47 protein-coding genes, 1 other RNA gene and 1 riboswitch (2 of these 49 cut by a window edge) are annotated in these 57671 nt (G+C 70.6%); of the genes, 40 read left to right on the forward strand and 8 right to left on the reverse strand.

Going from position 1 to position 57671, the window contains the following annotated elements; all coding sequences use genetic code 11:
- The 8 genes from pncB to PIQ37_RS07915 form a co-directional block, all read left to right on the forward strand.
- Positions 1–592, forward strand: partial view of a nicotinate phosphoribosyltransferase gene (gene pncB / locus PIQ37_RS07880; RefSeq protein ID WP_267114574.1) — the end only. It extends 593 nt beyond the left edge of the window; only the last 592 of its 1185 coding nucleotides appear in the window; its start codon lies beyond the left edge, outside the window; it ends in the stop codon at positions 590–592.
- A 220-nt stretch (positions 593–812) separates the two neighbouring features.
- On the forward strand, positions 813–1271 hold the full coding sequence (bcsD, locus tag PIQ37_RS07885; RefSeq protein WP_342073035.1) for a cellulose biosynthesis protein BcsD: 459 nt from the start codon (positions 813–815) through the stop codon (positions 1269–1271).
- A gap of 47 nt (positions 1272–1318) precedes the next feature.
- On the forward strand, positions 1319–1714 hold the full coding sequence (locus PIQ37_RS07890; protein ID WP_342073036.1) for a hypothetical protein: 396 nt from the start codon (positions 1319–1321) through the stop codon (positions 1712–1714).
- A gap of 97 nt (positions 1715–1811) precedes the next feature.
- Positions 1812–3962, forward strand: a complete 2151-nt coding sequence (gene bcsA / locus PIQ37_RS07895) for a UDP-forming cellulose synthase catalytic subunit (RefSeq protein ID WP_342073037.1) — start codon at positions 1812–1814, stop codon at positions 3960–3962.
- Between the two features lie 59 nt (positions 3963–4021).
- Positions 4022–6310 (forward strand): cellulose biosynthesis cyclic di-GMP-binding regulatory protein BcsB, encoded by a 2289-nt coding sequence (bcsB, locus tag PIQ37_RS07900; protein ID WP_342073038.1) that lies wholly within the window; start codon positions 4022–4024, stop codon positions 6308–6310.
- Positions 6307–7473 carry a cellulose synthase complex periplasmic endoglucanase BcsZ gene (gene bcsZ, locus PIQ37_RS07905; protein ID WP_342073039.1) on the forward strand — a complete coding sequence of 389 codons (1167 nt, stop codon included), beginning with the start codon at positions 6307–6309 and terminating at the stop codon, positions 7471–7473. Before bcsB ends, bcsZ begins: the two co-directional genes overlap by 4 nt.
- Entirely contained in the window at positions 7461–11939 is a 4479-nt protein-coding gene (locus PIQ37_RS07910; RefSeq protein ID WP_342073040.1) for a cellulose synthase subunit BcsC-related outer membrane protein, read from the forward strand. Before bcsZ ends, PIQ37_RS07910 begins: the two co-directional genes overlap by 13 nt.
- A 232-nt stretch (positions 11940–12171) precedes the next feature.
- Positions 12172–12687 (forward strand): peptide deformylase, encoded by a 516-nt coding sequence (locus tag PIQ37_RS07915; RefSeq protein WP_342073041.1) that lies wholly within the window; start codon positions 12172–12174, stop codon positions 12685–12687.
- Positions 12688–12862: 175 nt separating this feature from the next.
- Here the strand turns inward: PIQ37_RS07915 and ettA are convergent, their stop codons facing one another.
- Complete coding sequence (ettA, locus tag PIQ37_RS07920) at positions 12863–14524, reverse strand: energy-dependent translational throttle protein EttA (protein WP_342073042.1); 1662 nt, start codon at positions 14522–14524, stop codon at positions 12863–12865.
- Positions 14525–14662: 138 nt separating this feature from the next.
- Positions 14663–16135, reverse strand: coding sequence for an MFS transporter (locus PIQ37_RS07925; RefSeq protein ID WP_342073043.1), 1473 nt, complete (start codon positions 16133–16135; stop codon positions 14663–14665).
- A 183-nt stretch (positions 16136–16318) separates the two neighbouring features.
- Here PIQ37_RS07925 and PIQ37_RS07930 point away from each other — a divergent pair, with 183 nt between their 5' ends.
- The 6 genes from PIQ37_RS07930 (at position 16319) to ribD (ending at position 21502) form a co-directional block, all read left to right on the forward strand.
- On the forward strand, positions 16319–17242 hold the full coding sequence (locus tag PIQ37_RS07930; RefSeq protein WP_342073044.1) for a helix-turn-helix transcriptional regulator: 924 nt from the start codon (positions 16319–16321) through the stop codon (positions 17240–17242).
- Between the two features lie 110 nt (positions 17243–17352).
- A complete protein-coding gene (locus tag PIQ37_RS07935; RefSeq protein ID WP_342073045.1) occupies positions 17353–17877 on the forward strand; it encodes an RcnB family protein in 525 nt (174 codons plus the stop codon).
- Between the two features lie 121 nt (positions 17878–17998).
- Positions 17999–19267 (forward strand): serine hydroxymethyltransferase, encoded by a 1269-nt coding sequence (gene glyA, locus PIQ37_RS07940; RefSeq protein ID WP_342073046.1) that lies wholly within the window; start codon positions 17999–18001, stop codon positions 19265–19267.
- Positions 19268–19372: 105 nt separating this feature from the next.
- Complete coding sequence (nrdR, locus tag PIQ37_RS07945; RefSeq protein WP_010340907.1) at positions 19373–19903, forward strand: transcriptional regulator NrdR; 531 nt, start codon at positions 19373–19375, stop codon at positions 19901–19903.
- Positions 19904–19907: 4 nt separating this feature from the next.
- A complete protein-coding gene (locus PIQ37_RS07950) occupies positions 19908–20390 on the forward strand; it encodes a GNAT family N-acetyltransferase (RefSeq protein ID WP_342073047.1) in 483 nt (160 codons plus the stop codon).
- Positions 20387–21502, forward strand: a complete 1116-nt coding sequence (gene ribD, locus PIQ37_RS07955) for a bifunctional diaminohydroxyphosphoribosylaminopyrimidine deaminase/5-amino-6-(5-phosphoribosylamino)uracil reductase RibD (RefSeq protein WP_342073048.1) — start codon at positions 20387–20389, stop codon at positions 21500–21502. The genes PIQ37_RS07950 and ribD overlap by 4 nt, the downstream gene beginning before the upstream one ends.
- Positions 21503–21624: 122 nt before the next feature.
- On the opposite strand, the gene PIQ37_RS07960 is transcribed toward ribD, so the two are convergent.
- On the reverse strand, positions 21625–22251 hold the full coding sequence (locus PIQ37_RS07960; protein ID WP_342073049.1) for a hypothetical protein: 627 nt from the start codon (positions 22249–22251) through the stop codon (positions 21625–21627).
- Between the two features lie 221 nt (positions 22252–22472).
- Positions 22473–22636, forward strand: a riboswitch (FMN riboswitch).
- Positions 22637–22715: 79 nt separating this feature from the next.
- Here PIQ37_RS07960 and PIQ37_RS07965 point away from each other — a divergent pair.
- The 14 genes from PIQ37_RS07965 (at position 22716) to PIQ37_RS08030 (ending at position 39999) form a co-directional block, all read left to right on the forward strand.
- Positions 22716–23315, forward strand: a complete 600-nt coding sequence (locus tag PIQ37_RS07965; protein ID WP_342073050.1) for a riboflavin synthase — start codon at positions 22716–22718, stop codon at positions 23313–23315.
- A gap of 115 nt (positions 23316–23430) precedes the next feature.
- Entirely contained in the window at positions 23431–24564 is a 1134-nt protein-coding gene (ribB, locus tag PIQ37_RS07970; RefSeq protein WP_342073136.1) for a 3,4-dihydroxy-2-butanone-4-phosphate synthase, read from the forward strand.
- 102 nt (positions 24565–24666) lie between these two features.
- Positions 24667–25134, forward strand: a complete 468-nt coding sequence (ribH, locus tag PIQ37_RS07975; RefSeq protein ID WP_017910047.1) for a 6,7-dimethyl-8-ribityllumazine synthase — start codon at positions 24667–24669, stop codon at positions 25132–25134.
- The gene (gene nusB, locus PIQ37_RS07980; RefSeq protein WP_342073051.1) at positions 25131–25610 is read left to right on the forward strand and encodes a transcription antitermination factor NusB; all 480 of its coding nucleotides are present in this window, start codon (positions 25131–25133) and stop codon (positions 25608–25610) included. The genes ribH and nusB overlap by 4 nt, the downstream gene beginning before the upstream one ends.
- Positions 25611–25718: 108 nt before the next feature.
- The gene (gene thiL / locus PIQ37_RS07985) at positions 25719–26693 is read left to right on the forward strand and encodes a thiamine-phosphate kinase (RefSeq protein WP_342073052.1); all 975 of its coding nucleotides are present in this window, start codon (positions 25719–25721) and stop codon (positions 26691–26693) included.
- A 222-nt stretch (positions 26694–26915) separates the two neighbouring features.
- Positions 26916–28499, forward strand: coding sequence for a CocE/NonD family hydrolase (locus PIQ37_RS07990; RefSeq protein ID WP_407136601.1), 1584 nt, complete (start codon positions 26916–26918; stop codon positions 28497–28499).
- Positions 28500–29496: 997 nt separating this feature from the next.
- Complete coding sequence (locus PIQ37_RS07995) at positions 29497–31017, forward strand: outer membrane beta-barrel protein (protein WP_342073053.1); 1521 nt, start codon at positions 29497–29499, stop codon at positions 31015–31017.
- Positions 31018–31309: 292 nt separating this feature from the next.
- Entirely contained in the window at positions 31310–31402 is a 93-nt protein-coding gene (locus tag PIQ37_RS08000; protein ID WP_010341961.1) for a potassium-transporting ATPase subunit F, read from the forward strand.
- A gap of 16 nt (positions 31403–31418) precedes the next feature.
- The gene (gene kdpA, locus PIQ37_RS08005; RefSeq protein WP_342073054.1) at positions 31419–33137 is read left to right on the forward strand and encodes a potassium-transporting ATPase subunit KdpA; all 1719 of its coding nucleotides are present in this window, start codon (positions 31419–31421) and stop codon (positions 33135–33137) included.
- 10 nt (positions 33138–33147) lie between these two features.
- Complete coding sequence (kdpB, locus tag PIQ37_RS08010) at positions 33148–35217, forward strand: potassium-transporting ATPase subunit KdpB (protein WP_342073055.1); 2070 nt, start codon at positions 33148–33150, stop codon at positions 35215–35217.
- Positions 35218–35256: 39 nt separating this feature from the next.
- Positions 35257–35886, forward strand: coding sequence for a potassium-transporting ATPase subunit KdpC (gene kdpC, locus PIQ37_RS08015; RefSeq protein ID WP_407136602.1), 630 nt, complete (start codon positions 35257–35259; stop codon positions 35884–35886).
- Between the two features lie 66 nt (positions 35887–35952).
- Positions 35953–38631, forward strand: coding sequence for a sensor histidine kinase KdpD (locus PIQ37_RS08020; protein WP_342073056.1), 2679 nt, complete (start codon positions 35953–35955; stop codon positions 38629–38631).
- Positions 38621–39349, forward strand: coding sequence for a response regulator transcription factor (locus tag PIQ37_RS08025; protein ID WP_342073057.1), 729 nt, complete (start codon positions 38621–38623; stop codon positions 39347–39349). Before PIQ37_RS08020 ends, PIQ37_RS08025 begins: the two co-directional genes overlap by 11 nt.
- A 149-nt stretch (positions 39350–39498) precedes the next feature.
- Positions 39499–39999: an AAA family ATPase gene (locus PIQ37_RS08030; protein ID WP_342073058.1), complete on the forward strand. Its 501-nt coding sequence runs from the start codon at positions 39499–39501 to the stop codon at positions 39997–39999.
- A 364-nt stretch (positions 40000–40363) separates the two neighbouring features.
- On the opposite strand, the gene PIQ37_RS08035 is transcribed toward PIQ37_RS08030, so the two are convergent.
- Genes PIQ37_RS08035 through PIQ37_RS08050 form a run of 4 tightly spaced genes read right to left on the reverse strand, consistent with a single transcriptional unit; the run spans position 40364 to position 44381 of the window.
- Positions 40364–41749, reverse strand: coding sequence for an FAD-binding oxidoreductase (locus PIQ37_RS08035; protein ID WP_342073059.1), 1386 nt, complete (start codon positions 41747–41749; stop codon positions 40364–40366).
- Positions 41746–42297 (reverse strand): metal-dependent hydrolase, encoded by a 552-nt coding sequence (locus tag PIQ37_RS08040; RefSeq protein ID WP_342073060.1) that lies wholly within the window; start codon positions 42295–42297, stop codon positions 41746–41748. Before PIQ37_RS08040 ends, PIQ37_RS08035 begins: the two co-directional genes overlap by 4 nt.
- A 1-nt stretch (position 42298) precedes the next feature.
- Positions 42299–42667, reverse strand: a complete 369-nt coding sequence (locus PIQ37_RS08045) for a YraN family protein (protein WP_017914048.1) — start codon at positions 42665–42667, stop codon at positions 42299–42301.
- Complete coding sequence (locus PIQ37_RS08050) at positions 42657–44381, reverse strand: penicillin-binding protein activator (protein ID WP_342073061.1); 1725 nt, start codon at positions 44379–44381, stop codon at positions 42657–42659. Before PIQ37_RS08050 ends, PIQ37_RS08045 begins: the two co-directional genes overlap by 11 nt.
- Positions 44382–44461: 80 nt before the next feature.
- Here PIQ37_RS08050 and rsmI point away from each other — a divergent pair, with 80 nt between their 5' ends.
- The 3 genes from rsmI (at position 44462) to rnpB (ending at position 46417) form a co-directional block, all read left to right on the forward strand.
- Positions 44462–45289, forward strand: a complete 828-nt coding sequence (rsmI, locus tag PIQ37_RS08055; protein ID WP_150411220.1) for a 16S rRNA (cytidine(1402)-2'-O)-methyltransferase — start codon at positions 44462–44464, stop codon at positions 45287–45289.
- A gap of 28 nt (positions 45290–45317) precedes the next feature.
- Entirely contained in the window at positions 45318–46022 is a 705-nt protein-coding gene (locus PIQ37_RS08060; RefSeq protein ID WP_342073062.1) for a hypothetical protein, read from the forward strand.
- 28 nt (positions 46023–46050) lie between these two features.
- Positions 46051–46417: RNase P RNA component class A (gene rnpB, locus PIQ37_RS08065), an RNA gene on the forward strand.
- A gap of 304 nt (positions 46418–46721) precedes the next feature.
- Here rnpB and PIQ37_RS08070 read toward each other — a convergent pair.
- Positions 46722–47507 carry an NRDE family protein gene (locus tag PIQ37_RS08070; RefSeq protein ID WP_342073063.1) on the reverse strand — a complete coding sequence of 262 codons (786 nt, stop codon included), beginning with the start codon at positions 47505–47507 and terminating at the stop codon, positions 46722–46724.
- Between the two features lie 326 nt (positions 47508–47833).
- Between PIQ37_RS08070 and mraZ the strand changes: the two genes are divergently transcribed.
- The 9 genes in view from mraZ to murG are tightly spaced (at most 14 nt apart) and all read left to right on the forward strand, a layout consistent with a single transcriptional unit that may run on beyond the window.
- A complete protein-coding gene (gene mraZ / locus PIQ37_RS08075; RefSeq protein ID WP_026144304.1) occupies positions 47834–48280 on the forward strand; it encodes a division/cell wall cluster transcriptional repressor MraZ in 447 nt (148 codons plus the stop codon).
- Positions 48281–48294: 14 nt separating this feature from the next.
- Entirely contained in the window at positions 48295–49344 is a 1050-nt protein-coding gene (gene rsmH, locus PIQ37_RS08080; protein ID WP_342073139.1) for a 16S rRNA (cytosine(1402)-N(4))-methyltransferase RsmH, read from the forward strand.
- The gene (ftsL, locus tag PIQ37_RS08085; RefSeq protein WP_010344441.1) at positions 49341–49604 is read left to right on the forward strand and encodes a cell division protein FtsL; all 264 of its coding nucleotides are present in this window, start codon (positions 49341–49343) and stop codon (positions 49602–49604) included. Before rsmH ends, ftsL begins: the two co-directional genes overlap by 4 nt.
- Positions 49601–51469, forward strand: a complete 1869-nt coding sequence (locus PIQ37_RS08090) for a peptidoglycan D,D-transpeptidase FtsI family protein (RefSeq protein WP_043093186.1) — start codon at positions 49601–49603, stop codon at positions 51467–51469. Before ftsL ends, PIQ37_RS08090 begins: the two co-directional genes overlap by 4 nt.
- A gap of 8 nt (positions 51470–51477) precedes the next feature.
- Positions 51478–52950 carry a UDP-N-acetylmuramoyl-L-alanyl-D-glutamate--2,6-diaminopimelate ligase gene (locus tag PIQ37_RS08095; protein ID WP_407136606.1) on the forward strand — a complete coding sequence of 491 codons (1473 nt, stop codon included), beginning with the start codon at positions 51478–51480 and terminating at the stop codon, positions 52948–52950.
- Positions 52947–54440, forward strand: a complete 1494-nt coding sequence (locus PIQ37_RS08100; protein WP_342073065.1) for a UDP-N-acetylmuramoyl-tripeptide--D-alanyl-D-alanine ligase — start codon at positions 52947–52949, stop codon at positions 54438–54440. The genes PIQ37_RS08095 and PIQ37_RS08100 overlap by 4 nt, the downstream gene beginning before the upstream one ends.
- Positions 54430–55515, forward strand: a complete 1086-nt coding sequence (mraY, locus tag PIQ37_RS08105; RefSeq protein ID WP_010344435.1) for a phospho-N-acetylmuramoyl-pentapeptide-transferase — start codon at positions 54430–54432, stop codon at positions 55513–55515. Before PIQ37_RS08100 ends, mraY begins: the two co-directional genes overlap by 11 nt.
- Positions 55515–56837 carry a putative lipid II flippase FtsW gene (ftsW, locus tag PIQ37_RS08110; RefSeq protein WP_043093180.1) on the forward strand — a complete coding sequence of 441 codons (1323 nt, stop codon included), beginning with the start codon at positions 55515–55517 and terminating at the stop codon, positions 56835–56837. The genes mraY and ftsW overlap by 1 nt, the downstream gene beginning before the upstream one ends.
- Positions 56834–57671: the 5' portion of an undecaprenyldiphospho-muramoylpentapeptide beta-N-acetylglucosaminyltransferase gene (gene murG, locus PIQ37_RS08115; protein WP_342073066.1), read on the forward strand. 419 nt of this gene lie beyond the right edge of the window; the window shows 838 of its 1257 coding nt (coding positions 1–838); it begins with the start codon at positions 56834–56836; the stop codon falls past the right edge of the window. The genes ftsW and murG overlap by 4 nt, the downstream gene beginning before the upstream one ends.

Below are 57671 nucleotides of genomic sequence, written 5' to 3' on the forward strand. Positions count from 1 at the left end.
CAACGTGTACTTCGCCCGCCGCTACGGGCTGACCCCGCTGGGCACGATGGCGCACGAATACCTGCAGGCGTTCCAGGCGCTGGGGCCGCGGCTGCGCGATTCGCAGGCGGCGGCGCTGGAATCGTGGGCGCGCGAGTACCGCGGCGATCTCGGCATCGCACTGTCGGACGTGGTCGGCCTGGATGCGTTCCTGCGCGATTTCGATCTGTACTTCTGCAAGCTGTTCGACGGCATGCGCCACGATTCCGGCGATCCGTTCGAATGGGGCGAGCGGGTGCTGGCGCACCTGCAGCGGCATCGGGTGGATCCGCGCAGCAAGATCCTGGTGTTCAGCGATGGCCTGGACATCGACAAGGTGATGCGGCTGTACGCGCATTTCCGCGACCGCTGCATGCTGGCGTTCGGCGTCGGCACCCACCTGACCAACGATCTGGGCCTGGTGCCGCTGCAGATCGTGATCAAGATGGTCCGCTGCAACGGCCAGCCGGTGGCCAAGCTCAGCGACTCGCCCGGCAAGACCCTGTGCGACGACCCGGCCTATCTGGCCTACCTGCGGCAGGTGTTCCAGGTGCCGGCCGAGGAGCGGCACTGAGCCTGGGAGCGGCCCTGCCGGTGCCAACCCAGCGTCGGTCCGAAGCGGGCGGGCAGGGGTCGCAGTTCGGCGCATCAGGGCTTTGCGGTGAAGAAAGAGTGAGATACACTGCATCACAAAGTGAGAACTGTGTCGCAATAGTGACGGCCGGCAACGGTCGGCCCGGGGCGCCACACCCGCTACGCCGTTGTCGTTCCGTCCCTGCCCAGAGACTTCCTCGATGAGCGCTCACGCGTTGCAGACCCATTACCGCACCCATGCCTGTTCGCGGCAGTGGCGCGGCTTTCTGCGCGCGCTGGCCGAGGAGTTCGCCGCGGAGCTGGGCGCCGAGGACCTGGCCCTGCTGATGGCGCGCATCGGCCGCCGCTTCGCCGCCGAACACCCGGTCGGCGCCTGCACCACCCTGCAGGAGCTGGAGGACGCGGTGAACCGCGTCTGGGACCGGCTGGAGTGGGGCTATGCGCGCTTCGAGGAGCACGCCGACCGCGTCGAGTTGCTGCACGCCGGCTCGCCGCTGCACATCGGCCTGGCCGGGCAGGCTGGCGGCGCCGACGGCTTCCTGGAAGGGGTGTATCAGGCATGGTTCGTGCAGGTAGGGATGTCGGCCGGCCTGGGCGTGCGTGCGTTGTCGTCCGGACACGAAGACCTGCGCCGCTTCGTGCTGGCCAGGGCCGGCTGAGCGCGGCGGCAGCGACCGACTATTTTCAGATCGTCATGAGGGGCGTCATGTCCAAGAAGTCCAAGCAGACGGGTGCCGAAACCGGCGACGACGTCTCCAGCCTGTTCGCCAAGCTCGGCAGCAGTGGCGCCACCGCCTATCAGGATTTTTCCGCCGACCGGCTCAGCGCCGCGGAGCCGCCCGCCGCCTCTCCGCCGCCTGCGGCTCCCGCACCGGCGCCGGTGCTGTCGGTGGTGCGCGCCGCGGTCGAGACCAGGCCGGCCACGCCGTCGCCGGCTGCGCCGATGGCACCCGCCGCACCGGCGGCGCCTGTGTCGGCCGCCTTCACCGGCACCGCGACCGGCACGCCGTTGCAGCAGCTGTTCCAGCGCCTGCTCGAGGTCGGCCGCGAGGCCGCGGTGCCGGCGCCGGGCGGCCCGCTCAAGCGCTTTTTGAATCGTTGATGCCATGCGGCGCCTGCGGGCGCCGCACCTGTTTGCTGTCGCCGCGCGGTGGGGAAGACCGCGCGCCGACCTCCTCCCCCTTTGTTAGGAATCGCCGATGAGCGCTGCCTCCGCGTCGCATGCCGCGCGCCCGCTGCATGTTCTGGCCAACTGGTCGCTGTGGCTGCTGGGCGCCGTGTTGCTGGTCTTCGTCGTCGCCATCCCGATGGATGTGCCGCAGCAACTGCTGTTCTCGCTGGTGGTGTTCGCCGCGGCCATGCTGCTGCGGCGCAGCGGCAGCCGCCTGGCGATCCTGGTGATGATGGCGCTGTCGCTGGCGGTGTCCTCGCGCTACATCTGGTGGCGCCTGACCCAGACCGTGGGCATGAGCAGCCCGGTCGACCTCAGCCTGGGCCTGGGCCTGCTGCTGGCCGAACTGTACGCGTTCGTGATCCTGGCGCTGGGCTACTTCCAGGTGCTGTGGCCGCTGAACCGGCGGCCGCTGCCGCTGCCGGCCGACCAGCGCGAATGGCCCAGCGTCGACCTGTTCATTCCCACCTACAACGAACCGCTGTCGGTGGTGCGCTCGACCATCCTCGCCGCCAGCGTGATGGACTGGCCTGCCGACAAGCTCAACATCTACCTGCTCGACGACGGCCGCCGCGAGGAGTTCCGCGCGTTCTGCGCGCAGGTCGGCATCCACTACGTCACCCGCACCAACAACCTCCACGCCAAGGCCGGCAACATCAACGCGGCGCTGAAGAAGTCCAGCGGCGAGTACGTGGCGATCTTCGACTGCGACCACATCCCCACGCGCTCGTTCCTGCAGGTGGCGATGGGCTGGTTCCTGCGCGACGCCAAGCTGGCGGTGGTGCAGATGCCGCACTACTTCTTCTCCGCCGATCCGTTCGAACGCAATCTCGGCAACCACGGCAAGGTGCCCAACGAGGGCGAGCTGTTCTACGGACTTCTGCAGGACGGCAACGACCAGTGGGACGCCACCTTCTTCTGCGGCTCGTGCACGGTGATCAAGCGCAAGCCGCTGGAGGAAGTGGGCGGGGTGGCGGTGGAGACCGTCACCGAGGACGCGCACACCGCGCTCAAGCTGCACCGCCGCGGCTACCGCAGCGCCTACATCGCGGTGCCGCAGGCTGCCGGCCTGGCCACCGAAAGCCTGTCCGGCCACGTCGCCCAGCGCATCCGCTGGGCGCGCGGCATGGCGCAGATCGCCCGGTTGGACAACCCGCTGCTGGGCAAGGGCCTGCGTCTGTCGCAGCGCCTGTGCTACGCCAACGCGATGCTGCATTTCTTCTACGGTCTGCCGCGCATCGTCTACCTGACCGCGCCGCTGGCCTTCCTGTTTTTCGGCGCGCACGTGATCCATGCCTCGGCGCTGATGATCCTGGCCTATGCGCTGCCGCACATCCTGCAGGCCAACCTGACCAACCTGCGTACCCAGGGCAAGTTTCGCCACCTGCTGTGGAACGAGGTCTACGAGACCACCCTGGCCTGGTACATCCTGCGCCCGACGCTGGTGGCGCTGTTCAATCCCAAACTCGGCAAGTTCAACGTCACCCCCAAGGGTGGCCTGGTGCCGCGCAGCTACTTCGACGGGCAGATCGCCAAGCCCTACCTGTTCCTGCTGGTGCTGAACCTGGCCGGCCTGGCTGCGGGCGTGATGCGCCTGCTCAGCGTGCAGCCCGGCGGCGAGGCGCAGACGATCTGGTTCAACCTGGCCTGGACCGCGTACAACGTGCTGTTGCTCGGCGCCACCATCGCCACCGCCAGCGAGATGCGCCAGGTGCGCCGCTCGCACCGCGTGCCGCTGGATATCCCGGCCACCCTGCACCTGGCCGATGGCCGTGAACTGGCCTGCCGCACGGTCAACTTCTCCACCGGCGGCATGGCGCTGCGCCTGCTCGAGCCGGTGCCGGTGGAGCCGGACCTGCCGGTGGAGATCGCGCTGCCGCAGCGCGGCAGCTCCAAGCGCCTGCCGGCGATGGTGCGCCACGACCGCGACGGCGAAATCAGCATCCAGTTCCGGCCGATGTCGATCGAGCAGGAGCGCTGGCTGGTGGCCTGCACCTTCGCCCGTGCCGACATCTGGGTGTCGCAGTGGGGCCGCCATGACCGCGACCGCTTCTGGGTGTCGCTGGGGCGCGTGTTCGCGGCCAGCATGCGCGGCTTCAAGCGCCTCGGCCAGCACGTCGCCAGCAGCGCGCGCAGCGGCTGGCGCGGCCGCACCGCCGGCGAGGAGGCTGCGCCGTGATCCGCCGTCCCGCTGTGCTGCGTTCCTTCCTTTCTTTCCCTTCTTTCCGGTTGCCGTCGATGCGTCTACCCGCCCTGGCTGCATGCTGTCTCACGGTCCTGTCCGGCCTCGCCCTGGCCCAGGAGCCGACCCTCCCCGCCACCGCGCCAGCGCCGGCCGCCGCCGCGACCGCCACGCCACTGCCGTCTCCGGCCGAACGCGAGCGCTCGGCCACGCTCAAGCAAATGGGCGTGGACTACGAGATGACCCTGCGCGGCATCCAGGGCAGCGCCGGCATCGCCTTCAGCACCCGCACCGACGAAGTGGTGCAGGCGGCGAATCTGCACCTGGTCTACAGCTACTCGCCGGCGCTGCTGCCGGACCTGTCGCACCTGAAGGTCAGCGTCAACGGCGTCACCGTGGCGACCCTGCCGGTCAGCCGCGAGAACGCCGGCAAGCTGCAGCAGAGCGACGTGCCGATCGATCCGCGCCTGATCAGCGACTACAACCGGCTCAACCTGCAGCTGATCGGCCACTACACCCGCGATTGCGAGGATCCGGACCACACCAGCCTGTGGGCCAACATCGATCCGTCCACGCGGCTGTCGCTGACCGCCACCCCGCTGGTGCTGCGCAACGACCTGGCGCTGCTGCCGGTGCCGTTCTACGACAAGCGCGATACGCGCCGCCTGGAACTGCCGTTCGTGTTCCCGCAGCGCCCGGGCCTGGCCACGCTGCGCAGCGCCGGCATCGTCGCCTCCTGGTTCGGCGCGCAGGCCGGCTACCGCGGCGCGTCGTTCGGCGTGGCCATCGGCGACGTGCCGGCCACCGGCAATGCGGTGCTGTTCGCCACCGCCGCGACCCTGCCGGCGGAACTGGCCGCGACCCAGGCCGGCCTGACCGAGATCGCCGGCCCGACCCTGGCGATGATCACCAACCCGCGCGATGCCACCGGCAAGCTGCTGCTGGTGCTGGGCCGCGACGACAACGACCTGCAGCAGGCCGCCACCGCGCTGAGCCTGGGCACGCCGTTCAACGGCCCGGTGGCGCGCATCGGCGAACTCAAGCCGGCGCAGCCGCGCAAGCCCTACGACGCGCCCAACTGGATCTCCGGCGACGCGCCGGTGCGCTTCGGCGATCTGGTCGCGCAGACCGCGCAGCTGAACGTCAGCGGCTACCACCCCGACCTGATCCGGGTGGGCCTGCAACTGCCGCCGGATCTGTTCGTGTGGCAGCGCGACGGCATCCCGGTCAACCTGCGTTATCGCTACACGGTGCCGGAGACGCAGAACAAGTCGGCGCTCAACGTCAGCATCAACGATGCCTTCGTCACCACGCTGCCGCTCAACGGCCACGCCTATGCCGAGTCGTTGCCGCTGCGCTGGTGGCACGAACTCTCGCCCAAGGGGGCGATGCCGGTGGAGCAGAAACTGCTGCTGCCGACCGGGCCGTTCTCGGCCAACAGCCAACTGCGCTTCCACTTCTTCTTCGACCGCCCGCAGGCGGAAGCGTGCAAGAACACCTTCCCGGACGTGTCCGGCGCGATCGACGCCGATTCCAGCGTGGACCTGCGCTCGTTCCATCACTACATGGCGATGCCGAACCTGGCCGCGTTCGGCAATGCCGGCTTCCCGTTCACGCGCCTGGCCGACCTGTCCGAGTCCACCGTGGTGGTGCCGGACGAGATCGGCGACCAGGACATGGCCAACCTGCTGACCCTGCTCGGCCGGCTCGGTGCGTCCACCGGCTACCCGGCGCTGCGGGTGACCCTGATCCACGCCGCCGAGGTCGACAAGCACGCCGACAGCGACCTGCTGGTGTTCGGCAGCCTGCGCTCGCAACCGCTGTTCCAGCGCTGGAGCGCGGCGTTGCCGATCGGCGACGGCGCCAGCGGGCGGCGCTTTGCGATGAGCGACTGGGTGCTGGACAAGCTGCCCGGCTTCCTGTCGTTCGATGCGCGCCGCACCGACCTGCCGACCACCGCCGAGGTGGCGGTGAAGCCGGCGCCCGGCGACGTGGTGCTGATGGGCTTCCAGTCGCCGCTGAAGGCCGGGCGCAGCGTGGTCGCGCTGCTGGCCGAGGACCCGGCCAGCGTCGAGGACTTCTTCGACGCCTGGCTGGAGCCGGCCACGCTGAAGGACTTCCAGGGCAGCGTGGTGCTGCTGCAGAAGGGCAAGGTGCGCAGCCTGGCCGGCAACCAGACCTACTACGTCGGCCACCTGCCGCTGCCGACCTGGGCGCGCTGGTATTTCTCGCAGCATCCGCTGCTGCTGGGCCTGGCGGTGGTGCTGCTGAGCGTGTTGCTGGCGCTGGCCGCGCGCGTGGTGCTGCGCCGGCATTCGGCGGCGCGGCTGCAGGCAGGGCAGTGAACGGACACACCGGCCAACGCCGGCGCCTGCTCGGCGGCCTGCTCACCGCCGGCGCGGCGACGCTGCTGCCGCCGGCGCGCGCCGCGCTGGCGGCGGCGCCGGCCTGCGCGCCGTGGCGCGAGTGGACCGCGTTCGTCGGCAAGCACCTCGATGCCAGCGGACGGGTGATCGATTTCCAGCACGCCGACCAGCGCAGCACCTCCGAAGGCCAGTCCTACGCGCTGTTCTTCGCGCTGGTGGCCAACGACCAAGTGCTGTTCGAGCGCGTGCTCGGCTGGACCCGGCACAACCTGTGCGGCGGCCGCCCGCAGCAGGTGCTGCCGGCCTGGCTGTGGGGCCGCGCCAGCGACGGCAGCTGGCGCGTGCTCGACGGCAACAGCGCCAGCGACGCCGACCTGTGGATCGCCTACGTGCTGCTGGAGGCCGGTCGCCTGTGGCAACGGCCCGGCTACACCCAGGCCGGTCTGCAGATGCTGGCGCTGGTGCGGCGCACCGAGCTGGCCGAGCTGCCCGGGTTCGGCAGCATGCTGCTGCCGGCGGCCAAGGGCTTCGTCCAGCCGCAACGCTGGACGCTCAATCCCAGCTACCTGCCGCTGCAGTTGCTGCGGCGCTTCGCCGCGGTCGATCCGAAGGGGCCGTGGACCGGCCTGGCCACGCGCAGCGCACGGATGCTGCGCGACAGCGCACCGGTCGGCTTCGCGCCGGACTGGACCGCCTGGGACGGCCGCGCGTTCGGCGTCGATCCGGACAAGGGCGCGATCGGCAGCTACGACGCCATCCGCGTGTACCTGTGGGCCGGCATGCTCGATGCCGCCGATCCGCTGCGCAAGGCGCTGCTCGACGACCTGTCCGGTCCGCTGCAGCAACTGCGCGCGCAGGGCCGCCTCGACGAGAAGATCGACACCCGCCAGGGCGTCGGCAGCGGCCAGGCGCCGCCCGGCTTCGCCGCGGCCCTGCTGCCGTACCTGAGCGCGCTGCGCGAACCGGCGCTGCTCAAGGCGCAGGCGCAACGCATTCCCGCGCCCGGCGACGCCGCCGCGGCACGGCTTCCCTACTACGACCGGGTGCTGATCCTGTTCGGACGCGCCTGGCTCGACAACCGCTACCGCTTTTCCGCAGACGGCGCGCTGCAGCCCGCCTGGAGAACCCAATGCTCCGCATGAACCTCAAACCCCTGTACCTGGCCGGCATGATCGACCTGTGCCTGCTCGCCGGCAGTGCGCACGCGCAGAACGCCGACGCCACCCAGCAACTGGTCAGCCAGGGCAACTACTGGCACGACCAGGGCCGCGACGACCTCGCCGCCGATGCCTGGCGCAAGCTGCTGCGGGTCGACCCGAACCAGCCCGATGCTCTGCTCGGCCTGGCCCAGATCGATCTGGCGCAGGGCCGCCAGACCGACGCGCGCAAGCGCCTGGCGCAATTGCAGAAGGCGCATCCGCAGGCGCCGCAGACCCAGCGCCTGGCCATGTCGATCGGCGGCACCGGCGACAACGTCGACCTGCGCAACGCGCGCCGCGCCGCCGCCGCCGGCCGTTACGTGGACGCGGTGCGCGCCTACCAGGCGCTGTTCGACGGCAAGGGCCCGCCGGACTCGCTGGCGCTGGAGTACTACCAGGCGCTGGCCGGCACCCCGCAGGGCTGGGACGGCGCACGCGACGGCCTGCGCCGCCTGGCCGCCGCGCAGCCGGACAACACCGCCGCGGCGCTGGCGCTGGCGCAGGTGCAGACCTACCGCGAACCGTCGCGGCGCGAGGGCATCGCCCAGCTCGCCGCGCTGAGCAAGCGCGCCGATGTCGCCGGTCCCGCACGTGCCGGCTGGCGCCAGGCGCTGCTGTGGCTCAATGCCGGCCCCGCCGATGCGCCGCTGTACCAGGCGTTCCTGGCCGCCAATCCGAACGATGCCGAGGTCGCCAAGAAGGCCGCGCAACTGCAGGAGCGCCGCGCGCAAGGCGGCGATCCGGCCGGCGAACAGCTGGGCGACGGCTTCAAGGCGCTCAACGCCGGCAACCTGGCGCTGGCCGAACAGCGCTTCGCGCAGGTGCTGCGCGCGCGTCCGCGCGATGCCGAGGCGCTGGGTGGCCTGGGCTCGGTGCGGCTGCGCCAGCAGCGCTTCGGCGAAGCGCAGGAACTGCTGCGCCCGGCGGCGGCCGCCAACGGCAAGTGGCGCAGCGCGCTGGACAGCGCGCGCTACTGGCTGCAATTGCAGCAGGCGCAGGCCGCGCGCACCCGCGGCGACACCGACGCCGCGCTGCGTCTGGTCCAGCAGGCGGTCAAGCTCAAGCCCGAGGAGGCCGCCGGCTACGCGTTGCTCGGCGACCTGCAGTCGGCCAGCGATGCCGCCGCCGCCGAAAAGAGCTACCGCGAGGCGCTGCGCCTGCATGCCGACGATACCGGCGCGCTGCAGGGCCTGATCGCCCTGTACAGCCGCCAGGGCCGCGCCAACGAGGCCAATGCGCTGTTCGCCAGGCTCAGCCCGGCGCAGCGCCAGCAGGCCGGCGGCGAGTCCGCGCTGAAAGCCAACCTGCAGCGCGCCCGCGCGCAGCAGGCGCTGGAGGCCGGCGACACCGTCACCGCGCAGAGCGAGCTGGAGAAGGCGATGGTCGACAACCCGGGCGACCCGTGGGTGCGGCTGGACCTGGCGCGCCTGTACCAGCAGGCCGGGCGTCCGGACCAGGCGCGCAGCGTCATGGACGGCCTGCTCGCGGTGCACGGCGACATGCCCGAGGCGCTGTACGCCAATGCGCTGCTGGCGCAGGAACGCGGCGACTGGGCCAGCGCCTACGCCAGCCTGGAACGCATCCCGGCCACTGCCCGCACCGCCGAGATGAGCGCACTGCGCAACACCGCCTGGGTCGAACAGCAGGCGGCCACGGCGCGCCTGCTGCAGCAACAGGGCCGCGGCGGCGAAGCGCAGTTGCTGCTGGGCCGCACCGAGGCCGCGCTGGGCGACGCGCTGGAACAGCCGGCACTGCTGGCGGCGATGGCAGGCGCCTATGCCGACATCGGCAGCAACCAGCGCGCGCTGACCCTGGCGCAGCGCCTGGTCGCGCAGAACCCCTCCACCGAGGCGCGCCTGCAATACGCCGGCGTGCTGCTGCGCGCGCACCAGGACGCGGAACTGGCCGCGACCCTGCGCCAGCTGCGCGACAGCGAGATGAGCGCCGAGCAGCAGCGCCGCTACCAGGCGCTGCGCAGCGGCTACGTGTTGCGCCAGGTCGATGCCCTGCGCGAACTCGGCAACCTCGAAGCCGCCTACGACGCGCTGGCGCCACTGCTGGCGCAGCAGAACCAGGATCCGCAGGCGGTGGCCGCGCTGGCACGGCTGTACGCCGCCGCCGGCGACCAGCGCCAGGCGCTGGTGCTGTACCAGCAGCAGCTGCAGCAGTCGCCCAACGACCTGGACACCTTGATCGCCGCGGCCAACACCGCCGCCGCGCTGCGCGACCTGCACAGCGCCGAGGACTACCTGCAGCGCGCGCTGGCGCAGGCGCCGGATTCGCCGCAGGTGCTCGGCGCCGCCGGCCGCGTGTACCGCAGCGCCGGCAAGAACCGCAAGGCCGAGAGCTACTTCCGCGCCGCACTGGCGGCGCAGGCGCGCGAGGCGGGCCAGTACGACAACGGCCTGCCGGCCGCCAACGGCCCGGCGTCCTACGCCGCTGCCGGGCGCCCGCTCAATCCGTTCGCCGGCATGAACGGGCGCATGCCGCGCAGCGCCGCGGTGGTGTCCGACCGCCTCGGCGGCGGCGTGTCGGCCCCGGCCTACGCGGCGTCCGCGTTGCCGGCGTCCGCGCCGGCCGTGGCCGCCGGCGACGACCTGCCGCCGCCGGCCAGCGCCAGCGCCGTCGGCGTGGCCCTGGCCGCGTTGCCGGTGCTGGGCCAGCGCAGCACCGCCCGCAGCGTGCCGCGCGACCTGCCCGACGACGGGCTGCTGGCCGCCGCGCCGCGCGCGTCCCTGCGCCAGCCGGCCGCGCCGGCCAGCGCCGGCGGCGGTTCAACCGTGCTCGACGAGCTGCGGGAGGTGCAGGCCGAGAACAGCGACAGCCTCGCCACCGGCGCCAGCTACCGCGCCCGCGACGGCGAAGCCGGCCTGGGCCGGCTGCGCGATCTGGAAGTGCCGCTGCACGGCGAGTTCGCGGTGGGCGAGGGCAAGCTGCAGGTCGACGTCACTCCGACCCTGCTCGACGCCGGCACGCTCGGCACCGGCTACGCCACCGCCAGCCGTTTCGGCGCCGGCCCCGCCGCGGCGATGGGCGACGCCCTGGCCGCCGACCGCACGCCGATCGACAGCCTGGTCGGCAGCGACCTGTACCAACTGCTGCTCACCGAAGGCAACAGCAACGCCACCCGCAACGCGCTGCGCACCTACGCGGTCAACACCGGGCTGTACAACAAGCTGTTCAACGACACCGACCCGGCGCTGACCAACGCGCAGCGCGAGGCGGCAGCGCTGCAGGCGCTGTACGCCGAGCCGCTGTCGGCGTTCCTGCTCGGCAACACCGCCGCCGACACCGCGATCGGCACGCTGGCCAGCGCCATCCTCGGTGACGCCTCGCGCAGCGCCGATCTCAGCGCCGCCGACATCGCCCGCTTCCGCAACCTCGCCGCCAACCCCACCGCGGCGGCGCTGACCCCGGCCGGCTTCAGCCAGGCGCTGTACACCATGGCCGCCAACGGCAACGGGGCGCGGCGCATGGACCAGGACGCGCGCGGCGTCGGCATGGCGGTGACCTACAAGAACGGCGGCTTCAGCGCCGACCTGGGCAGCACCCCGGTCGGCTTCCCCGAGCGCCGCATCGTCGGTGGCGTCGGTTACCGCGGCCAGGCCGGCGACAACCTCACCTATTCCGGCCAGGTGTTCCGCCGCGCGGTCAGCGACAGCCTGCTGTCCTTCGGCGGTGTCGACGACGGTCGCGCCGGACTCGGCTGGGGCGGCGTGACCAGCAACGGCCTGCGCCTGTCGGCCACCCTGGACAACGGCCTGCTCGGCGGCTACGCCAGCGTCAGTGCCGACCGCCTGGTCGGCCGCAACGTCGCCAGCAACGACCACCGCCAGGTCGACCTGGGCGTGTACGTGCACGCGCTGGACACCGAGAACCAGTCGCTGACCGCCGGCCTCAACCTGACCGCGATGCAGTACGACAAGAACCTGGGCGGCTACACCTATGGCCAGGGCGGCTATTTCAGCCCGCAGGACTACGTGGACCTGGGCTTCCCGGTGCACTGGAGCGGCCGCACCGCCGGGCGCACGGTCAACTGGAGCGTGGACGCCAGCGTCGGCGTGCAGCATTTCCGCAGCGACGACAGCCCGTACTTCCCGACCAGCGCGCAGATGCAGCAGGCCGCCTACGACGCCGCCTCGCTGGCCGCGCTGCTTGGGCTGACCGACCGCTACGTCGCGCCGGTCTATGCCGGGCAGAGCAAGACCGGCATGTCCTACAACATCGCCGGCGCGGCCGAATGGCAGATCGCCCCGCAACTGTTCCTGGGCGGCCGCCTGCTGTTCAACAACGCCCGCGACTACACCCAGTTCAGCACCAACCTCTACGTGCGTTTCGTGCTCGACCGGCTCGGCGCCGGCCTCGGCCGCCGCCCGCAGGTGCTGGCCTCGCCGTACGTGCCGGAGTAGGGCGCGGCAGGCGCGCTGCTCCCGTCGTAGGAGCGGCTTCAGCCGCGACAGGCGTTCCCATGAAACCTGTCGCGGCTGAAGCCGCTCCTACGGCGTTGTGTCGGCGCTTTGCCGGAATGCGGATATCGCACCGCTGCAGACCGTCGCTGGGGCACGGGACATCGCAGCCTGCGCTGCACGCATCGCCGTCACGGCGGATAATCGCGGGCATCCCCCGTACAGGAGCCCGCACATGATCCGCGACATCATCCGCATGGGCGACCCGCGTCTGCTGCGCCAGGCGCCGCCGGTCACCGATTTCGACAGCGCGCAACTGCATGCGCTGGTGGCCGACATGTTCGAGACCATGGACGCCGCGCGCGGCGTGGGCCTGGCCGCGCCGCAGATCGCGGTGGACCTGCAACTGATGGTGTTCGGCTTCGAGCGCAGCGCGCGCTACCCGGACGCGCCACCGGTGCCGCGCACCGCGCTTGCCAACGTGGAGATCGAACCGCTGTCCGACGAACTGGAGGACGGCTGGGAAGGTTGCCTGTCCATTCCCGGGCTGCGTGCGGTGATTCCGCGCTACCGGCACATCCGCTACCGCGGCGTGCTGCCGGACGGCACCCCGCTGCAGCGGGACGCAGAAGGTTTCCACGCCCGCGTGGTGCAGCACGAGCACGACCACCTGATCGGTCGCCTGTATCCCTCGCGCATCCGCGACTTCGACAGGTTCGGCTTCGAGGACGTGCTGTCGTACGAGCTGTAGCGCCGGGATCGAAGTGCGTTTCGTAGGAGCGGCTTTAGCCGCGACCGGGCGTTACCGGTAATGCCCGGTCGCGGCTAAAGCCGCTCCTACGACCGCGCTGATAGCAGCCAACGCCCAAAACGCACACGGCCCGCGCGAGGCGGGCCGTGGCGGGTGCTGCAGAAAGCGCTGCGGCTTACTTCAGCGCCTTGAAACGCAGGCGCTTGGGGCCGGCGTCGTCGCCGAGGCGGCGCTTCTTGTCTTCCTCGTACTCGCGGTAGTTGCCCTGGAAGAACTCCACGTGCGAGTCGCCCTCGAAGGCGAGGATGTGGGTGGCGATGCGGTCCAGGAACCAGCGGTCGTGCGAGATCACGAAGGTGTTGCCCGGGAACTCCAGCAGCGCGTCTTCCAGCGCGCGCAGGGTTTCGATGTCCAGGTCGTTGGACGGTTCGTCGAGCAGCAGCACATTGCCGCCCTGCAGCAGGGTCTTGGCCATGTGCAGGCGGCCGCGCTCGCCACCGGACAGCGAACCGACCATCTTCTGCTGGTCCTGGCCCTTGAAGTTGAAGCGGCCGATATAGGCGCGCGACTGGATCTCCACACCGTTGATGTTGAGGATGTCCAGGCCGCCGGCGATTTCCTGGAAGACGTTGTGGTTGCCTTCCAGCTTGTCGCGGCTCTGGTCCACGTACGACAGCTGCACGGTCGGGCCGACCACGATCTCGCCCGAATCCGGCTTCTCCTGCCCGGTGATCATCTTGAACAGGGTCGACTTGCCGGCGCCGTTGGGGCCGATGATGCCGACGATGGCGCCTGGCGGGATGATCATCGACAGGTTGTCGATCAGCAGGCGGTCGCCGAACTTCTTGGAGACGTTCTTGAACTCCATCACCGAGTTGCCCAGGCGCTCGCCCGGCGGGATGAAGATTTCGTTGGTCTCGTTGCGCTTCTGGTAGTCCACCGACTGCAGCTCGTCCAGGCGCGCCAGACGCGCCTTGCCCTTGGAGCGGCCGCCCTTGGCGTTCTGCCGGGCCCACTCCAGTTCCTTCTGGATCGCCTTCTGCCGCGCCTTCTCCTGGTTCTCTTCCTGCTTCAGGCGCTCGTCCTTCTGCATCAGCCACTCGGTGTAGTTGCCCTTCCACGGGATGCCGCGGCCGCGGTCCAGTTCCAGGATCCACTCGGCGGCGTTGTCGAGGAAGTAGCGATCGTGGGTGACCGCGACCACGGTGCCGGTGTAGCGCGCCAGGAACTGCTCCAGCCACTCCACCGATTCGGCGTCGAGGTGGTTGGTCGGTTCGTCGAGCAGCAGCATGTCCGGCTTCTGCAGCAGCAGCCGGCACAGCGCCACGCGGCGCTTCTCGCCGCCGGACAGGTTGGCGATCTTGGCGTCCCACGGCGGCAGTCGCAGCGCGTCGGCGGCCACGTCGAGCTGGTTCTCCAGGGTGTGCGCATCGCCGGCGGCGAGGATCGCTTCCAGGCGCTCCTGTTCCTTGGCCAGTGCGTCGAAATCGGCGCCTTCCTCGGCATAGGCGGCGTACACCGCTTCCAGCGCGGCCTGCGCCTGCAGCACTTCGCCCACGCCTTCCTCGACCGACTCGCGCACGGTCTTGTTCGGGTCCAGTTCCGGCTCCTGCGCCAGATAGCCGACCTTGGTGCCGGGCTGCGGACGCGCCTCGCCCTCGAAATCGGTGTCCACGCCGGCCATGATCTTCAGCACGGTGGACTTGCCGGCGCCGTTGAGGCCGAGCAGGCCGATCTTGGCGCCGGGGAAGAACGACAGCGAGATGTCCTTGATGATCTGGCGCTTGGGCGGCACGGTCTTGCTGACCCGGTTCATGGTGTAGATGTATTGCGACATGGCGGCTCCAAAGGCGCAGGGCGCCCGCCGGCCGGCGGCCGGAGGGCGTCGAAAAGGATGGCGGATTATAGCCGGACGGCCGCCGGCATTCGTTGCCGCACGGTGGCGGCGGCAGACGCGCGGGCGGTGCCGCACGGCCTACTCGGCGATCGGCGGCAGCGCTGCGCTCGTTGCCGTCGCCGTTGCCCCCGCGCGACGCTGCCGGCGCAGATACAGCAGCGCGCAGATGACCAGCAGCAGCATCGCCAGCCACTCGCTGGTCAGCGCCGCCTGCATCGCGGCCAGGCTGCCGCTGCCGCGGGCGTGGGCGTAGATCGCACCCAGCGCCGCTGGCCCCAGGCCCATGGCCGCCTGCAGGATGGTGGAGAGCATGGCGCTACCGGCGCCGGCATGGGCAGTGGGGACCTGCGACAGGCCGATGCGGTAGAAGCTGGCCACGATCCAGGCCTGGCCGGCGCCGATCAGCGCCGTCGCCGGGGCCAGAGTGCGCGCGTCCGGATGCGGCCACACGGCGTGCAGCGTCCAGGCCAGCCCCAACAGGCCCAGCATCTGCACCAGGCAGCCCAGCAGCAGCGTCGGCACCGGGCCGCAGCGCGCCGCCACGCGGGCGCTGACCAGTGCGGAAGCGAAGTAGGCCAGGCCCATCACGAGGAAGGCATTGCCGGAGTGCAGCGGCGACAGGCCGGCGCCGGTCTGCAGGGTCAGCGCCAGCACGAACATGAAGCCGCTCCAGCAGGTGAAGAACACCCCGCCCACCAGCAGCGCGAAGCGCACGCTGGGCAGCCGCAGCAAGGCCGGCGGCAGCAACGGCGTCCGCCCGCGGCGTTCCTGCCACAGTTCGACCCGGGTCAGCGCCGCCAGCAGCGGCAGGCAGGCCGCCAGCACCGCCAGGCACGCCGGCGGCCAGTGCAGGGCAGGGCCAAGCGCCAACGGCAGCAGCAGGCAGGCCAGGAACAGCCCCAGCAGCCCGGCGCCGGCCAGATCGGGCGGCATCCGCCGCGCCGCGCGGGTCTCCGGTACGGCGCGCAGGCAGGCCAGCGCCAGCAGGCAGAACGGCAGGTTGATCAGGAACACGCTGCGCCAGCCGGAGCCGGCGATGTTCGCGCTGACCAGCGCGCCGCCCAGCACCTGCCCGATGACGAAGGCGATGCCGCCCAGCGAGCCGTACAGCGCCAGTGCCCGCGCGTGCGCCTTGCTGTGCAGGCTGACGTGGATGGTGGCCAGGATCTGCGGCACCGCCAGCGCCGCGCCCAGGCCCTGCAGGATGCGGCCGGCCAGCAGGGCCGGGACCGAGCCGGCCACCCCGCACAGCAACGAGGCCAGGCCGAACAGCAGCACGCCGGCACCGAATACGCGGCGCCGCCCGAGGTTGTCGCCGAGCCGCCCGCCCGCCGCCAGGCCCACCGCGAAGGCGACGCCGTAGACGGCCACGATCAGCTCCAGCTGGGTCGCCGACGCATGCAGCGTGTGGGCGATCGAGCCGAGCGCGACATTGAGGATGGAGAAATCGATCAGCGGCAGCATCTGCCCGATCAGCAGGATGCCGAGGCCGCGGTGGCTCAGGGTGGGGACGGTGTTGGGCATGGCGGAGGCGGGGGAGGGCGTGGTCATGGCGCGCAGTATGGTGAGTCGATAAACTGGTACAAGGACTCATTTATCCTGGTACTGTCGCTGCCTCCCTGGTGTCCCGGACGGTCGCGTGGGGCGCCGTCTCCGGCGGCGTCACAGACACGCCTGCACCGCCTGTCGACACGGTGTCGTTGGGTACTGGCGAACTGCGAAGCGGAGAAGACGATGCAACTGGACCTCGCGCATTCCACCTCCAAGCCGGAGCGGGCGGCCACGCCTGTTGCGTCGGGCCCGGCCCTGGCCAGCGAGCGCGCCCGGGCGCTGGGCGCCTTCCTGCGCGCGCGCCGCGAAAGCCTGGACCCCGCCCGCCTGGCACTGCCGCGCGGCGGCAGGCGCCGCACCCCCGGCCTGCGTCGCGAGGAAGTGGCCTTGCTCGCCGATGTCGGCGTGACCTGGTACACCTGGCTGGAACAGGGGCGCCCGGTCCGCGCCTCGGCGCGCGTGCTGACCGCCATCGCCCATGCCCTGCAGTGTTCGGAGGTCGAAACCGCGCACGTACTGGCGCTGGCCGGCGTGGGCGGCACGACCGCCCTGGCGCCGCCGCCGTGCCAACGCCTGACCGGCACCGGGCGCATGCTGCTGGACCAGCTCGGCCCGTGGCCGGCGATGCTGCAGACCCCGCGCTTCGACATCCTCGGCGCCAACCCGGCCTTCGAGCGGCTGATGGGCGTGACCCTGGCCGACCTGGCGGATGCCGATCGCAACTGCGTCTATCAGGCCTTCACCAACCCGCGCTGGCGCGACGCGCTGCTCGATCGGCAGGAGGTGCTGCAGCACATGGTGGCGTTGCTGCGCGCGGCGATGGCCGAACACCTGGGCGAGCCGGAATGGGAGGCGCTGCTGGCGCGCTACCGCGCGGCCTCGCCCGAGTTCGATGCGCTGTGGCGGCAGCGGCGCGAGGTGCGCGGCGTGGAGAACCAGCTCAAGCGCTTCCGCCATCCGCAGGAAGGCGAGCTGCGCCTGCAGCAGGTCAACTGGTGGTCGGCGCCGCGCAACGGCAACCGCCTGGTGGTCTATTTGCCAGCCGATGACACGGCGCAGGCGGCGCTGTTGCGCCTGCACGCGCAGGCCGGAAATGCCGCTGGATGAACGCTTTCCTAGCCCGATCCGTGAAGCTGAATACGTAACCGATTCCAGCAGGAGACGGTTCAGACGAAAACGGCCTAAATGCAACCGCCACACCACGTGACGGAGTTGCCATGAACATGAAACGCATTGCCACAATCGCCCTCTCGTCCGCGCTGGCGCTGGGTTTCATGGCGCCATCCGCATTCGCCTGGGGTCCGGGCGGTCCGGGTCCCGGCCCGGGCTGGGGCCCGCCGGGCCCGCCGGGTCCTCCGGGTCCTCCGGGGCCGCCGCCCCCGCCGCCGGGACCGGGTCCGCGCGACCATGGCTGGTACGACCGCGGCTACCGCGACGCCGATCGCGAGCGCTACTGGCGCGACCGTGAGCGCGACCGCCGCGACGCCCGTCGCGCCTACGACCGCGGCTACCGCGACGGCTATCGCAACGGCCCCGACGTCGTCTACTACCGCCCGGGCCCGCCGCGCTGGGCGCGCGGCCAGCGCTACTACGGCCCGAACTACGTGGTCTACGACTACGACCGTTACCAGGTCCGGCGCCCGCCTTACGGCTACCGCTGGGTGCGCGACGACACCGGCAACCTGCTGCTGGTCGCCATCGCCACCGGCATCATCGCCGACCTGGTGCTCAGCGGCCGCTGAGCCCTGCTGCGGCATCGCCAGACGGCCTCCTTCGGGAGGCCGTCTGCGTTTTGGTTCGCCCTCGGCCGCGCGCGGGGCTTAAACTAGTCGTCTGCCTTCTGTCCATGCCCCTGGAGACCCGATGTTCCCGCGCGACGCCCGCATCGAAACCTACGACCCCGACCTGGCCCGCGCCATCGCCGCCGAAGCCGGCCGCCAGGAAGACCACGTCGAGCTGATCGCCAGCGAGAACTACTGCAGCCCGCTGGTCATGGAAGCGCAAGGCAGCCAGCTGACCAACAAGTACGCCGAAGGCTATCCGGGCAAGCGCTACTACGGCGGTTGCGAATTCGTCGACGTCGCCGAGCAGCTGGCCATCGACCGGGTCAAGCAACTGTTCGGTGCCGACTACGCCAACGTGCAGCCGCACAGCGGCTCGCAGGCCAACCAGGCGGTTTACTTCGCGCTGCTGCAGCCGGGCGACACCATCCTCGGCATGTCGCTGGCGCACGGTGGCCACCTGACCCACGGCGCCAAGGTCAACGCCTCCGGCAAGTTGTTCAACGCCGTGCAGTACGGCGTCAACGACCAGGGCCTGATCGACTACGACGAAGTCGAGCGGCTGGCCCTGGAACACAAGCCGAAGATGGTGGTGGCGGGTTTCTCCGCCTACTCGCAGGTGATCGACTGGGCGCGCTTCCGCGCCATCGCCGACAAGGTCGGTGCCTACTTCTTCGTGGACATGGCGCACGTGGCCGGCCTGGTCGCCGCCGGCGTCTATCCGACCCCGCTGCCGCACGCGCACGTGGTCACCTCCACCACCCACAAGACCCTGCGCGGCCCGCGTGGCGGCATCATCGTCGCCAGTGCCGCCGGCGCCGGCGACAAGCTCGAGGACCTGTCCAAGAAGCTGCAGTCGATCGTCTTCCCCGGCATCCAGGGCGGCCCGCTGATGCACGTGATCGCGGCCAAGGCGGTGGCGTTCAAGGAAGCGCTGGAGCCGGAGTTCACCAGCTACCAGCAGCAGGTGGTGAAGAACGCGCAGGCCATGGCCAAGAGCCTGATCGCGCGCGGCTACAAGATCGTCTCCGGCGGCACCGAGAACCACCTGATGCTGGTCGACATGATCGGCCGCGACGTCTCGGGCAAGGACGCGGAAGCGGCGTTGGGCAAGGCGCACATCACCGTCAACAAGAACTCGGTGCCCAACGACCCGCGCTCGCCGTTCGTGACCTCGGGCCTGCGCCTGGGCACCCCGGCGATCACCACCCGCGGCTACCAGGAACAGGATTGCGTCGACCTGGCCAACTGGATCGCCGACGTGCTCGACGCCCCGGCCGACGACACGGTGCTGGCGCGCGTGCGCGACGCGGTGACCGCGCAGTGCCGCAAGTATCCGGTGTATGGCTGAGCGGCGGGGATTGGGGAGTCGGGATTCGGGATGGGGCGTAAGCTCCTGTCCTGAGGTGCGCGCCTTTTCCAATCCCCAATCCCCAATCCCCAATCCCAGCCCCTGATGCACTGCCCCTTCTGCCAGCACACCGATACCCGGGTGATCGATTCGCGCGTGTCCGAGGACGGCGCGACGATCCGCCGGCGTCGCGAGTGCGAGGCCTGCGGTGAGCGCTTCAGCACGCTGGAGACGATCGAACTCAAGCTGCCGACGGTGATCAAGAGCGACGGCGGGCGCGAGGCGTTCGATGCGCGCAAGCTGCGCACCAGCTTCGACCGCGCGCTGCAGAAGCGGCCGGTGGCCGAGGAGCAGATCGAGGCGGCGGTGCGCGCGGTGGTGCACCAGTTGCGCATGTCCGGCGAACGCGAACTGCCCTCGATCCGGGTCGGCGAGTACGTGATGGCCGAGCTGCGCAAGCTCGACCACGTCGGCTACGTGCGCTTCGCCTCGGTGTACCGCAGCTTCCAGGACGTGGCCGATTTCCGCGAGGAGATCGAGAAGCTCGAGCGCGAGTTGCCGGTCGGCAGCGAGCAGTTGCCGCTGCTGGACCTGGTGCGCGCGGCCAAGCCGGGCGACAAGACCGGCAAGCGCTGAGCGCATGCGCATCGTCTGTCTGGCCGAGGCGGCGCAGCACATCCCCGCGCTGGCGCAGGAGCATCTGCAGGCCTTCGGCCCGCTGCTGCCGGAGTGGAACGTGGTGGAGGCCGAGACCGACCTGCGCAGCCACCGCGACGACCGCCGCATCCCGACCAGCTGGATCGCCCTGGACGGCGAGGACTGGCTGGGGTCGGTGAGCCTGCTGCAGAACGACGACGCGCGCATCCGCCAGTTTTCGCCGTGGCTGGCGACGCTGTACGTGCGGCCGCAGGCGCGCGGTGCCGGCGTCGGCGCCGCCCTGGTCGCGCACTGCGTGCAGGCTGCCGCGCGCTTCGGCGTGCAGTGGCTGTACCTGTACTGCGAGCCGGTGCTGGTGCCGTTCTACGAGCGCCTGGGCTGGCAGCGCCATGCCGACCTGCCGCTGGGGTTGCTGCAGATCGTGGTGATGCGCCGCGACGTCAGCGCTGCCACCGCATCCGCATGAGCGCCGACGCCGTCCCCGGCTTCTCCGCCGACGACCATCGCTGGATGGCGCAGGCCCTGCGCCTGGCCGAGCGCGGCGCCTACACCACACGGCCCAACCCGATGGTCGGCTGCGTGATCGTGCGCGACGGTGTCGTGGTCGGCGAGGGCTTCCACCAGCGCGCCGGCGGGCCGCACGCCGAGGTGTTCGCGCTGCGCGCCGCCGGCGAACGCGCCCGCGGCGCTACCGCCTACGTGACCCTGGAGCCGTGCGCGCACTACGGCCGCACCCCGCCGTGCGCGCTGGCGCTGATCGAGGCCGGGGTGGCGCGGGTGGTGGCGGCGATGGCCGACCCGTTCCCGCAGGTCAACGGCGGCGGCTTCGCGCTGCTGCGAGAGGCTGGCATCGCGGTGCAGGCGGGCCTGATGGACACGCAGGCTCGCGCGCTCAACCGCGGTTTCCTGTCGCGGGTGGAGCGCGGCCGGCCGTGGCTGCGGATCAAGCTCGGCGCCAGCCTGGACGGGCGCACCGCGCTGGCCAGCGGCGAGTCGAAATGGATCACGGGACCGGCGGCGCGCCAGGACGTGCAGCACTGGCGCGCCCGCGCCGGCGCCATCCTCGCCGGCGCCGGGACCGTGCTGGCCGACGATCCGGCGCTGACCGTACGCCTGGACACGGCGATCGAGGTGGCCCCGCCGCTGCGCGTGGTGCTGGACGCACAGCTGCGCAGCCTGGCGCAGGCCAAGGTCCGCGACGGCAGCGCGCCGACCCTGTACCTGCATGCGCCGGACTGCGCACCACCGTCGCTGGATCATGCCGCGTTCGCCGCGGTGCCGCTGCACGACGGCCGCTGCGACCTGCACGCGGCGCTGCGCCTGCTCGGCGAGCGCGGCATCAACGAGGTGCAGGTCGAGGCCGGGGCGACGCTGAGCGGCGCACTGCTGTGCGCCGGCCTGGTCGACGAGGTGCTGGTGTACATGGCGCCGCTCCTATTGGGGGATACCGCCCGTCCGCTGCTGGCGGGGCTCGGCATCGAGACCATGGCGCAACGCGTACCGCTGCAGTTGCAGGACGTGCGCCAGCTCGGCGACGACCTGCGCCTGCTGCTGCGGCCGGCGGCTGTGGATGCCTGACAAGGACGCTGCCGGCCACGGTGGCCTGCCTTTCCATACGATCGACGGCGATGTATTACCGGTAATCGAGTGCAAAAAGAAAGGTCCCGCTCGGGACCTTTCTTGATGGAGCTGTTTCGCGATCAGAAGCTCGCGCGCACGCCCAGCCAGCCCTGGTTGCTGTGCTCGACGAACCGGAACTCGGTCACCAGACCCCAAGTCCGGGTGACGTTGACCTGGCCGCCAAGCACACCGACGAACTTGCCCTGCTTCATCGCGTTGCCGTCGAAGTAGCCGCCCTTGATCCAGGCTTCGGTGCGTGCCGACGGCTTGCCGCGAACGCCAGCAGTGACCTGTCCGATGTTGGCATGGTCCTTGGTCGTATAGCGGTCGCCGAGGAAATTCGACTTGAGTTCGAGCTGGCTGCGCTGGAACGCCGCATCGGCGACGAAGTCCAGTTTCTCGGTGAATTCCATGTGGTAGCCGATGCCGATCTCAGAATCGCTGGCGATGTACTTTTCGGTCAGGTCGTGGCTGCCGTCGTCGAAGATCGAGTAGTACCGGGTGTCGGTAACGCGGGTGTAGCCGCCGAACACGAAAACCTGGGGTGCAATGGCGACGGAGCCTCGCACATAGGCACCATCGAGAGCATCCGATTTCGGGTCAAGGCGCGAGTAGCCGGCTTCGACATAGGTGTAGCTCAGGCCCTCGGCCGACGCAGCAAAGGGTGCGGCCGCCAACAGGGCAGCCAGGATCAGGGTGTTGCGCATGGGTGGTGCTCTCCGAATGAATGGCAGTGTCGGTGCCCCGTTGCAGGGCGGACACGGGCGACGTCTCTGTCGCCTTAAATATATTAACAAATATTTCACATTGCTGTATTGGGGGGGGTAGGCATGCTGCGCGATGCAGTGTCCTGTCCTGATCGCCAGTGCGGATCGGGCCCGCCTGACCGCGCCTGCTAGAATGCCCAGGCCGGTTCGCCGGCGACCACAAACGTCTTCAGGGCGGGGTGCGATTCCCCACCGGCGGTAGGTGCGTTCGCGCACGAGCCCGCGAGCGCTTCCCGGCGCAGGCGCGACGCGCCGAATCGGGAAGGTCAGCAGATCCGGTGCGATGCCGGAGCCGACGGTATAGTCCGGATGAAAGAAGACGGCCTTCGCGCAGCCTTGCGGCTGTGCGCGTGCCTGTTTGCCTTGTGGCGTTTTTCGCTCACCCCATTGCGAGAAACGTAGCTATGTTCACCGGAATCATCGAAGGCGTCGGCCATCTCGCCGCACGCCAGCCGCAGGGCGGCGATCTCCGCTTAACCTTCGCCACCGGCAGCCTGCCGTTCGCCGACGTGCGCCTGGGCGAGAGCATCGCGGTCAACGGCGTGTGCCTGACCGTGGTCGCCTTCGACGCGGCCTCGTTCCAGGCCGACGCCTCCACCGAGACCCTGGCGCTGACCACGCTTGGCCGTCTGGCCGAGGGCGCGATACTGAACCTGGAGCGTGCGATGCGCCCCAGCGACCGCCTCGGCGGGCATCTGGTCAGCGGCCACGTCGACGGGCTCGGTGAGGTGCTGTCGATCCACGACGACGCGCGCGCGCAGCGCTGGCGCTTCGCCGCACCGGCGGCGCTGCTGCGCTACATCGCCAAGAAGGGTTCGATCTGCGTGGACGGGGTCAGCCTTACTGTCAACGAGGTCGACGCGGAGGGCTTCGAGGTCGCGCTGATTCCGCACACCGTGGCGCACACCGCGTTCGCGCAGACCGCCGTCGGCGCGGCGGTGAACCTGGAGATCGACCTGGTCGCGCGCTACGTCGAACGCCTGCTGCAGGGCCGCCAGGACTGATCCTGGCCGCGTCCGGCCTTCTGCCTATCCGCCACGCTGCGCCGCTGCCTGCGGCGCGCGCGGCACCTTCCGTCTTTCCGCGAGTCCCCGCATGTCGCCTTCCGTTATCCCGAGCCTGAATTTCGCCTCCGTCCCCGAGCTGCTGGAAGAACTCCGCGCCGGCCGCATGGTGGTCATCGTCGACGACGAGGACCGCGAGAACGAGGGCGACCTGATCATGGCCGCCGAGCTGGTCAAGCCTTCAGACATCAATTTCATGGTCACCCACGCGCGCGGCCTGGTGTGCCTGTCGCTGACCCGCGAGCGCTGCGCGCAGCTGGGCCTGGCGCCGATGGTCCAGCGCAACACCGCGCAGTTCCATACCAACTTCACCGTCAGCATCGAGGCCGCCGAGGGCGTCACCACCGGCATCTCCGCCTACGACCGCGCCCACACCGTGCGCACCGCGGTCAAACCGGACGCCAAGCCGCACGACCTCAGCCAGCCCGGCCACATCTTCCCGCTGATCGCCCAGCCGGGCGGGGTGCTGACCCGCGCCGGCCACACCGAAGCCGCCAGCGACCTGCCGATGCTGGCGGGGCTGGAGCCGGCCGGCGTGCTGGTGGAGGTGCTCAATCCCGACGGCAGCATGGCGCGGCGTCCGCAACTGGAGGCGTTCGCCCGCACCCACGGCCTGAAGATGGGCTCGATCGCCGACCTGATCGCCTACCGCCTGGCCACCGAGCACACCGTCGAACGCATCGACGAGCGGCCGATCGAGACCGAGTTCGGCGGCTTCACCCTGGTCACCTACCGCGACCGCATCGCCCACGACCTGCACTTCGCCCTGGTCCGCGGCACCCCGGATGCCGACACGCCGACCCTGGTACGGGTGCAGGTGGAGAACCCGCTGGCCGACCTGCTGCACTGGCGCCGCGACGATTTCGGCGTGGCCGCCAGCGATGCGCTGCGCGCGATCGCCGCCGCCGAGCGCGGGGTGATGGTGGTGCTGTCGGCGCCGCGCGACAGCGATGCGCTCCTGGCGCGGCTGCGCGCGCAGCCGGAGGCGGCGCACGGCAAGGACGTGGGGCAGTGGCGGCGCAACGGCGCCGGCAGCCAGATCCTGGCCGACCTGGGCCTGGGCAAGCTGCGCGTGCTCGGCACGCCGCGCCGGCAGATCGGCCTGGCCGGGTTCGGGCTGGAGGTGGTGGAGCATGTAGAGGTGGGGCAGGGAGTGGGGAATCGGGATTCGGGATTGGGCAAAGCGTGATCCCGGCGCCGGATCCGCTCTGGGCGAGCGGTTGTTCTCGCTCGCCCGGGTCCCGGCCTCCCTGCCTGCTAAACTCTCCCACCCCCTCAAGCTGCCACCGCCATGTCCCACTACGAAGGCGACCTCCGCACTCCCGAGTCGGCGCGTTTCGCGATCATCGCCAGCCGCTGGAACGCCCGTATCACCGACGTGCTGGTCGCCGGTGCGCGGCAGAGCCTGGCCGGCAACGGCATCGCCGATGACGCGGTGGACGTGATCCGGGTGCCGGGCGCGTGGGAGTTGCCGCTGGTCGCCGCCCGCCTGGCCGCGGCCGGCAAGCATGCCGCGATCATCGCGCTGGGTTGCGTGATCCGCGGCGACACCCGCCACTACGAACACGTGGCCGACGGCTGCGCCGAGGGCCTGCTGCGGGTGTCGCTGGATTTCCGCATCCCGGTGCTCAACGGCGTGCTCGCCGTGGAGCAGGTCGAGGACGCCGAGGCGCGTGCCGGCGGCAGCCATGGCAACAAGGGCGAGGAAGCGGCGCTGAGCGCGCTGGAGATGGTCAACCTGCTGGAGCTGCTGCCGTGAACAAACCCGCTGGCCACAAGCACCACCCACGCCGCGACGGCGTCGATCCGGTCCTGCGTTCGCGCGCGCGCCGGCGTGCGCTGCAGGCGATCTACGCCTGGCAGATTTCCGGCGGCAACGCCCAGCACGTGATCGCGCAGTTCGCGCACGAGCAGGCGCACGAGATCGCCGACCTGGTGTACTTCGAGAACCTGGTCGAAGGCGTGCTCAAGCACCGCGCCGAACTGGACGCGGCGCTGGTCGGCTACCTGGACCGCACGGTCGAGGAAGTGGACGCGATCGAGCGCGCGGTGCTGCGCCTGGCCGCCTACGAACTGCTGCACCGCATGGACGTGCCGTACCGCGTGGTGATCAACGAAGCCATCGAGACCGCCAAGCGCTTCGGCTCCGAACACGGCCACACCTACGTCAACGGCGTCCTGGACCGCGCCGCGCTGGAATGGCGCGCGGTGGAGTCGGGCGGCGGCGGCGCCTGACGGCGCGGGATTGGGCATTCGGGATTGGGGATTCGCAAGAGCGGCATTCCCGTCCGCGGACGCGCTTTTGCCAATCCCCACTCCCGAATCCCCACTCCCGGCCCTCCAATGCCCGAATTCGATCTGATCGAGCGCCTGCGCGCACGCAGTCGGGCGCGGGACGACCTGCCGCTGGGCATCGGTGACGACGCAGCGTTGCTGCTGCCGCCGCCGGGGGAGTTGCTGGCGATCACCACCGATACGCTCAACGCCGGGGTGCATTTCCCGGCCGAAACCGCGGCCGCCGACATCGGCTGGAAGACGCTGGCGGTGAATCTCTCCGACCTTGCAGCGATGGGCGCGCAGCCGCGCTGGTGCACCTTGTCGCTGTCGCTGCCGCAGGTCGACATGGCCTGGGTCGATGCGTTCGCCGAGGGCTTCTTCGCCCTCGCCGATGCGCACGGCATCGGCCTGGCCGGCGGCGACACCACGCGCGGGCCGCTCGCCTTGTCGGTCACCGCGATCGGCAGCGTGCCGGCGACGATGGCGCTGCGCCGCGATGCCGCGCAGCCGGGCGACGAGGTCTGGGTGACCGGCCAGCCGGGCGAGGCGGCCGCGGCGCTGGCGCTGTGGCAGGCCGGGCGCCTCGACGTGACCGCGCCGGCCGCCGATCCCGTGCACGAACGCCTGCGCCAACGCCTGCTGCGGCCGACGCCGCGGGTCCAGGTGGGCCTGTGCCTGCGCGGCCTGGCGCGGGCCTGCGTGGACGTCTCCGACGGCCTGCTGGCCGACCTGGAGCACATCTGCGCGCGCAGCGGCGTCGGCGCCGAACTGGGGCTGGCCGCGCTGCCGGCGGTCGCGGCCCCGGCCGACGCGGACCCTGCGCAGGTGCACGCCTGGCAACTGGGCGGCGGCGACGATTACGAACTGTGCTTCACCGCCGACCCGGCGCAGCGCGCCGCGATCGTGCAGGCGCTGCAGGCGCTCGGCGTGACGGCGACGCCGATCGGGCGCATCGTCGCCGGCAATGGCATCGCGGTGCGCGATGCCGACGGCCAGCGGTGGCAGCCGCCGCGAAGCGGCTACCAGCATTTTCTGAGTTGACCCGCGCGGCCTGAAGCGCGCGCCGGTCGCCGGCCACTGGGCCAGCACGTTTGGGCCGCCCGCCAAGGTCCTTCCATACCGTGCCGCACTGCGGCGTGAATATCGCCCGTACCCGGTGGTACGGTCCGCCTGCCCGGCCCCGTGTCGAGCCCTTGTCACCGTTCTGGCAGTACCGTTCCGGCAGCCGGCCATTCCGGTCCGGCGCCGCTTGGGAGGCAGTCCATGCGTATGTCCGTGTCACGTCGCATCGCCCTCGGCGCGATGTTGCTGGTGTTCTCCGCCGCTGCGGCCGCGGCCGGCTTCAGCAAGCAGTACCAGAGCATTCCCAGTTTCGACGGCACCAAGCTCGGCGCGCTCGTGCTGGTGCCGCAAGGGCAGGGACCAGGACCGTTCCCGCTGGTGGTGATGCCGGCCAGCTGGTCGCTGCCAAACCTGGAATACGTGGGCCGCGCCAGCGAACTGGCCAACGATGGCTACGTGGTGGTCAGCTACACCTCGCGCGGCTTCTGGGATTCGCAGGGGCTGATCGACATCGCCGGGGCACCGACGGTGGAGGACGTCAGCGCGGTGATCGACTGGGCGCTGGCCAACACCCCGGCCGACGCCAAGGCGATCGGCGTCTCGGGTATCTCCTACGGCGCCGGCACCAGCCTGCTCGCCGCCGCGCGCGACCCGCGCATCAAGGCGGTGGCCGCGCTCAGCGGCTGGGCCGATCTGCAGGCCTCGCTGTACGCCAACAGCACCGTGAGCCAGCAGGGTGTGGGCCTGCTGGTCGCCGCCGGTGTCGCCACCGGCCGGCCCGGTCCGGACCTGGCGCGGATCACCGCGCACGTGGCGCTAGGCGACTACGACGGCGCGGTGCAGGGCTTCCTGCCCAAGGCGGCCGAACGTGGAGTGATCAACGAGGTGCAGGCGCTCAACCGCAACGGCCCGGCGGTGCTGCTGGCCAATGCGTTCAACGACAGCCTGTTCCCGCCGAACCAGTACATCAACCTCTACAACCGGCTCAGCGTGCCCAAGCATCTGATGTTCAGCCAGGGCGACCACGCCACTGCCGAACTGCCGGGCGCGCTGGGCCTGCCGAACCAGGTGTATACCGAGGCCACGCGCTGGTTCGACCGCTACCTGAAGGGCCGCGACAACGGCGTGGACCGTGAAGCGCCGGTGCAACTATCGACCCTCGGCGGTACCTGGCTCAGTTATGCCGACTGGAACAGCGTCCAGGCCGGCGCCACCCGCTACGGCCTGACCGGCCCCAGTGGCCTGTTGTTGCCGACCGGGTCGCTGACCAGCGGCAACAGCAGCGGCTGGAACTACCGCATCGCCACCGGCGTGCCGACCCTGGCCGATTCCGGCGTGGTGATGGTCAGTGGCCTGCTGCAGGGCCTCGGCCAGCCGGTGACCACCTCGATCCCGCTGGTCAGCCGCGCCGGCGCCGCGGTGTGGAGCGGCCCGGTGCTGTCCAGCGACAAGCGCCTGGCCGGCGCGCCCTCGCTGCGGCTGACGGTGACCCCGAGCCAGTCCAACGTGTCGCTGTTCGCCTATCTCTACAGCATGGACGGCTCGGGTTCGGCGCAGTTGCTGAGCCATGTGCCGTACACCCTGCGCAACGCGACCCCGGGCACACCGGTGACGCTCGATCTGGCGCTGCAGGCGACCGCGGTCGAGATCCCGGCCGGCCGCCGCCTGGTGCTGGTGGTGGACACCACCGATCCGCGCTACACCTCGGCCAGCCGCTTCGGCGGCACCGTGAGCTTCAGCTCGCCGACGGCGACGCCGTCGTTTTTGAGCGTGCCGTTGCATTGAGGTAGTTCGGCGTTTCCCTTCTCCCTCGGGAGAAGGTGCCCCGCAGGGGCGGATGAGGGTGCGGGCGCAGCCTCGTGCAATTGGATCAGCGCAGCGCTTCGCGCGCCGGACCCTCACCCCAACCCCCTCTCCCGATTGGAGAGGGGCTTTGGCCTCTCCCTTCTCCTTCGGAAGAAGGTGCCCCGCAGGGGCGGATGAGGGTACGGGCGCAGCCTCGTGCAGTTGGATCAGCGCAGCGCTTCGCTTGCCGGACCCTCACCCCAACCCCTCTCCTGGCGGGAGAGGGGCTTTGGCCTTTCCCTTCTCCCCTCGGGAGAAGGTGCCCCGCAGGGGCGGATGAGGGTAGGGCGCAGCCTCGTGCAGTTGGATCAGCGCAGCGCTTCGCTTGCCGGACCCTCACCCCAACCCCTCTCCCGATGGGAGAGGGGCTTTGAGCTCTCCCTTCTCCCATCGGGAGAAGGTGCCCCGCAGGGGCGGATGAGGGTACGGCACCACGCATCGCCACACAGCGCGCACGCCACTCCCATTTCGCGCACGAATTTACGCAGCTTTTATTCGAACCGGCGCGCGCTTTGCAACGAAGATATTCGGCGATTCCTATACTTTCCGCGCTGACGACAGGGGTGTTTGCGTGGAATCGATGGCTGCAATCTTGAGCGTGTCGCTGCCCGCAACGGTCGTGTACGGATGCGTCGTATCGCATTCGGCGACGGCGCAACCATCTGGCCTTCGTACCAGGCGATGCGACACGCCATGCGCAGCGCGACGCCTCCATGGTTGCCGCAGCGCGTTGCAGCATCCGCCCCCACACGGTCGCGCGCGTTCGCTGCACGCGCATTGACCCGCTGACGCCGCCGCCGCGGCGCCGTATTCCAACGCCCTTGCCGCGATGCGCCGCCGAGCGCATCGCCAGCGATTGCGCGTGCGCGTGACGCGTCGGGCTGTCGTTGCCTCCCTCCACCCAAAGAAGGACGGCTCCTTGGGAGCCGAGAACCCGATGTCCATGAAGCTCCACCCCCTGCTCCTGTCCGTGGCCGTGCTGTGCGCTGGCCCCGCCGCTGCCGCTGGCTTGGCGGCGCCGGTTTCCGATGCGATGCCGACAGCGGCGCAGGACGTCGCCACGCCGCCGCCGGCGCGCAGCGCCGACTGTTCCAATGGCTTCTTCTCGCGCCTGGCCTCGGCCTATCGCGAGGATGCGCAACCGGCCGATCCCGATGCGCCGGCGCCGGCGCCGGCGCGTCGCGGCCTGGCGGCGCCGTTCTCCTCGCCGCCGTTCCCGTCGGCGGAATGGCAGCTCGGCGCGGTGGACTACCCGGTCGGCGTGCCCAACGAGAACGCGCAGTACCCGGTCGAGAAGGCGCTGGCGTGCACGCGCGTGGGGCAGTGGATGCAGCGCAACCGCATCGAGCTGTACGGCTGGATCAATCCCTCGCTCAACGCCAGCACGTCCTCGCGCAGCAACTACCCGCTGTCCTACTCCACGCGGCCCAATCGCGGCGAGTTCAACCAGGCGCTGATCCGCCTGCAGCGCGTGCCGGACACGGTGCAGACCGACCATGTCGACTGGGGCTTCCACCTCGACGACCTGTACGGCTACGACTACCACTACACCACGATGAAGGGCGTCACCAGCGACCAGTTGTTGCACCATCCGCAGCGCAACAGCGCGCTCAACGGCAAGATCTACGGCAACGATCCGATGATCGCGCACGTGGACCTGTACCTGCCTTCGGTGGCGCAGGGCATGCTGGTCACGGTCGGCCGTTACCTCTCGCTGCCGGACATCGAGGCGCAGTTCTCGCCGAACAACTACCTGCTGACCCATTCGATCCTGTACACGGTCGATGCCTATACCAACATGGGCATCCTCACCACCACCAAGCTCAACGACCAGTGGACGCTGCAGCTCGGCGTGCATGGCGGCGACGATTCGGCGATCTGGGACGCGACCAGCCGCCTGAGCGCGCAGGCCTGCCTGCGCTGGGTCTCCAGGAGCAACGACGACATGCTGTATCCGTGCGTGGAGTCGTACAACAACGCCGCGCAGACCTACAACAACCTGCAGGAGTTCGTGCTGACCTGGGGCCACCGCTTCTCGCCGAAGGTGCACATGCTCACCGAGGCCTACCACCTCTACGTGCGCGACCAGGCGCTGGCCACCGATCCGTCGCAGTCGCACGCGCCGACGGGCCGCCCCGGTTACGCGCTGGGCGAGGCACCGGACTTCCCGCTGGGACGCAGCACGGCCGATGCCATCGTCAACTACGTCAACATCCAGCTCGGCGCGTCGGACATGCTGGCGATCCGCAACGAGTTCGTGAACGATCACGACGGCCAGCGCACCGGCTTCGCTACGCGCTACTCCAGCCACACCATCGGCCTGACCCACTGGGTGTCGCAGGACCTGGAGATCCGCCCGGAGCTGCGCTATGAGCACGCCTACGATTTCCCCGCCTACGACGGCGGGCGCCGCAACCACCAGGCGACGGCGTTGATCGACGCGATCCTGCATTACTGAGGTCGTCGCGCGCTGCCGTGCAGGCGGCGGCGAGGCGCCGGCAGACGTGGCGCACGCGCCTGCGTCGCGCGGTTTTACGCAGAATTTATGCGTGCCGCGCGGCTTCGCCACGGAGAGTTTATGGCGACGGCTTCGATAATGCCGGCCTGGGCCAGAAGGCCTGTCCGACCCGGCGTGCGTCGCCATGTTGCGCTTCCCTTCTGCCTCCGTGCGCAGGCCGCGTACGGCGGTGTTCCCACGCGATTGCGGCCTGCCGTGCGGCGGGCCTTCCCTTTGTTTCGGAGTTGAGACCATGAGCGGTTGGCTTTCGTTCGTTTGCGGCGTGGCGGTGATCGTCGCGGCCGGTTACCTGCTGTACGTGATCCTGCGCCCCGAAGATTTCTGAGCCGAGTGCCATTTCCATGATCGATACATTGCTTGTCTATGCGCTCGCGCTGCTGCTGGGATGGCCGCTGGGCCTGTACCTGGCCAAGGTGATGCGCGGGGCGCCGATGCGCGGCGACGCGCTGTTCGGCTGGATCGAACGCCCGTTGTACCGCCTGCTCGGCACCGACCCGGCGCGCGGCATGCACTGGCGCGCCTATGCCGGCGCGTTCCTGGCCAGCAACCTGGTGCTGGGCGTGCTGGTGTTCGCGCTGTTCGTGACCCAGGCCTGGCTGCCGTTCAATCCCGATGCGGTGCCCAACATGCGCTGGGACGTGGCCCTGCACACCATGGTCTCGTTCCTGACCAACACCAATCAGCAGCACTACTCGGGCCAGGCGCAGCTGTCGTACCTGTCGCAGGCGGTGGGCGTGGTCGGCCTGCAGTTCATCACCCCGATGATGGGCCTGGCGCTGGTCGCGGCGACGCTGCGCGGCCTGTTCGGTGGGCGTGGCCAGGACGCGGCGCGCAAGGCGGCCGCGAGCGGCGGCGAGACGGCGCAGGAGGTCGATCTCGGCAACTACTGGGCCGACGTGATCCGTCCGACCCTGCGCTTCCTGCTGCCGCTGTGCCTGCTGTGGACGCTGCTGCTGACCCAGCAGGGCGTGCCTTCGACGCTAGCGGCCGGTCCGGTCGCCACGCCGCTGGACGCCAGCGCCGGCCAGCAGACGCAGAAGATCCCGCTCGGCCCGGTCGCGGCGATGGTGGCGATCAAGCAGCTCGGCACCAACGGCGGCGGCTGGTACGGCCCCAACAGTGCGATGGCGCTGGAAAATCCCACGCCGTTCTCCAACCTGCTGGAGATGCTGGGCATCGTGCTGATCCCGGTGGCGGTGGCGTTCATGGTCGGCCCCTTCACCGGGCGCCGCAAGTTCACTGCGCTGGTGTTCGGCAGCATGCTGGTGATGTCGTTGGCGTCCACCGCGGTGTCGCTGTGGGCCGAAGGCCACGCGCCCGGCAGTGCCGCGCTGATGGAAGGCAAGGAGGTGCGCTTCGGCGTCGATGCCTCGGCGGCCTGGTCGTCGCTGACCACGCAGACCTCCAACGGTTCGGTCAACGCCATGCACGATTCGCTGGCGCCGCTGACCGGTGGCGTGGCGATGGTCAACATGCTGATCAACGCGATCTGGGGCGGCATCGGTTGCGGCCTGCAGCAGTTCCTGGTGTATCTGCTGCTGAGCGTGTTCCTGGCCGGCCTGATGACCGGGCGCACCCCGGAGCTGTTCGGGCGCAAGATCGAGGCGCCGGAAGTGCGTCTGCTGGCGCTGCTGATCCTGCTGCAGCCGCTGGTGCTGCTCGGCTTCACCGCGATCACCCTGGCCCTGCCGGCATCGATCTCGGCGACCTCCAATCCCGGCTTCCACGGCATCAGCCAGGTGTTCTACGAGTACACCTCGGCCTTCGCCAACAACGGCTCCGGCTTCGAGGGGCTGGGCGATGGCATTCCGTGGTGGAACCTGAGCTGCACCGTGGTGTTGCTGCTGGGCCGCTATCCGGCGCTGATCGTGCCGCTGATCGTGGCCGCGCAACTGGCGCGCAAGCGGGTGGCGCCGGAAACCGGCGGCAGCCTGCAGGTGGAAACCCCGACCTTCGCGCTGACCCTGATCGCGGTCATCGCGGTCCTGACCGTTCTGCAATTCACGCCGGCCTTGGTGTTGGGACCGATCGCCGATCACCTGACCCTGGCCGCGCACTGAGACGACGACGATGAGCACCCCGCTTCCTTCTCCTTCCGTGGCCTCTTCGCCGGCGCGCCGGCCTGGGCTGTTCGATGCCGCGGCGCTGCGCGCGGCCTTGCGCGACAGCGTGCTGAAGCTGTCGCCGCGGCACCTGCTGGGCAGTCCGGTGATGGCCGTGGCGTTCGCCGGCACGCTGCTGTCGGCGCTGATCACCGTGTCCGGCCAGGGCCAGGCCGGCTTCGGCTGGGCGGTGACCGCGATCCTGCTGGTCACCGTGCTGTTCGGCAATTTCGCCGAAGCGGTGGCCGAGGCCCGTGGCCGCGGCCAGGCCGCCTCGCTGCGGCGTGCGCGCAAGGACCTGGTGGCGCGCCGGGTCGCCAGCGTGCGGCTGGACGGCGAGACCAGCGTGCCCGCCGCCGAACTGCGCCCGGGCGACCTGGTGGTGGTGTCGGCCGGCGAGCTGATCCCGGCCGATGGCGAGATCGTGCACGGCCTGGCCACGATCAACGAGGCCGCGGTCACCGGCGAATCCGCACCGGTGCTGCGCGAGGCCGGCACCGACCGCTCCGGCGTCATCGGCGGCACCAAGGTGCTGTCCGACGAGATCCTGGTGAAGGTCACCGCCGAGCCGGGCCACAGTTTCCTGGACCGGATGATCGCGCTGGTGGAAGGCGCCAACCGGCAGAAGACGCCGAACGAGATCGCGCTGACCATGCTGCTGGCGGCGATGACCCTGACCTTCCTGATCGTGGTCGCCTCGCTGCCGGCGATCGCCGGCTTCGTCGGCGTGCACGTGGATCCGCTGCTGCTGATCGCGCTGCTGGTGTGCCTGATCCCGACCACCATCGGCGGGTTGCTGCCGGCGATCGGCATCGCCGGCATGAACCGCGCGCTGTCGGCCAACGTGCTGGCCAAGTCGGGCAAGGCGGTGGAAGTGGCCGGCGACGTCGACGTGCTGCTGCTGGACAAGACCGGCACCATCACCCACGGCGACCGCCAGGCCACCGTGTTCCATGCGCTCAGCGGCGTGGACGTGGCGCAGCTGCGCGAGGCGGCGATGCTGTCGTCGCTGGCCGACCCGACCCCGGAGGGCAAGTCGATCGTGCGCCTGGCGCGCGAGCAGGGCCTGCCGCCGGCCGATCCGGCGGGCGCCGAGTTCGTCGCCTTCACCGCGCAGACGCGCATGTCCGGCGTCGATCTTCCGGCCAACGGCATGCAGCCGCCGCGGTCGATCCGCAAGGGCGCCGCCGATGCGCTGATCCGCCACGTCACCGCGCTGGGCGGGCAGGTGCCGGCGGAGCTGAAGAGCCGTGTCGAACAGGTCGCGCGCAGCGGCGCCACGCCGCTGGTGGTGGCCGAGGGCCGGCACGTGCTGGGCGTGGTCGAGCTGTCGGACGTGGTCAAGCACGGCGTGCGCGAGAAGTTCGCGCGGCTGCGCGCGATGGGCGTCAAGACGGTGATGATCACCGGCGACAACCCGCTCACCGCCGCGGCCATCGCCGCCGAGGCCGGCGTCGACGACTACATCGCCGAAGCCACGCCCGAGGACAAGCTGGCGCGCATCCGCCAGGAGCAGGCAGGCGGCCGCCTGGTGGCGATGGTCGGCGACGGTACCAACGACGCGCCGGCGCTGGCCCAGGCCGACGTCGGCCTGGCGATGAACTCCGGCACCCAGGCGGCCAAGGAGGCCGGCAACATGGTCGATCTGGATTCGGATCCGGCCAAGCTGCTGGCGGTGGTGGAAGTGGGCAAGCAGCAGCTGATCACCCGCGGCGCGCTGACCACCTTTTCGCTGGCCAACGACGTGTCCAAGTACTTCGCGATCCTGCCGGCACTGTTCGCCGCCTCGATCCCGCAGATGGCCGCGCTGAACGTGATGCGCCTGTCCAGCCCGACCAACGCGGTGCTCGCGGCGCTGATCTTCAACGCGCTGGTGATCCCGGCACTGATCCCGCTTGCCCTGCGCGGCGTGCGCTTCACCCCGTCCTCGGCGACCTCGCTGCTGCGCCGGAACATGCTGATCTACGGCGTGGGCGGCGTGCTGCTGCCGTTCGTCGGGATCAAGGTCATCGACCTGCTGCTGGTGGCGCTGGGCTGACCCCAGCGCCGATTCTCACGCTCCTTCGGAATTACCTCCATGACCGTGTCTTCCGTTTCCCTCCGCGAACCGATGCGCTGGCGCGCTGTGTTGGTGCTGCCGCTGCTGGTGCTCGCGTCCGCGGCGCTGTACTCGTTGCTGGCCACCGTGCTGGCCGGCGCGCTGTTTCCCGAGCAGGCCAACGGCAGCCTGCGCACCCACGAGGGCCGCGTGGTCGGCTCGGCGCTGGTGGCGCAGCCGTTCGCCGCCGCGGGCTACTTCCAGCCGCGTCCGTCAGGCGCCAAGTACGATCCGATGTCGGCGGCCGGCAGCAACCAGGCGCGCAGCAACCCCGACCTGCGCAAGCGCCTGGACGACACCCGCCAGGCGGTGGCCGCGCGCGAAGGCATCGACCCGGCGCAGGTCCCGGACGACCTGATCACCCAGTCCGGCAGCGGCATGGACCCGGACATCAGCGTGGACGCGGCGCAACTTCAGGTGGCGCGCGTCGCCGCCGCGCGCGGCCTGCCGCCGCAAACCGTCGCCGCCCTGGTCGCCGCGCAGACCCAGCCGCGCCAGTTCGGTGTGCTCGGCGAGCCGCGGGTGAATGTGTTGGCGCTGAATCTGGCCTTGGACGCGGCCGGGAATGGGGAAACGGGAATCGGGAGTGGGAAGGAGCAAAAGCAGTAGGGCGGATGGCCTGAGGCTGTACGCTTCGCGAATCCCCAATTTCGAATCCCCAAGCCCGGCCCTTCGATGCCCGACCCCCGCACCCAACAGGCCGACGCCCTGATCGGCGAACTGCAGCGCGAGCGCGGCGGGCACCTGACCGTGTTCCTCGGCGCGGCGCCGGGGGTCGGCAAGACCTACGCGATGCTGTCGCGCGCGCGGCAGTTGCAGCAGCAGGGCAGCAACCTGGTGGTCGGCGTGGTCGAGACCCACGGCCGCGCCGAGACCGCGGCGCTGCTGGAGGGCCTCACCGTGCAGCCGCGGCGGCGCCTGGAGTACCGCGGCCGCACGCTGGACGAGATGGACCTGGATGCGTTGCTGGCGCTGCGCCCGCCGCTGGTGCTGGTGGACGAACTGGCCCATCGCAACGCGCCCGGCAGCCGCCACGAGCGGCGCTGGCAGGACGTGCAGGAATTGCTCGACGCCGGCATCGACGTCTACAGCACGGTCAACATCCAGCACCTGGAAAGCCTCAACGACGTGGTCCACCGCATCACCGGCGTGCGCGTCAGCGAGACCGTGCCCGATGCGATCTTCGACCGCCTGCGCGACATCGTGCTGGTCGACCTGCCGCCGCGCGAGCTGATCGAGCGCCTGCAGCAGGGCAAGGTCTACCTGCCCGAGCAGGCCGGGCAGGCGCTGCAGGCGTTCTTCTCGCCGTCGAACCTGGCCGCGCTGCGCGAACTGGCGATGCAGACCGCCGCCGACCGCGTCGACAACGATCTGCGCGACGTGCAGGCCGCGCAGGGCCGCACCAGCGTGGCGCTGCGGCGTACGGTGATGGTGGCGATCGACGGGCGTGGCCAGTCCGACTACCTGGTGCGGGTGGCGCGGCGCCTGGCCGAACGCCGCGGCGCGCCGTGGACGGTGGTCACCGTGCAGACCCAGGCGCAGCCGGAGGCCGACTGGCAACTGGAGATCGACCGCGCCTTCGCCCTGGCACGCCGGCTCGGCGGCGAGGCTGCGCTGCTGCACGGCGCCAACGTCGCCGACACCTTGCTCGACCATGCCGCGCGCAGCGGCGTGTCCACGCTGGTGCTGGGCCGCACCCGCGAGCGCCCGCTGGCGCGCATGATCAACCGCACGCTGACCCAGCAGCTGCTGCAACGCGGTGCGCACTACGAACTGGTGATCATCAGTTCGCCGGAAGCGCGCGCGCGGGCGCGGCGGCGCTGGCGCAGCCCCGCGCACTGGCTGTCGCGCGACGACCTGCTGTTCGCCACGGTGGCCTCGGCGCTGGCGGTGGTAGTCGCCTGGATCGCCGAAAGTTGGGTCGGCATCGACGACCTGTCGATGGTGTTCATCGTCGCAGTGGTGATGGTCGCGTCGAAGACGCGGATGACCGCGGCGGTGCTGGCGGCGCTGCTGAGCTTCTTCAGCTACAACTTCTTCTTCATCGAACCGCGCTTCACCTTCCAGATCGGCGCGCGCCAGGGCGTGGTCACGGTGCTGCTGTTCCTGGTCGCCGCCCTGGTCGCCGGGCGCCTGGCCTCGCGCCTGCGCATGCAGGTGCTGGCGCTGCGCGCGGTCAATGCGCAGACCACCGCACTGCAGCGGCTGGGCCGCGAACTGACCAGCGCCGCCGACCTCGGCCAGGTGCTGGAGGCCGGGCGCCGCGCGCTCGCCGGCACCCTCGACGCCGAGGCCTGGCTGCGCCTGCAGCCGCTGGAGCGCGCGCATGACGGCGCCGACGACTACGCGCCGACGATGGCCGCGGTGGACCGCAGCGCCGCCGACTGGGCGCAGCGCCACGGCCAGGCCACCGGTCGCTTCACCGATACGCTGGCCGGCGCGAGCTGGTGGTTCCTGCCGGTGCGCCACGAGCGCGGCACCATCGGCGTGGTCGGGTTGCGCTTCGGCGCCGGCGTGCAGCGCCCGGGCCTGGAGCAGCAGCGCCTGGCCGAGGCGATGGTCGAGGACATCGGCCAGGCCGCGCTGCGCACGCGCCTGGTCGCCGACCTGGAGAGCGCGCGGGTCAGCGGCGAGACCGAGCGGCTGCGCTCGGCCCTGCTGTCCTCGGTTTCGCACGACCTGCGCTCGCCGCTGGCGGCGATGATCGGCGCGGCCAGCAGCCTGTCCAGCTACGGCAAGGCGATGGATGCGGACGATCGCCGCAGCCTGCTCGAGACGATCCAACTGGAAGGCGAGCGCCTGGACCGCTACATCCAGAACCTGCTGGACATGACCCGGCTCGGCCACACCGGGCTGACCTTGAACCGCGACTGGATCGGCGTGGACGAACTGATCGGCTCGGCCGCGCGGCGCCTGCAGCGCTACCAACCGCAGGTGCGCCTGGACATCGCCCTGGCTGCGGAGCTGCCGACGCTATGGGTGCACCCGGCGCTGGTCGAACAGGCGATCTTCAACGTGCTGGAGAACGCGGCCAAGTTCTCGCCGGCCGATGCGGCGATCCGCGTGGCCGCGGGCATGGTCGAGGGCCGCCTGCGCATCGACATCAGCGACCGCGGCCCGGGCATTCCCGAGGACGAGCGCGCGCGCATCTTCGACATGTTCTACAGCGTCGAGCGCGGCGACCGCGGCCGCCACGGCACCGGCCTGGGCCTGACCATCTGCCAGGGCATGATCGGCGCGCACGGCGGCAGCGTCGAGGCGCTGCCCGGCCCCGATGGCCGCGGCACCACGATCCGCATTACCCTGCCGCTCATCGAACCCGCCGCGCCGCCGTCTCGCCCCGATGCCGACTGAGTCCCACGCCGATCCGATTCCGCCGCCGCGCGTGCTGGTCATCGACGACGAGCCGCAGATCCGCCGTTTCCTCGACATCAGCCTGCGCGCGCAGGGCTACCGCGTGCTGCAGGCCGACACCGGCGCCGCCGGCCTGGCGCAGCTGGCCGCCCACGGCGCCGAACTGGTGGTGCTGGACATCGGCCTGCCCGACCAGGACGGGCACAGCGTGCTGCGCGAACTGCGGCAATGGTCGTCGGTGCCGGTGATCATGCTGACGGTGCGGGCCGGCGAGGACGAGAAGGTGCAGGCGCTGGACGCCGGCGCCAACGACTACGTGACCAAGCCGTTCGGCGTGCAGGAACTGATGGCGCGCATCCGCGTGCTGCTGCGCATGCAGCCGGTGGCCGGCGAGGCCGAGCCGGTGTTCGACGACGGCCACCTGCACATCCACCTGGGCCTGCGCGAAGTGCGCCTTGAAGGCGAGGCGCTGCCACTCAGCCGCAAGGAGTACGCACTGCTCGCCCTGCTGCTGCGGCACAGCGGCCGCGTGGTAACGCAGCCGCAACTGCTGCGCGAACTGTGGGGTCCCACCCACCAGGACGACACGCACTACCTGCGCATCCTGGTCGGCAAGCTGCGGCAGAAACTCGGCGACAGCGCGGTGGCCCCGCGCTACATCGCCACTGAGCCGGGCGTGGGATTGCGCTTCATCGGCGTGCAGTGCCCGCCCGCGTGATCTGTCGTGGCGGCCTCGCCTGGATCTGCGTAGGAGCGGCTCTAGCCGCGACCGGGGCATTGCCGGTGAAGCCAGGTCGCGGCTGAAGCCGCTCCTACGGCGGCAACGTGTGCCTGGAAGCCGGTGGAACGCGATAAACGGAAGAACAGATGACCTCGCGTTCCCATCCCATCGTGATCAACCCGGATCACTTCCTGCAAACGGAACGTGGTCGCGTGTGGACGTCGGAGCGCAACCAAGCCGCATGGCGGCAAAGCCATGACGCCCTGCAGGCGATCCTCGCCACGTCGTGTGAACCCGCCGGACCCTGGACAGTCGTCATCGTGTGCGGCCTGCAGGGCGCGGGAAAGACCACCTGGATCGCGCGGCAACCGGTGCGGCCATGCACCGTCTACTTCGACGCGGCGCTGCCCGGCGCTCGGCACCGGGCGCCGATCGTCGCCATCGCGAAAGCGGCCGGTGCCAGGATCGAGATCGTCTGGATCAAGGTCGCGTTGCCGATTGCGCTCGCGCGGAATCTGCAGCGGCCAGCGGACGAACAGGTGCCGGAGTCGGCGATCCGGTCCGTGGCCAGCCTGTTCGAAGCGCCGACGCTCGCCGAAGGCGCCGATCACGTCAGCGTGGTCAAGCCTGCCGAATGGGTGTCATAAAGTCAGTATGCGTGGCAGTGGTGTCCGGCACAGGGTGCACATCGCCGCCGCGCCACACATCGGTTGCCGACAGCGAAAGCGCATCTTGGGCGCAATGCCATTGCGTGTGCCGCGATCGCCTTGGTTCGTCGTAGGAGCGGCTTCAGCCGCGACCGTGGCATTGTCGGGGACGCAGGTCGCGGCTGAAGCCGCTCCTACGACGGCATCGCGGCATGATGACGTTGCAATGGATCAGCGCGCGAAAGACGCTGTTGCGATTCCCGATTCCCGATTCCCGATTCCCGATTCCCGATTCCCGAATCCCGAATCCCGAATCCCGGCTCTCAACAGCCGCCAGGCTGGTCATCCCGAATCCCGAATCCGATCAAGTCTCCGGCAACACCTTCCCCGGATTGAGGATCCCATCGGGATCCAGCGCCCGCTTGATCGCGCGCATCGCGTCAAGGGTCGCGGCATTGAAGGCCTGGTCCATGTAGTCGCGCTTGGCCACGCCGATGCCGTGTTCGCCGGACAGCGTGCCTTCCAGCGACAGCACCAGCGCGAACAGCCGCGGCAGGGCGGCCTGTGCGCGTGCGGTTTCGGCGGCGTCGTCGGGCGCGTACATGATGTTGACGTGCAGGTTGCCGTTGCCGGCATGGCCGAAGGCGACGATCGGCAGGTCGAACTCGGCGGCCAGCGCTTCCACGCCCGCGACCAGCTCGGGGATGCGCGATACCGGCACCACCACGTCTTCGTTGATCTTGCCCGGACGGATCGTGCGCAGCGCCGGCGACAGCGCGCGGCGCGCAGCCCACAGGCGGTCGCGCGCGCTGCCGTCGGCGGCCACGTCCAGCGCCAGCAGGCCCTCGCCCTCTGCCGCCGCACCCAACGCCTGCAGCGTGTAGGGCAGGGTGTCGTGGTCGCCGTCGGCCTCGATCAGCAGCATTGCGCCGGCCTCGGGCACGTCGCTGCCGTTGCGGCGCAGCAGCGCGATCGCGCTGCGGTCCATGAACTCGAGCATGGTCGGCGTGCTCGGCTGCGCCATCAGCCGCGACACCGCGGCAGCGGCGGCGGCAGCGTCGCGGTACAGCGCGCGCAGGCCGGCCTGCGCCAGCGGTCGCGGCGACAGCTTCAGCGTCGCTTCCACGATCAGCGCCAGGGTGCCTTCGCTGCCGACCAGCAGATGGGTCAGGTCGTAGCCGGTGGCGTCCTTGGTGTAGGCGCCGCCGCAGCGGATCAGCTCGCCGCTGCCGGTCACCGCGACCAGGCCGAGCACGTTGTCGCGGGTGGCGCCGTACTTCACCGCGCGCGGTCCGCCGGCATTGGTGGAGAGGTTGCCGCCGACGCTGCAGATCTCCGCGCTGGACGGATCCGGCGGCCAGAACAGCCCGTGCGGCGCCAAGGCCTGCTGCAGGTCGCCGTTGAGCACGCCGGGTTCGACCACCGCGCAGCGGTCGGCCGGGCGCAGTTGCAGGATGCGGTTCATGCGCGCGAACGACAGCACCACGCCGCCGGCGAACGGCACCGCGGCGCCGGCGGTGCCGGTGCCGGCGCCGCGCGCTACCAGCGGCACGCGGTGCGCGCGGCAGGCGCGCACGATCGCCTGCACCTGCTCGCGGGTCTGCGGCAGCGCCACCGCATCGGCCAGCGCCCAGCGCCGCGAATCGTCCTCGCCATAGCTGCGGCGGCTGTCGGCATCGGTGCGCCAGCCTTCGGCGCCGAGCAGGGCGGAAAGGGTGTCGGTGAGCGCGGTGGGCAAGGCGGTGGTCATGGCGAAGGTGGCGACGACGAAGTGGAGGGCGAGGGCGGCTGCAGCAGTTTCCAGGTGAGCACGGCCAGCGCCAGCGGCAGCCACACCCAGTGCAGTTCGGACCACAGCGTGGCCATGCCGCGCGCGCTGAAGAAACCGTTGGCGAACGGCGAGACCCGGATCGGCCGCCACGGCGCGAACCAGCGCTGTTCGCTCCACGGCCAGGTCAGGGCCACGCCGAGGCCGCCGGAGGTCGTCGCATCGAGCAGCGGATGCGAGGCGGTGCAGACGAACAGCCAGACGGCCGCCTGCAGCGCGCCGGCGCGCAGGGGCCGGTGCAGCGACGCGCCGAGCACGCCCAGTAGGGCGGCGAACAACAGCGAGTGGCTGGCGCCGCGATGGCCGAAGGCGTCGGCGTAGGGGATGTGCAGGGCGAAGCCGAGCACGTCGGCGTCGGGCAGCATCGCCGCGACGATGCCGGCGCCGAGCAGGCGCGTGGAAATGCGCCCGCGGTCGGCGGCGGCCCACAGTGCCAGCGGCACCGCGGCGTGGGTGAAGACGCTGGGCACCTCAGCAATCCTCGGCGCGGAAGGCGTCGCGCAGCCAGGTCAGCCGCGGCGGATCGCCCTCGGCCTCGACCACGTCGAAGCGGCACGGCCAGTTGGCGTACTGCGGATGCGCGGCCAGGAACAGTTGCGCCGCCAGCAGCAGGCGGCGGCGCTTGCGCAGATCGACCGAGGCCGCGCCGCCACCGAACGCGGTGCTGCGCCGGTAGCGCACTTCGACGAACACCAGGCTTTGCGCCTGCTGCATCACCAGGTCCAGCTCGCCGCCGCGGAAGGCGACATTGGCGGCGATCAGGCGCAGGCCGGCGCGCTCCAGTTCGGCGCGCGCCGCCGCTTCCACCGCGTTGCCGCGTCGGCGCCGCTCAGTTTCCATCGGGCAGCGGGGTCGGGCGCCCGCCGCTGAAGGTGGACCAGGCCGGGGTGCGCACGATGTTGCCGAAGCCGTCCAGGTGCAGCACGCCGGTAGCGCCGCGCAGGCCGCTGTCCTTGCCGGTCGCCAGCTTCTCCAGGTAGGCGGTGATCTGCCAGGCGTCGTAGCCGAACGCGAACAGGCGCCCGGCCGGGCCGCGCGCGGTCGGCAGCATGTCGGCCACGCTGGTCGCCGCCGGCAGGCCGCCGACGCCGCGCACGTTCCACAGCTCGCTCGGGTAGACGATGCCGTCCAGCACCAGGTCGTCCTCGGGCTTGCCGGTGCCCAGCACCAGCTGCGAGGTCGCCACCCGGGTCTTGCCGGCGAAACCGGCCAGCGCCAGTTGCGGCGCCAGCGCGCGGGCGGTATTGCCCTTGACCGCCAGCAGCACCGAATCGGCGGCGCCGGCGTTGCGCAGTTGCGCGCCGATGTCGCCCGGGGTGTCGGCCACGCTGACGCTGCCGGCGACCTTGCCGCCGCGCTCGCTGAAGCGGTCGCGGAACGCGGCCACCGCGCGGCGGCCGTTGTCGTCGTTGCTGCCGATCACCAGGGTGTTGTGGCGCTCGTGCGCCAGCAGGTACTCGGCGGCGGCGATGCCGTCGTCTTCCGGCGCCAGCGAGAAACCGGCGCTGCCGCCCGGCGGCGCGTGGGTGCCGCGGTTCAGCGCCAGCACCGGCACCGGCAGCGCGTCGCGCCCGAACAGCGCGGTCACCTCGTCGCGGCCAAGCGGGCCGACCACGAAATCGGCGCCGCCGTCGACCGCCTTCTGGTAGGCGGCCAGCGCGCCGGCCGGGGTGCCGGTGGTGTCGATGAAGTCGATCGCAGGGCGCCGCCGGGTCTCGCCGTAGTAGCCGGCAAGCAGGCCGTCGCGCACCGGCGCGGCCGCGGTAGCCAGGCTGCCGCTCAGCGGCAGCAGCACCGCCAGCTTGGCCGGCGGGCGGTAGCCGTCGCGTTCGGCCGGCGGCCGCTTGCTGGTGTCGAAGCCCCACTGCTCGCCGCGGTCGAACGGACGCGGCAGCGCCAGGCCGCGGCTCAGCAGCGCGCGGCCGACGAAGTTGTACAGCGGGTCGCCGGCCGGCAGCGCGGCGGCGCGCGCCTGCAGGGTGGCGTCGTTGAGCGTGGCCAGCTGGCGCACGATGGCGCGCTGGTTGTCGCTGCGCGCCTGGCCGCTGAGGCCGTTGTCGGCGCGGGCGCGTTCGTCCAGCGCCGCCGTGGCGTCGCCGGTGCCTTCCAGCGCCTGCGCACGGGCCAGGTGCCAGCGCGCGCGCAGGTTCTGCGGCACCGCCTGCGGATCGCTGCCCAGCGCCTGCAGCGCCTTGGCCGGCTGGCGGTCGGCCAGGGCCAGCTCGGCCTCGACCAGCGCCACCCGCACCTTGCTCAGCGGCGGCAACTGCCGCGGCTGCACCTGCGCCAGCAGGCTGCGCGCGCGGGCGGTATCGCCGGCCTCGTACCAGGCGAAGGCGGCGTCGCCCAGCAACTGGTTGCGGGCGCTGCCGGTGGCGCCGGCGGCCTGCGCCTCGAGCTGCTGCGCCGCGTCCCGCGGCTTGCCCTGGTCCAGCAGCGCCAGCGCCGCCGACTGGGCCGGCGAAGCGCTCGGCGTCACGCTGGTGGTGGCGCAGCCGGCGACGAGCAGCGCCAGCAGCGACAGGGCGGAAATCCTTGCGAATCGCTTGTTCATTTCTGGTCCATTCGGCTGGGCACGCCGGGCGCGCCGGGGAAAACCGCTACGATTCTACCCTTGACCATGGAAAGCCGTAGATGAGCGCCCAGCCCGGAACCCTGCATGTCGTCGCCACGCCGATCGGCAACCTCGCCGACCTGACGCCGCGCGCCCAGGAGACGCTGCGCTCGGTGGCGGCGATCTGCGCCGAGGACACCCGCCGCAGCGGCCAGCTGCTGGCCCACTTCGGCATCGAGCGGCCGCTGCTGGCGCTGCACGAACACAATGAGGAGGCGCTGTCCCAGCGCATCGTCGCGCGCCTGCTGGAGGGGCAGTCGCTGGCCCTGGTCAGCGACGCCGGCACCCCGCTGGTCAGCGATCCCGGCTACCGCCTGGTGCGCGCGGCGCGCGCGGCCGGGGTACGGGTCAGCCCGGTGCCCGGCGCCTGCGCGGCGATCGCCGCGCTCAGCGTGGCCGGCCTGCCCAGCGACCGCTTCGCCTTCGAAGGCTTCCTGCCGGCCAAGGCCTCGGCGCGCCGCGAGCGCCTGGCGCGGTTGGCCGGCGAGCCGCGCACCCTGGTGTTCTACGAAGCCTCGCACCGCATCGCCGAGTCCCTGGCCGACTGCCGCGCCGCCTTCGGCGACGCCCGCCCGGCCGTGATGGCGCGCGAACTGACCAAGCTGTTCGAGACCGTGCTCGATGGCACCCTGGCCGACCTGCACGCCCGGGTCGAGGCCGACGACAACCAGCGCAAGGGCGAGTTCGTGCTGATGGTGCAGGGCGCCGGCGACGACGCCGACGCGCAGCTGGCCGAAGGCCGCCGCGTCTACGCCAAGCTCAGCGAACACCTGCCGCCGTCCACCGCCGCCAAGCTCGCCGCCGAGCTGACCGGTGCGTCGCGCAAGGCGTTGTACGGCGGTGGCTAGCAAGGCGGCACGCCAGAAGGCAAGAGAGTTGGCATGGCTGGACCTCGCCAGGGTGGTCATGCCGGAGGAGATCCCCAATGGCGTTGTGGAGCAACCGGATCCGCCTGCGCCCGATCTTGTGATCCGTAGCAGCAACACGAGCGTTGGTATCGAGGTCACTCAGCTTTTCCAGCGTGACGATCCGGCGTCGCGGTTGCCTGCTCGTGAGATAGAAGCTGCTCAACGCAACATTCTTGCCGAGGCGAGAATGTTGTATGAGGAGACATACGGCCACCGCTTGTTTGTGAATGCCTCGTTCGACGGTACGCCGCCCGCAAAAAAACCGGCGGTTCGCGAACTTGTGGCGCTTGTGGAGATGCATCGCACTGATTCGGGGGCTATGTTTCAGGTTCTTGCCCTGGATGCCCGAGCGCGGCAACTCCTTCCCCAGTGGCTTCAAGGGCTCACAATATGTGCTCAGGAGCCCGATGAGTCCGGGCGCTGGATTGGTGGTTCCGTTTGGCGCACACCAAGTTTGACGCAGGATCTGCTGCAAGCCGCTGTCTCAAGAAAGAACAAAAACATTGAGGGTTACTTAGAGTGCTGTGACCAAGTGTGGCTTCTGGTCATTTGTGACCTCTGGCCAATGGCAGCAAGTTTGGCTGTGCCGCGAAATGCACATGAATGGCAGTTGGAAAGCCGCTTTGCGCGGGTACTGCTGGTGTCCCGAGAGGGGGATGGCGTCCGCTTCTAATGGGGAAACATGCGACAATGCGCGTGGCGGAGTCGGCCAGACAGTCGCGTCATCCCCTCGCATTTCGGTGTGGGGGGATGCCGAGGAAAGTCCGGGCTCCATAGGGCAAGGTGCCAGGTAACGCCTGGGCGGCGCGAGCCGACGGACTAGTGCAACAGAAAGATACCGCCTACGTCTGCGCAAGCAGGCCGGTAAGGGTGAAATGGTGCGGTAAGAGCGCACCGCGAGTCCGGTAACGGACCGGCACGGCAAACCCCACCTGGAGCAAGACCAAATAGGGACCTCATGGCGCGGCCCGCGTCGGGTCCGGGTAGGTTGCTCGAGCGTACCGGTGACGGTGCGCCTAGAAGAATGACTGTCCACGACAGAACCCGGCTTATCGGCCGGCTCCGCCACTTTCTTCTTTCCATGGCGCGCCACAGCGGGTCTTCGACTATGAGAGCCCTTTACGGGCCTTTAATCGCCTGCTATCGCCAAGGATCAGGTTGTCTCGTAGGAGCGGCTTCAGCCGCGACGGGCGATCCTGGGAGCACCTCATCGCGGCTGAAGCCGCTCCTACGCGTGCGCCTCTCGTCATCAGAGGCTCCCTTCAGTCCCGACTGCAGCCGTCTGAGCCGCCGCCGTACCATGCGCGCCATGTCCGTGCTTTCCTCGCGTGCGGTGGCAGCCGCGGCTCAGGTGTACGCCTGAGCGCAGGCGTCACCGCGCTCGGGCGTCCAGTCGCGCCTCCTGGTTCTCCAGCCGCGTTTCCCCCAGGAACACCCCGTCCGGGCCGAAGCGGCGCTCGTGGATCCAGCCGTGGCCGGCGGCGTCCACCGCGACGATGGTGCTGGCGCGGGTGCCGTACTCGCTGCCACGGATGAAGGCCGGCGACAGCCGCCGTTCCAGGTCCGGGCCGACCCCGGTGTCGGGCAGGTCGGCCGGGTCGGCCAGGGTCTCGTCGGCCAGCGCCCGCCACAGCGGCGCCAGGTCGTCGCCGCCGGCGGCGATCCAGGCGGTCACGGCCGCGCGCAGGCGCAGGGTCTTCGGCCAGGGCGCGTCCAGTGCGCCGTTGGACATGCCGTGCACGCCGGGCGCCAGGGCGCTGCGGCCGGGCGGGTGGTTGCCCACGTAGGCGGCGCCGGCGGCATCGGCCAGCAGCAGGTTGAACGGCGGATAGGCGTCGGCGCGCGCCGCCAGCGCGCCGGCGAAGGCCGCGGCCGGCTCGGCGCCGGTCAGGTAGTCGGCGATCAGCGCGCCGCGCGAGGCGCCGGACATCGACGCCAGCGGGTCGCGCACGTTGGTGACCACGGCGCAGCGGCCGGCGGCGTCCAACCCCACCCAGGTGCCGCCGGAGCGCAGGTCGCGCCCGGCCAGCAGGCGCTGCGCCGGGGCCGGCCAGCGCTGCAGCGGCGCGGTCGGGCGGGCGTGGAATTCGTCGCGGTTGCCGACCAGCAGCAAGCGCCATCGCGGGTGCGCAGCGTGCGCGAGAACGACCAGACACATGCGCCGCAGTGTGCGCGCTTGCGCAACGCGGCGCGAGTCCGGGCGCCATGTCGACGGCCGGTGACGATGGCCTTAACGCCCCGTACACAGGCCTGAATTTCCGTTCAATCTCAAAATTTGAGACGAAACAGTAACTTGTGGATAAGCCTTGAACAAGTCTCTAAAGATCGTTGCAAACCATTGATCCCGCTAGCGATTTACCGCTCGCAAAGTTGTTGACAACCCGTTGCGCGCTGCTAAGGTGGGCACTTGAGGGGAAACCGGGTTTTTTGTGGTTTTTCGTGGTTCAATGACCGCCCAGGCGGATTCGGAAAGGTGCAGGCGTCGTGTTTCAGGGCGAGACCGCAATCACTGTGGACGACAAGGGGCGTATGGCGGTTCCCACCGCGTACCGCGACCTCGTCGCGCGCGTGAGCGGCAATCGGCTGGTGCTGACCTACAACCCGTTCGAGGCCGGCTGCCTGTGGCTATATGCGGAGAAGGAGTGGGAGCGGGTCCGTGACGACGTCATGGCCAAGCCCAACACCCAGCGCGTGGTGCGGGTCCTGCAGCAGAAGCTGGTGGGTTCGTCGGCCGCGCTGGAGCTTGACGCCAACGCCCGCATCACCATTCCGCCGAGCCATCGCGCCGCGGTGGGCATTGAAAAGCGCGCCGTGCTGTTGGGCATGGGCGACAAGTTCGAACTGTGGAGCGAGCAGGCTCATCGCGCACTGATCCAGCAGACGTTGTCTGACGAGGATCTGGGCGATGGATTGCTCGATCTGAAGTTGTGAGTCGGGGTGTCCGGATGCGCGGACAGGCGCAGGCCGGTCACCTCCCGGTGTCGCAACCATCGGCGGCGCATGTGCCGGTGTTGTTCGCGCAGGTCCTGGACGGGCTGCAGGTGATCGAAAACGGAATCTATCTGGATGGCACGTTCGGGCGTGGCGGACACGCGCGCGGGGTGCTGCACAAACTCGGCCCAGGAGGCCGGCTGCTGGTGATGGACAAGGATCCCGAGGCGATCGCCGAAGCCGAACATGCGTTCGGCGGCGACGCGCGCGTGTCCATCTATCGCGGCAGCTTTGCCGAACTGGGCCAGTGGGACGCTGCCGTTGCCCTGGACGGGGTGCTGTTCGATCTGGGCGTGTCCTCGCCGCAGTTGGACGTGGCCGAACGCGGCTTTTCCTTCGGCAAGGACGGTCCGCTGGACATGCGCATGGACCCGGAGGCCGGCGAGAGCGCGGCGCAGTGGCTGGCGCGCGCCGACGAGCGCGAGATCGCCGACGTGCTGTGGACCTACGGCGAAGAGCGGCAGAGCCGGCGCATCGCCCGCGCCATCGTCGCCCGCCGCGAGAAGCAGCCGCTGACCCGCACCGCCGAGCTGGCCGAGCTGATCGCCGGGGTGATGCCGCGCGGCGACAGCAAGACCCATCCGGCCACGCGCAGCTTCCAGGCGATCCGCATCCACATCAACCGCGAGCTGGCCGATCTGGAGACCGGCCTGGACGCGGCGCTGGCCCGGCTCAAGCCCGGCGGCCGCCTGGCGGTGATCAGCTTCCACTCGCTGGAAGACCGCATCGTCAAGCAGTTCATGCAGCGCCACGCCAAGGCCCCGCCGAGCAACCGCCGCCTGCCGGAGGCCACGACTTTCGTGCCGACCCTGCGCCTGCATGGCGGCGCGATCAAGGCCGACGCCGACGAACTGGCGGTGAACCCGCGCGCGCGCAGCGCGGTGTTGCGGGTGGCTGAGAAGCTGGGATTGGGGAGTGGGGATTCGGGATTCGAGAAGAGCGCCCGCCGCATCCCCAATCCCGAATCCCCAATCCCGGCGTCTCCGCAAGGAGACGCCCAATGAGTCGGCTGCTGCTGCTCGTGCTGCTCGCCTGCACCATCGCCTCGGCGATCGGGGTGGTGTACATGCGCCATCGCCATCGCCAGTTGTTCGTGGAGCTGTCGCGGCTGGAACACAACCGCGACGAGCTGAACATCGAGTTCGGCCGGCTGCAGCTGGAGCAGGCGACCTGGGCCGAGAGCAATCGCGTCGACCAGGTCGCGCGCGAGCGGCTGGGGATGAAGTTCCCCGAGACCGGTGACATCGTGGTGGTGCGTCCGTGAACAAGAGCGGCCGCAATCGCCCCCGCAGCAACTTCAACCTGCGCGGCCGCCTGGTGCTGGTCGGCGCGGCGCTGGGCCTGTGCTCGGTGACCCTGATCGGCCGCGCGGCCTACGTGCAGCTGATCAACAGCGATTTCTACCAGCGCCAAGGCGAGGCGCGCTATCTGCGCGAACTGCCGATCGCCACCTCCCGCGGCATGATCACCGATCGCAACGGCGAGCCGTTGGCGGTGTCCACGCCGGTGGAGTCGATCTGGGTCAATCCGCAGGAACTGCTGCGCAGCCCCGACCGCATCCCGCAGCTGGCGCAGGCGCTGGAACTGCCGGTCGACGAACTCACCGCCAAGCTGTCGCAGAAGGCGGACAAGGAGTTCATGTACCTCAAGCGCCGGATCAATCCGGACAAGGCGCATGCGGTGGTCGCGCTGGGCATCCCCGGCGTGTTCTCGCAGCGCGAATTCCGCCGCTTCTACCCGCAGGGCGAAGCGATGGCGCATGTGCTGGGCTTCACCAACATCGACGACCGTGGCCAGGAAGGGCTGGAGCTGGCGTTCGATTCGTGGCTGCGCGGCAAGCCGGGCGCCAAGCGGGTGATCCGCGACCGCAAGGGCGCGATCGTCGAGAGCATCGACCTGGTCAAGCCGGCGCAGCCGGGCAAGGACCTGACCCTGAGCATCGACCGCCGCATCCAGTTCCTGGCCTACAAGGAGCTGCGCAACGCGCTGGTCGAGAACAAGGCCGCCGGCGGCTCGATCGTGATCATGGACGTGGCCACCGGCGAGATCCTGGCCATGGTCAACCTGCCGACCTACAACCCCAATGCGGTCAACGGGGTCAACCCGGATGTGCGCCGCAACCGCGCGGTCACCGACCTGGTCGAGCCGGGCTCGACGATGAAGCCGCTGACCATCTCCACCGCGCTCAAGGCCGGGGTGGTGACCAAGGACACGCTGATCGACACCAACCCCGGCTACATGTCGGTGGGCCGTTTCACGATCAAGGACGTGCCGCGCAACAACGGCGTGCTGACCGTGACCGGGGTGATCACCCGCAGCTCCAACATCGGCGCGGCGAAGATCGCGGCCAAGCTGCCGGACCAGACCTTCTACGACCAGGTCCACAGCTACGGCTACGGCAGCTCCCCGCACAGCGGCTTCCCCGGCGAATCGGCCGGCGTGTTCCCGTCGCCGGCGCGCTGGAGCGGTTCGTCCAAGACCACCATGTCCTACGGCTACGGCCTGTCGGTGACGCCGCTGCAGATCGCCCGCGCCTACTGCGCGCTGGGCAACGGCGGGCGCCTGGTCACCCCGACCTTTGTCAAGGGCCAGCACGAGGACAGCAAGCAGGTGCTGGACCCGGCGATCTCCAAGGAAGTGGTGGCGATGATGGAGACCGTGGTCACCCAGGGCGGCGCCAAGGGCGCGGCGATCCTGGGCTACCACGTCGCCGGCAAGACCGGTACCGCGCGCAAGGCCGGCCCCGGCGGCTACGAGCGCGGCCACTACAACGCGCTGTTCGCGGGCCTGGTGCCGGCGAGCAACCCGCGCTTCGCCACGGTCATCGTGATCAACGACCCGCAGGGCGCCAAGTACTACGGCGGCCTGGTCTCGGCGCCGGTGTTCCACAACGTGATGGAAGGCGCGCTGCGGCTGATGGACGTGCCGCCGGACGACATCCAGTCGTGGCTAGCTGCGCAGGCCGCCGGCAAGAGCGGCCATGCGCCGCCGCCGGCGCCGGTGGAGCCGGATCCGGCGACCGTGCCCGACGCCGCCGCCGAGGTCGATGCCGCGCTGCCCAGCGCGCGCGCGGTGGCGCCGCCGGCGCCGGCCGCGTTGCCGGCCCCGCTGCAGGAGACCCGCCAGTGACCCGCGCGATGTCGCTGTCGCAACTGCTGCCGGGTGTGGCGCTGCCGCACGACGTGCAGGTGTCCGGGCTGGTCATGGACAGCCGTGCGGTGCGCCCGGGCGATGCCTTCGTGGCGATCGCCGGGTTCGGCGCGCACGGCCTGGGCTTCGTCGAGCAGGCGCGCGCCAACGGCGCGGTCGCGGTGCTGTACGACCCGCCGGCCCCGGCCGAGCTGCCGGCGCCGGCCGATGCGATCGCGGTGCCGGGCCTGCGCGCGCGCATGGGCGCGATGGCCGACCAGTTCCACGGCCATCCGTCGCAGACCATGACCATGGTCGGGGTCACCGGCACCAACGGCAAGACCTCCACCGTGCAACTGCTGGCGCAGGCCTGGCACCTGCTGGGCACGCGCAGCGGCAGCATCGGCACGCTCGGCGCCGGCCTGTACGGGCAGGTGCAGCCGACCGGCTTCACCACGCCGCTGGTGCTGCCGCTGCACGCGCTGCTGGCGCAGTTGCGCGACGCCGGCGCGCAGGCGGTGGCGATGGAAGTCAGCTCGCACGCACTCGACCAGGGCCGCGTGGACGCGGTGCATTTCGACGTGGCGGTGTTCACCAATCTCACCCGCGACCATCTCGACTACCACGGCGACATGGCGAGCTACGGCGCGGCCAAGGCGCGCCTGTTCGCCACGCCGGGGCTGAAGTCGGCGGTGGTCAACCTGGACGATGCGTTCGGCCGCGAGCTGCTGGGCACGCTGGATCCGGCGCTGCGCCGTATCGCGGTCAGCTCGCGCGGCCAGGACGGCGCCGACGTGCGCGCCGAGGCGCTGCGCCTGGACGCGCGCGGCATCGGCTTCACCCTGGCGATCGGCGAGGAGCGGCATCCGCTGCAGTCGCCGTTGCTGGGCCGTTTCAACGTCGACAACCTGCTGGCCGTGGCCGGCGCGCTGCACGCGCTGGACGTGGCGCCGGTGCGCATCGCCGCCACCCTGGCGCAGCTGCAGCCGATCCGCGGGCGCATGAATCGCCTCGGCGGCAACGGCGCGCAGCCGCTGGTGGTGGTCGACTACGCACACACCCCCGACGCGCTGGAACAGGCGCTGCAGAGCCTGCGCGCGCACGCGCAGGGCCGCATCACCTGCGTGTTCGGCTGCGGCGGCGAGCGCGACACCGGCAAGCGCCCGCAGATGGCGGCGATCGCGCAGCGCCTGGCCGAGCGCGTGGTGGTCACCGACGACAACCCGCGCGGCGAGGACGGCGACCGCATCGTCGCCGACATCCTGGCCGGCTTCGACGGCATGCAGGCGGTGCAGGTGCAGCGCGACCGCGCGCAGGCGATCGCCATGGCGGTCGCCGACGCCGGCGCCGAGGACATCGTGCTGATCGCCGGCAAGGGCCACGAGCCGTACCAGGAGATCGCCGGCGTGCGCCATCCGTTCGACGACACCGAGGTCGCCGCGCAGGCCCTGCGCGCGCATGCGGCGGAGGCGGCCCGATGAAGCGCCTGCCGTTGTCGATGATCGCGCACTGGGCCGGCGCCGAGCTGCATGGCGACGACGTGGCGATCGATGCGATCAGCCACGACACCCGCAGCCTGGCCGCCGGCAGCCTGTACGTGGCGCTGCGCGGCGAGCGTTTCGACGGCCACGCCTTCGTCGCCGACGCCGCCGCGCGCGGCGCCAGCGCGCTGCTGGTGGAGCGCGTGCAGCCGCAGATCGAACTGCCGCAGATCGTCGCCGCCGACACCGAGCTGGCGCTGGCGCGGATCGCCGCCGGCATGCAGCGTGGCCGTGCCACCCGCGTGGCCGCGATCACCGGCAGCAACGGCAAGACCAGCGTCAAGGCGCTGCTGCTGGCGATCCTGCAGCATGCCTGCCGCATCGACGGCGGCAGCGTCTACGCCAATCCCGGCAACCGCAACAACGAGATCGGCCTGCCGCTGGCGGTGATCGAGGCGCCGGACGACGCCGACTACGCGATCTACGAGATGGGCGCCGGCAAGCCGGGCGACATCGCCTATCTCACCGACATCGCGCCGCCGCAGGTGTCGCTGGTCAACAACATCGCCGCCGCGCACCTGGAGCGCATGGTCAGCCTGCTCGGCGTGGCGCAGACCAAGGGCGCGATCTACACCGCGCTGCCGGCCGACGGCACCGCGGTGATCAATGCCGACGACGCCTTCGGCCTGTGGTTCGAGCAGCGCCTGCCGACCGGCGAGGCGCGGCCGCAGGTGCTGCGCTTCGGCCTGCAGCCGGGCGCCGAGGTCGGTGCCGCGCAGGTGCGCATGGCCGCCGACCGCACCCAGTTCGTGCTGACCACCCCGCGCGGCGACGTCGAGGCGACGCTGCCGCTGCCGGGCCGGCACAACCTGCAGAACGCGCTGGCCGCCGCCGCGCTGGCGCTGGCACTGGACGTGGCGCCGGCGCGCATCGCCGCCGGCCTGGCGCAGGTGCAGCCGGTGCCGGGCCGGCAGATCACCCACACGCTGCCCAACGGCGCGGTGCTGATCGACGACAGCTACAACGCCAACCCCGGCTCGCTGGCCGCGGCGATCGACGCCCTGGCCGCGGCCGGCGGCGAGCGCTGGCTGGTGCTGGGCGACATGCGCGAACTCGGCGCCGGCGCCGAGGCGCTGCACGCCAGCGGCGGGCGCCGCGCGCGCGATGCCGGGCTGACCCGGCTGTATGCGCTCGGCCCGCTCAGCGCCCACGCCGCGCAGGCGTTCGGCGAGAACGGCCGGGTGTTCGACAGCCACGCGGCGCTGGTCGAGGCGTTGCAGCGCGATCTGGCGGCCGTGGCCGCGACGCGGCACACGCAGAATCAAGAGCAGGAAGTGAAGCAGATGCATGAGAACACCGGCGCGCCGTCCGTTGGCGCGCTCCAGCCGGCCCCGGCCACGCTCCTCGTCAAGGGCTCGCGCGGCAGCGCCATGGACACCGTGGTGCGTGCGCTGCTGAACCAGGCACAGGAGGCGCCGCATGCTGCTTGAACTCGCCCGCTGGCTGCAGCAGCTCGAAAGCATGTTCGGGCTGTTCGGCTATCTGACCTTCCGCGGCATCCTCGCGGCGCTGACCTCGCTGTTCCTGTCGCTGTGGCTGGGCCCGGCGGTGATCCGCAAGTTGGCGCAGTTCAAGGGTGGTCAGCCGATCCGTCAGGACGGCCCGCAGACCCATTTCTCCAAGGCCGGCACCCCGACCATGGGCGGCTCGCTGATCCTGCTCACCGTGCTGCTGTCGGTGCTGCTGTGGGGCGACCTGCGCAACCGCTACGTGTGGCTGGTGCTGGCGGTGATGCTGGCCTTCGGCGTGATCGGCTGGTACGACGACTGGATCAAGATCGTGCGCCGCGACCCGAACGGGCTGAAGTCGCGCTGGAAGTATCTGCTGCAGTCGATCTTCGGCCTGGCTGCGGGCCTGTTCCTGTACTACACCGCCGACGTACCGGCGGCGATCACCTTCTACATCCCGATGTTCAAGTCGATCGCGCTGCCGCTGGCCGGGATCAGCTTCGTGGCCATCGCCTACTTCTGGATCGTCGGCTTCTCCAACGCGGTCAACCTGACCGACGGCCTGGACGGCCTGGCGATCATGCCGACGGTGCTGGTGGCCTGCGCGCTGGGCGTGTTCGCCTATGCCTCGGGCAACGCGGTGTTCTCCGCTTACCTGAAGATCCCGACCATTCCCGGCGCCGGTGAACTGATCATCATCTGCGCGGCGATCGCCGGCGCGGGCCTGGGCTTCCTGTGGTTCAACACCTACCCGGCGATGGTGTTCATGGGCGACATCGGCGCGCTGGCGCTGGGCGCGGTGCTTGGCACCATCGCGGTGATCGTGCGCCAGGAACTGGTGCTGGTGATCATGGGCGGCGTGTTTGTCATCGAGACCCTGTCGGTGATGATCCAGGTCGCCTCGTTCAAGCTCACCGGCAAGCGCGTGTTCCGCATGGCGCCGATCCACCACCACTTCGAACTGAAGGGCTGGCCGGAGCCGCGGGTGATCGTGCGCTTCTGGATCATTTCGGTGGTGCTGGTGCTGGTCGGCCTAGCCACGTTGAAGGTGCGCTGATGAACGACCCCGCCCGCCAAGCGACCCGCCTGGAGGCCATCGGTGGCCGCTACGACCCGTGGCTGCTCGGCGCCGCGGTGGCGCTGGCGTCGCTGGGCGTGGTCATGGTCGGTTCCAGCTCGATCGAGCTGACCACCAGCCCGTTCTACTACCTGAGCCGCCACCTGCTGTTCCTGGCCGGCGGTGTCGGCCTGGCGATCTGGGCGATGCGCACCGAGCTGAAGAACATCGAGCAGTACAACCAGTTGCTGCTGCTGGCCTGCTTCGGCCTGCTGCTGGTGGTGTTCGTGCCGGGCCTGGGCAGCACCGTCAACGGCGCACGGCGCTGGATCAACCTGGGCATCTCGCGCTTCCAGACCGTGGAAGCAGTGAAGGTGCTGTACATCGTGTGGCTGTCCAGCTACTTGGTGCGCTTCCGCGACGAGGTCAACGCCACCTGGCCGGCGATGCTCAAGCCGCTGGGCGTGGCGGTGGCGCTGGTCGGCCTGCTGCTGCTGCAGCCGGACTTCGGTTCCTCCACGCTGTTGCTGGCGATCACCGCCGGCATGCTGGTGCTCGGCGGGGTGAACCTGCCGCGCATGTCGATGCCGATCGTGATCGGCCTGCCGGTATTCGCCTTCATCGCGATCCTCGAGCCGTATCGCCTACGCCGCATCACCTCCTTCCTCGATCCGTGGGCCGACCAGCTCGGCTCCGGCTACCAGCTGTCCAACGCGCTGATGGCGGTGGGCCGCGGCGAACTGTTCGGGGTCGGCCTGGGCGGCTCGGTGCAGAAGCTCAACTACCTGCCGGAAGCGCATACCGACTTCATCTTCTCGGTCATCGCCGAGGAACTGGGTTTCGTCGGCGTGTGCCTGATCATCTCCCTGTACGCGCTGCTGGTCGGCCGCGCGTTCTGGCTGGGCATGCGCTGCGTGGAAATGAAGCGCCACTTCTCCGGCTACATCGCCTTCGGCATCGGCCTGTGGATCAGCCTGCAGAGCTTCGTCTCGGTCGGCGTCAACCTGGGCATCCTGCCGACCAAGGGCCTGACCCTGCCGCTGATCTCCGCCGGCGGTTCCAGCGTGCTGATGACCTGCGTGGCGATGGGCCTGCTGCTGCGCGTGTCCTACGAACTCAACCGCGCCGAGCGCCAGGTGGCGCTGGTGCGCAGCGACGCGGCGATGCCGGTCAAGCAGACCGTGGACAACGCCGAGGACCTGCACGCCGCGCGCGAGGCCAGCGCCAGCGCGGTCGCCGCGGCGATCCAGGGCGGCGCCCCGGGGCGCGGCACCAGCCGCATGCAGCCGCGCGTCGAACCCACCTTCGGGAGGCTCGGATGAGCGCCTCGGCGTCCGTCTCTGCTTCTGCTTCCACGGCACCGGTGATGATCCTCGCCGGCGGTACCGGCGGGCACATCTTCCCCGCGCTGGCCGTGGCCAAGGTGCTGCGCGCGCGCGGCGTGCCGGTGGTGTGGCTGGGCGCGGCCGGGCGCATGGAAACGCGGCTGGTGCCGGAACACGGCATCGAGCTGGACACCATCGAGATCGGCGGACTGCGCGGCAAGGGTGCGCTGGCCCTGTTCGGCGCGCCGGTGCGGGTGATGCGCGCGGTGCGCGCCGCCGGCTTCGTACTGCGCCGGCGTGCGCCGCGCGCAGTGATCAGCTTCGGCGGCTTCGCGGCCGGCCCCGGCGGCCTGGCCGCGCGCCTGCTCAAGCTGCCGCTGCTGGTGCACGAACAGAATCGCGCGCCGGGCCTGACCAACAAGGTGCTGGCGCGGGTCGCACGGCGCGTGCTGACCGGCTTCCCCGGCAGCTTCGCCACGCGCGAGGAAGCGGTGGGCAACCCGGTGCGCGCCGAGATCGCCGCACTGGCGCCGCCGGCGCAGCGCATGGCCGCGCGCCACGGCGCGCCGCGGCTGCTGGTGCTGGGCGGCAGCCAGGGCGCCCGCGTGCTCAACCAGGCGCTGCCGCAGGCGCTGGCCGCGCTCGGCGCGGCCGTCGAGGTGCGCCACCAGTGCGGCGAAGCGCTGCGCGAGGAAGCCGCGCGCGCCTATGCCGATGCCGGCGTCGCCGCCAGCGTCGAAGCCTTCATCGGCGACATGGCCGCCGCCTACGCCTGGGCCGACCTGGTGGTATGCCGCGCCGGCGCCTCGACCCTGGCCGAACTGTGCGCGG

The organism is Xanthomonas protegens (assembly GCF_038442435.1).
Taxonomy (GTDB): Bacteria; Pseudomonadota; Gammaproteobacteria; order Xanthomonadales; family Xanthomonadaceae; genus Xanthomonas_A; species Xanthomonas_A sontii.

Bases quoted from the DNA above. Each gene is read 5' to 3' on its own strand.
- PIQ37_RS07935 (WP_342073045.1), top strand. From the start codon at position 17,353: ATGAACATGAAACGCATTGCCACAATCGCCCTCTCGTCCGCGCTGGCG.
- kdpC (WP_407136602.1), top strand. From the start codon at position 35,257: ATGACCGTGTCTTCCGTTTCCCTCCGCGAACCGATGCGCTGGCGCGCT.
- PIQ37_RS08030 (WP_342073058.1), top strand. From the start codon at position 39,499: ATGACCTCGCGTTCCCATCCCATCGTGATCAACCCGGATCACTTCCTG.
- PIQ37_RS08100 (WP_342073065.1), top strand. From the start codon at position 52,947: ATGAAGCGCCTGCCGTTGTCGATGATCGCGCACTGGGCCGGCGCCGAG.
- PIQ37_RS08070 (WP_342073063.1), bottom strand. From the start codon at position 47,507: ATGTGTCTGGTCGTTCTCGCGCACGCTGCGCACCCGCGATGGCGCTTG.
- PIQ37_RS08050 (WP_342073061.1), bottom strand. From the start codon at position 44,381: ATGAACAAGCGATTCGCAAGGATTTCCGCCCTGTCGCTGCTGGCGCTG.
- PIQ37_RS08035 (WP_342073059.1), bottom strand. From the start codon at position 41,749: ATGACCACCGCCTTGCCCACCGCGCTCACCGACACCCTTTCCGCCCTG.
- kdpA (WP_342073054.1), top strand. From the start codon at position 31,419: ATGATCGATACATTGCTTGTCTATGCGCTCGCGCTGCTGCTGGGATGG.
- bcsD (WP_342073035.1), top strand. From the start codon at position 813: ATGAGCGCTCACGCGTTGCAGACCCATTACCGCACCCATGCCTGTTCG.
- thiL (WP_342073052.1), top strand. From the start codon at position 25,719: ATGCCCGAATTCGATCTGATCGAGCGCCTGCGCGCACGCAGTCGGGCG.
- ftsL (WP_010344441.1), top strand. From the start codon at position 49,341: ATGAGTCGGCTGCTGCTGCTCGTGCTGCTCGCCTGCACCATCGCCTCG.
- ribH (WP_017910047.1), top strand. From the start codon at position 24,667: ATGTCCCACTACGAAGGCGACCTCCGCACTCCCGAGTCGGCGCGTTTC.
- ettA (WP_342073042.1), bottom strand. From the start codon at position 14,524: ATGTCGCAATACATCTACACCATGAACCGGGTCAGCAAGACCGTGCCG.
- PIQ37_RS08095 (WP_407136606.1), top strand. From the start codon at position 51,478: ATGTCGCTGTCGCAACTGCTGCCGGGTGTGGCGCTGCCGCACGACGTG.
- bcsB (WP_342073038.1), top strand. From the start codon at position 4,022: ATGCGTCTACCCGCCCTGGCTGCATGCTGTCTCACGGTCCTGTCCGGC.
- PIQ37_RS07960 (WP_342073049.1), bottom strand. From the start codon at position 22,251: ATGCGCAACACCCTGATCCTGGCTGCCCTGTTGGCGGCCGCACCCTTT.
- PIQ37_RS08000 (WP_010341961.1), top strand. From the start codon at position 31,310: ATGAGCGGTTGGCTTTCGTTCGTTTGCGGCGTGGCGGTGATCGTCGCG.
- glyA (WP_342073046.1), top strand. From the start codon at position 17,999: ATGTTCCCGCGCGACGCCCGCATCGAAACCTACGACCCCGACCTGGCC.
- bcsA (WP_342073037.1), top strand. From the start codon at position 1,812: ATGAGCGCTGCCTCCGCGTCGCATGCCGCGCGCCCGCTGCATGTTCTG.
- PIQ37_RS07915 (WP_342073041.1), top strand. From the start codon at position 12,172: ATGATCCGCGACATCATCCGCATGGGCGACCCGCGTCTGCTGCGCCAG.
- rsmI (WP_150411220.1), top strand. From the start codon at position 44,462: ATGAGCGCCCAGCCCGGAACCCTGCATGTCGTCGCCACGCCGATCGGC.
- PIQ37_RS07910 (WP_342073040.1), top strand. From the start codon at position 7,461: ATGCTCCGCATGAACCTCAAACCCCTGTACCTGGCCGGCATGATCGAC.
- PIQ37_RS08020 (WP_342073056.1), top strand. From the start codon at position 35,953: ATGCCCGACCCCCGCACCCAACAGGCCGACGCCCTGATCGGCGAACTG.
- nrdR (WP_010340907.1), top strand. From the start codon at position 19,373: ATGCACTGCCCCTTCTGCCAGCACACCGATACCCGGGTGATCGATTCG.
- PIQ37_RS08045 (WP_017914048.1), bottom strand. From the start codon at position 42,667: ATGGAAACTGAGCGGCGCCGACGCGGCAACGCGGTGGAAGCGGCGGCG.
- PIQ37_RS07965 (WP_342073050.1), top strand. From the start codon at position 22,716: ATGTTCACCGGAATCATCGAAGGCGTCGGCCATCTCGCCGCACGCCAG.
- ribD (WP_342073048.1), top strand. From the start codon at position 20,387: ATGAGCGCCGACGCCGTCCCCGGCTTCTCCGCCGACGACCATCGCTGG.
- PIQ37_RS07930 (WP_342073044.1), top strand. From the start codon at position 16,319: ATGCAACTGGACCTCGCGCATTCCACCTCCAAGCCGGAGCGGGCGGCC.
- PIQ37_RS07925 (WP_342073043.1), bottom strand. From the start codon at position 16,135: ATGACCACGCCCTCCCCCGCCTCCGCCATGCCCAACACCGTCCCCACC.
- PIQ37_RS07950 (WP_342073047.1), top strand. From the start codon at position 19,908: ATGCGCATCGTCTGTCTGGCCGAGGCGGCGCAGCACATCCCCGCGCTG.
- kdpB (WP_342073055.1), top strand. From the start codon at position 33,148: ATGAGCACCCCGCTTCCTTCTCCTTCCGTGGCCTCTTCGCCGGCGCGC.
- PIQ37_RS07890 (WP_342073036.1), top strand. From the start codon at position 1,319: ATGTCCAAGAAGTCCAAGCAGACGGGTGCCGAAACCGGCGACGACGTC.
- PIQ37_RS08025 (WP_342073057.1), top strand. From the start codon at position 38,621: ATGCCGACTGAGTCCCACGCCGATCCGATTCCGCCGCCGCGCGTGCTG.
- rsmH (WP_342073139.1), top strand. From the start codon at position 48,295: ATGCGCGGACAGGCGCAGGCCGGTCACCTCCCGGTGTCGCAACCATCG.
- mraY (WP_010344435.1), top strand. From the start codon at position 54,430: ATGCTGCTTGAACTCGCCCGCTGGCTGCAGCAGCTCGAAAGCATGTTC.
- PIQ37_RS07995 (WP_342073053.1), top strand. From the start codon at position 29,497: ATGTCCATGAAGCTCCACCCCCTGCTCCTGTCCGTGGCCGTGCTGTGC.
- PIQ37_RS07990 (WP_407136601.1), top strand. From the start codon at position 26,916: ATGCGTATGTCCGTGTCACGTCGCATCGCCCTCGGCGCGATGTTGCTG.
- ftsW (WP_043093180.1), top strand. From the start codon at position 55,515: ATGAACGACCCCGCCCGCCAAGCGACCCGCCTGGAGGCCATCGGTGGC.